The 57671-nt window shown below is 42.4% G+C and carries 51 protein-coding genes, 2 pseudogenes and 1 CRISPR repeat array (1 of these 54 running past the window's edge); of the genes and pseudogenes, 22 read left to right on the top strand and 31 right to left on the bottom strand.

The annotated features are described in order from the left end of the window. From AC5590_RS04750 to AC5590_RS04710, 9 genes are all read right to left on the bottom strand, one after another. Positions 1–293, bottom strand: the beginning of a protein-coding gene (locus AC5590_RS04750) for a SulP family inorganic anion transporter (RefSeq protein WP_169263249.1). The gene continues 1231 nt to the left of window position 1, outside the view; 293 of the gene's 1524 nt are visible here — the first part of the coding sequence; the start codon lies at positions 291–293; the stop codon falls past the left edge of the window. 256 nt (positions 294–549) lie between these two features. Beyond that, positions 550–1536 (bottom strand): RNA polymerase sigma factor, RpoD/SigA family, encoded by a 987-nt coding sequence (locus AC5590_RS04745; protein ID WP_169263248.1) that lies wholly within the window; start codon positions 1534–1536, stop codon positions 550–552. A gap of 40 nt (positions 1537–1576) precedes the next feature. Beyond that, entirely contained in the window at positions 1577–2392 is an 816-nt protein-coding gene (locus AC5590_RS04740) for a CemA family protein (RefSeq protein ID WP_169263247.1), read from the bottom strand. Positions 2393–2655: 263 nt separating this feature from the next. Next, positions 2656–3582 (bottom strand): cation diffusion facilitator family transporter, encoded by a 927-nt coding sequence (locus AC5590_RS04735; RefSeq protein WP_169263246.1) that lies wholly within the window; start codon positions 3580–3582, stop codon positions 2656–2658. Positions 3583–3584: 2 nt separating this feature from the next. After that, a complete protein-coding gene (locus AC5590_RS04730; protein WP_169263245.1) occupies positions 3585–3929 on the bottom strand; it encodes a DUF190 domain-containing protein in 345 nt (114 codons plus the stop codon). Positions 3930–4045: 116 nt separating this feature from the next. Then, complete coding sequence (locus AC5590_RS04725) at positions 4046–7165, bottom strand: efflux RND transporter permease subunit (protein WP_169263244.1); 3120 nt, start codon at positions 7163–7165, stop codon at positions 4046–4048. 141 nt (positions 7166–7306) lie between these two features. Continuing rightward, positions 7307–9016, bottom strand: a complete 1710-nt coding sequence (locus AC5590_RS04720; RefSeq protein WP_169263243.1) for an efflux RND transporter periplasmic adaptor subunit — start codon at positions 9014–9016, stop codon at positions 7307–7309. Between the two features lie 243 nt (positions 9017–9259). Next, positions 9260–9748: a DUF2808 domain-containing protein gene (locus AC5590_RS04715; RefSeq protein WP_169263242.1), complete on the bottom strand. Its 489-nt coding sequence runs from the start codon at positions 9746–9748 to the stop codon at positions 9260–9262. Positions 9749–9786: 38 nt separating this feature from the next. Continuing rightward, on the bottom strand, positions 9787–10260 hold the full coding sequence (locus AC5590_RS04710; protein ID WP_169263241.1) for a DUF2808 domain-containing protein: 474 nt from the start codon (positions 10258–10260) through the stop codon (positions 9787–9789). 1210 nt (positions 10261–11470) lie between these two features. On the opposite strand from AC5590_RS04710, the gene AC5590_RS04705 reads away from it, so the two are divergent. The 5 genes from AC5590_RS04705 (at position 11471) to AC5590_RS04685 (ending at position 15660) form a co-directional block, all read left to right on the top strand. After that, positions 11471–12913, top strand: coding sequence for an ATPase domain-containing protein (locus tag AC5590_RS04705; RefSeq protein WP_169263240.1), 1443 nt, complete (start codon positions 11471–11473; stop codon positions 12911–12913). Positions 12914–12995: 82 nt separating this feature from the next. Further along, positions 12996–13607 (top strand): IS607 family transposase, encoded by a 612-nt coding sequence (locus AC5590_RS04700; RefSeq protein ID WP_169263239.1) that lies wholly within the window; start codon positions 12996–12998, stop codon positions 13605–13607. Positions 13608–13639: 32 nt separating this feature from the next. After that, positions 13640–14092: a hypothetical protein gene (locus tag AC5590_RS04695; protein ID WP_248277128.1), complete on the top strand. Its 453-nt coding sequence runs from the start codon at positions 13640–13642 to the stop codon at positions 14090–14092. 136 nt (positions 14093–14228) lie between these two features. Continuing rightward, positions 14229–14375 (top strand): hypothetical protein, encoded by a 147-nt coding sequence (locus tag AC5590_RS04690; RefSeq protein ID WP_248277127.1) that lies wholly within the window; start codon positions 14229–14231, stop codon positions 14373–14375. Between the two features lie 187 nt (positions 14376–14562). After that, positions 14563–15660, top strand: coding sequence for a hybrid sensor histidine kinase/response regulator (locus AC5590_RS04685; RefSeq protein WP_169263238.1), 1098 nt, complete (start codon positions 14563–14565; stop codon positions 15658–15660). Between the two features lie 212 nt (positions 15661–15872). Here AC5590_RS04685 and AC5590_RS04680 read toward each other — a convergent pair whose 3' ends face one another. Together AC5590_RS04680 and AC5590_RS04675 are read right to left on the bottom strand one after the other, a co-directional pair. Further along, on the bottom strand, positions 15873–17198 hold the full coding sequence (locus tag AC5590_RS04680) for a hypothetical protein (RefSeq protein ID WP_169263237.1): 1326 nt from the start codon (positions 17196–17198) through the stop codon (positions 15873–15875). Positions 17199–17227: 29 nt separating this feature from the next. Beyond that, on the bottom strand, positions 17228–18322 hold the full coding sequence (locus AC5590_RS04675; protein WP_169263291.1) for a cysteine synthase family protein: 1095 nt from the start codon (positions 18320–18322) through the stop codon (positions 17228–17230). A 1078-nt stretch (positions 18323–19400) separates the two neighbouring features. Here AC5590_RS04675 and nifJ point away from each other — a divergent pair. Then, a complete protein-coding gene (nifJ, locus tag AC5590_RS04670) occupies positions 19401–23309 on the top strand; it encodes a pyruvate:ferredoxin (flavodoxin) oxidoreductase (RefSeq protein WP_248277126.1) in 3909 nt (1302 codons plus the stop codon). A 195-nt stretch (positions 23310–23504) separates the two neighbouring features. Here the strand turns inward: nifJ and AC5590_RS04665 are convergent, their stop codons facing one another. Further along, entirely contained in the window at positions 23505–24320 is an 816-nt protein-coding gene (locus AC5590_RS04665) for a class I SAM-dependent methyltransferase (protein ID WP_169263236.1), read from the bottom strand. A 298-nt stretch (positions 24321–24618) separates the two neighbouring features. Between AC5590_RS04665 and AC5590_RS04660 the strand changes: the two genes are divergently transcribed. Next, entirely contained in the window at positions 24619–25494 is an 876-nt protein-coding gene (locus AC5590_RS04660; RefSeq protein ID WP_169263235.1) for a serine hydrolase domain-containing protein, read from the top strand. Here AC5590_RS04660 and AC5590_RS04655 read toward each other — a convergent pair. From AC5590_RS04655 to AC5590_RS04645, 3 genes are all read right to left on the bottom strand, one after another. Beyond that, positions 25412–26035 carry a class I SAM-dependent methyltransferase gene (locus AC5590_RS04655; RefSeq protein WP_246162808.1) on the bottom strand — a complete coding sequence of 208 codons (624 nt, stop codon included), beginning with the start codon at positions 26033–26035 and terminating at the stop codon, positions 25412–25414. The genes AC5590_RS04660 and AC5590_RS04655 overlap by 83 nt on opposite strands. 246 nt (positions 26036–26281) lie before the next feature. Then, positions 26282–26440 carry a YqaE/Pmp3 family membrane protein gene (locus AC5590_RS04650; RefSeq protein WP_169263234.1) on the bottom strand — a complete coding sequence of 53 codons (159 nt, stop codon included), beginning with the start codon at positions 26438–26440 and terminating at the stop codon, positions 26282–26284. A 105-nt stretch (positions 26441–26545) separates the two neighbouring features. Next, complete coding sequence (locus tag AC5590_RS04645; RefSeq protein WP_169263233.1) at positions 26546–26917, bottom strand: translation initiation factor; 372 nt, start codon at positions 26915–26917, stop codon at positions 26546–26548. Between the two features lie 92 nt (positions 26918–27009). On the opposite strand from AC5590_RS04645, the gene AC5590_RS04640 reads away from it, so the two are divergent. The 3 genes from AC5590_RS04640 to AC5590_RS04630 all read left to right on the top strand — a co-directional run bounded on the left by AC5590_RS04640 (position 27010) and on the right by AC5590_RS04630 (position 28712). Beyond that, positions 27010–27153, top strand: a complete 144-nt coding sequence (locus AC5590_RS04640; protein ID WP_169263232.1) for a hypothetical protein — start codon at positions 27010–27012, stop codon at positions 27151–27153. 238 nt (positions 27154–27391) lie between these two features. Beyond that, on the top strand, positions 27392–27940 hold the full coding sequence (locus AC5590_RS04635; RefSeq protein WP_169263231.1) for a CAP domain-containing protein: 549 nt from the start codon (positions 27392–27394) through the stop codon (positions 27938–27940). Positions 27941–28088: 148 nt separating this feature from the next. Next, positions 28089–28712, top strand: coding sequence for a ribonuclease H-like domain-containing protein (locus tag AC5590_RS04630; protein WP_169263230.1), 624 nt, complete (start codon positions 28089–28091; stop codon positions 28710–28712). A gap of 121 nt (positions 28713–28833) precedes the next feature. Here the strand turns inward: AC5590_RS04630 and AC5590_RS04625 are convergent, their stop codons facing one another. Beyond that, positions 28834–29277, bottom strand: a complete 444-nt coding sequence (locus tag AC5590_RS04625; protein ID WP_246163423.1) for a rhodanese-like domain-containing protein — start codon at positions 29275–29277, stop codon at positions 28834–28836. Positions 29278–29993: 716 nt separating this feature from the next. Here AC5590_RS04625 and AC5590_RS04620 point away from each other — a divergent pair. Continuing rightward, positions 29994–30287: a HEAT repeat domain-containing protein gene (locus tag AC5590_RS04620; protein ID WP_211178265.1), complete on the top strand. Its 294-nt coding sequence runs from the start codon at positions 29994–29996 to the stop codon at positions 30285–30287. A gap of 374 nt (positions 30288–30661) precedes the next feature. Here the strand turns inward: AC5590_RS04620 and AC5590_RS04615 are convergent, their stop codons facing one another. From AC5590_RS04615 to hpnA, 3 genes are all read right to left on the bottom strand, one after another. Continuing rightward, entirely contained in the window at positions 30662–31186 is a 525-nt protein-coding gene (locus AC5590_RS04615; RefSeq protein ID WP_169263228.1) for a hypothetical protein, read from the bottom strand. A gap of 321 nt (positions 31187–31507) precedes the next feature. Beyond that, entirely contained in the window at positions 31508–32530 is a 1023-nt protein-coding gene (gene hpnH / locus AC5590_RS04610) for an adenosyl-hopene transferase HpnH (RefSeq protein ID WP_169263227.1), read from the bottom strand. A gap of 122 nt (positions 32531–32652) precedes the next feature. After that, a complete protein-coding gene (gene hpnA, locus AC5590_RS04605) occupies positions 32653–33642 on the bottom strand; it encodes a hopanoid-associated sugar epimerase (RefSeq protein ID WP_169263290.1) in 990 nt (329 codons plus the stop codon). 184 nt (positions 33643–33826) lie between these two features. On the opposite strand from hpnA, the gene AC5590_RS04600 reads away from it, so the two are divergent. Beyond that, a complete protein-coding gene (locus tag AC5590_RS04600; RefSeq protein ID WP_169263226.1) occupies positions 33827–34084 on the top strand; it encodes a hypothetical protein in 258 nt (85 codons plus the stop codon). Positions 34085–34091: 7 nt separating this feature from the next. Here AC5590_RS04600 and AC5590_RS04595 read toward each other — a convergent pair whose 3' ends face one another. The 3 genes from AC5590_RS04595 to AC5590_RS04585 all read right to left on the bottom strand — a co-directional run bounded on the left by AC5590_RS04595 (position 34092) and on the right by AC5590_RS04585 (position 37286). Beyond that, complete coding sequence (locus AC5590_RS04595; RefSeq protein ID WP_211178270.1) at positions 34092–34241, bottom strand: hypothetical protein; 150 nt, start codon at positions 34239–34241, stop codon at positions 34092–34094. A gap of 197 nt (positions 34242–34438) precedes the next feature. Further along, a complete protein-coding gene (locus AC5590_RS04590; protein ID WP_169263225.1) occupies positions 34439–35113 on the bottom strand; it encodes a thioredoxin family protein in 675 nt (224 codons plus the stop codon). Positions 35114–35165: 52 nt separating this feature from the next. Further along, positions 35166–37286, bottom strand: a complete 2121-nt coding sequence (locus tag AC5590_RS04585) for a protein-disulfide reductase DsbD family protein (protein ID WP_169263224.1) — start codon at positions 37284–37286, stop codon at positions 35166–35168. A gap of 459 nt (positions 37287–37745) precedes the next feature. Between AC5590_RS04585 and AC5590_RS04580 the strand changes: the two genes are divergently transcribed. The 3 genes and pseudogenes from AC5590_RS04580 to AC5590_RS04570 all read left to right on the top strand — a co-directional run bounded on the left by AC5590_RS04580 (position 37746) and on the right by AC5590_RS04570 (position 41228). Continuing rightward, positions 37746–38774: a CHAT domain-containing protein gene (locus tag AC5590_RS04580; RefSeq protein WP_169263223.1), complete on the top strand. Its 1029-nt coding sequence runs from the start codon at positions 37746–37748 to the stop codon at positions 38772–38774. Beyond that, a pseudogene (locus tag AC5590_RS04575) lies at positions 38767–39159 on the top strand (RNA-guided endonuclease IscB); the annotation flags it as partial. The gene AC5590_RS04580 and the pseudogene AC5590_RS04575, both read left to right, overlap by 8 nt. Positions 39160–39347: 188 nt before the next feature. Continuing rightward, positions 39348–41228, top strand: a complete 1881-nt coding sequence (locus AC5590_RS04570) for an nSTAND1 domain-containing NTPase (protein ID WP_169263222.1) — start codon at positions 39348–39350, stop codon at positions 41226–41228. Here the strand turns inward: AC5590_RS04570 and AC5590_RS04565 are convergent. The 3 genes from AC5590_RS04565 to hpnI form a co-directional block, all read right to left on the bottom strand. Next, a complete protein-coding gene (locus AC5590_RS04565) occupies positions 41143–41646 on the bottom strand; it encodes an IS607 family transposase (protein ID WP_211178263.1) in 504 nt (167 codons plus the stop codon). The two genes, AC5590_RS04570 and AC5590_RS04565, sit on opposite strands and share 86 nt — an antisense overlap. A 108-nt stretch (positions 41647–41754) precedes the next feature. Continuing rightward, positions 41755–43389, bottom strand: coding sequence for a B12-binding domain-containing radical SAM protein (locus tag AC5590_RS04560; RefSeq protein ID WP_169263221.1), 1635 nt, complete (start codon positions 43387–43389; stop codon positions 41755–41757). Between the two features lie 28 nt (positions 43390–43417). Further along, positions 43418–44608: a bacteriohopanetetrol glucosamine biosynthesis glycosyltransferase HpnI gene (hpnI, locus tag AC5590_RS04555; protein WP_169263220.1), complete on the bottom strand. Its 1191-nt coding sequence runs from the start codon at positions 44606–44608 to the stop codon at positions 43418–43420. A 143-nt stretch (positions 44609–44751) separates the two neighbouring features. On the opposite strand from hpnI, the gene AC5590_RS04550 reads away from it, so the two are divergent. Both AC5590_RS04550 and AC5590_RS04545 read left to right on the top strand, forming a co-directional pair. Further along, positions 44752–46374, top strand: a complete 1623-nt coding sequence (locus AC5590_RS04550) for a cyclic peptide export ABC transporter (protein ID WP_169263219.1) — start codon at positions 44752–44754, stop codon at positions 46372–46374. 52 nt (positions 46375–46426) lie between these two features. Further along, the gene (locus tag AC5590_RS04545) at positions 46427–47542 is read left to right on the top strand and encodes a radical SAM protein (RefSeq protein ID WP_169263218.1); all 1116 of its coding nucleotides are present in this window, start codon (positions 46427–46429) and stop codon (positions 47540–47542) included. Between the two features lie 91 nt (positions 47543–47633). Here AC5590_RS04545 and AC5590_RS04540 read toward each other — a convergent pair whose 3' ends face one another. After that, a complete protein-coding gene (locus AC5590_RS04540) occupies positions 47634–48314 on the bottom strand; it encodes a class I SAM-dependent methyltransferase (RefSeq protein WP_169263217.1) in 681 nt (226 codons plus the stop codon). A gap of 93 nt (positions 48315–48407) precedes the next feature. Here AC5590_RS04540 and hemH point away from each other — a divergent pair, with 93 nt between their 5' ends. The 5 genes from hemH (at position 48408) to AC5590_RS04515 (ending at position 54062) form a co-directional block, all read left to right on the top strand. Continuing rightward, a complete protein-coding gene (gene hemH / locus AC5590_RS04535) occupies positions 48408–49571 on the top strand; it encodes a ferrochelatase (protein WP_169263216.1) in 1164 nt (387 codons plus the stop codon). 44 nt (positions 49572–49615) lie between these two features. Further along, a complete protein-coding gene (locus AC5590_RS04530; protein WP_248277125.1) occupies positions 49616–50113 on the top strand; it encodes a hypothetical protein in 498 nt (165 codons plus the stop codon). A 254-nt stretch (positions 50114–50367) separates the two neighbouring features. Further along, positions 50368–51279: a CRISPR direct-repeat array (repeat unit 37 nt; unit sequence GTTGAAATTATTTATTCCCCGTTAAGGGGATTGAAAC). 148 nt (positions 51280–51427) lie between these two features. Continuing rightward, positions 51428–52951 (top strand): FAD-dependent oxidoreductase, encoded by a 1524-nt coding sequence (locus AC5590_RS04525; protein WP_169263287.1) that lies wholly within the window; start codon positions 51428–51430, stop codon positions 52949–52951. Positions 52952–53361: 410 nt separating this feature from the next. Then, complete coding sequence (locus AC5590_RS04520) at positions 53362–53529, top strand: PASTA domain-containing protein (RefSeq protein WP_169263215.1); 168 nt, start codon at positions 53362–53364, stop codon at positions 53527–53529. A 131-nt stretch (positions 53530–53660) separates the two neighbouring features. Next, positions 53661–54062: a hypothetical protein gene (locus tag AC5590_RS04515; protein ID WP_169263214.1), complete on the top strand. Its 402-nt coding sequence runs from the start codon at positions 53661–53663 to the stop codon at positions 54060–54062. Positions 54063–54164: 102 nt separating this feature from the next. Here AC5590_RS04515 and AC5590_RS04510 read toward each other — a convergent pair. The 5 genes and pseudogenes from AC5590_RS04510 to purB form a co-directional block, all read right to left on the bottom strand. Then, a pseudogene (locus AC5590_RS04510) lies at positions 54165–54317 on the bottom strand (adenylosuccinate lyase); the annotation flags it as partial. A 151-nt stretch (positions 54318–54468) separates the two neighbouring features. Beyond that, positions 54469–55104, bottom strand: coding sequence for a sugar-transfer associated ATP-grasp domain-containing protein (locus AC5590_RS04505; RefSeq protein WP_348982677.1), 636 nt, complete (start codon positions 55102–55104; stop codon positions 54469–54471). A gap of 130 nt (positions 55105–55234) precedes the next feature. Continuing rightward, entirely contained in the window at positions 55235–55489 is a 255-nt protein-coding gene (locus tag AC5590_RS04500; RefSeq protein ID WP_169263213.1) for a hypothetical protein, read from the bottom strand. A 142-nt stretch (positions 55490–55631) separates the two neighbouring features. Continuing rightward, positions 55632–55829: a putative ATP-dependent zinc protease gene (locus tag AC5590_RS04495; RefSeq protein WP_246162802.1), complete on the bottom strand. Its 198-nt coding sequence runs from the start codon at positions 55827–55829 to the stop codon at positions 55632–55634. Positions 55830–56057: 228 nt separating this feature from the next. Then, positions 56058–57353 (bottom strand): adenylosuccinate lyase, encoded by a 1296-nt coding sequence (gene purB / locus AC5590_RS04490; RefSeq protein ID WP_169263211.1) that lies wholly within the window; start codon positions 57351–57353, stop codon positions 56058–56060. Between the last annotated feature and the right edge of the window lie 318 nt (positions 57354–57671).

The following is a 57671-nucleotide window of genomic DNA, read 5'->3' as shown; positions in this document are numbered from 1 at the left end:
AAACCTGCCAGGAGTATAACGGAACCGAGCATTTCGATACCATTATTCTGAACTAGTTCCGCAACAATAACCGCTAGCCCAGCTGCAGGTCCACTGACTTGCAATGCTGAACCAGAAATAGCCCCGACAACTATTCCACCAATTATTCCTGTTACCAAACCACGAGCCGGAGGAACTCCTGAGGCGATCGCAATCCCCATCGACAGTGGAAGAGCAACGAGAAACACAACGAAAGACGCGACTATATCTTTGCTCAAAGAGCGTTTGTATTTAATACCTTCAAACTTTCTCATAACTAAATCTGAGGAAAACTATTTTGTTTACATTCAGTTGTTGCATAAGAGCAAGGGTTGCTATATACGGTTTTTTCAATAACCTAAATAAGCAAGTTAATTACCCATCTCAAAGCCTAGACTTTCGATGTAGTGTGGGTAATTAAGTATCTTTTTTTGACAAATTATCAAAAATTTTTCAAGTGGCGAGTTAACTATTTTTTTGGATTAAATTTTTAGAGAGAATAACCGTTAAGCAAATTATTTACTGATACAGCTAACTGACAATATACTCCCGTAGATTTGCTTGGCGATAACGGAGGTAACTAAGTGCTTGTTGCTCTACATAACGAACTCTTCGCCAGCTAAGATTGAGCTGTTTAGCCACCTGCACCTGTGTGAGTTCATAACCGTCCTCCAAGCCATAGCGTAGAGTTAGGATTTGTTGCTGCTGGGGAGTTAGTTCTGTCAGTGAGGTATGGATATCTTGACACAGGAAATCTTGAATTATGTAGGTTTCAGATGACGCTCCTTGAGCTTCTGTTAAAAAGTTTTGCAATTCGGTGTCCTCGTTATCGCCCACTTGTTTGTCTAGCGAGACAGGTTGACGACTCATCATCAGAAGTTCGTGGATTTGGGCAGGGTTTAATTCCATCTGTTGTGCAATTTCACCCGCACTGGGACTGCGCCCCAATTTCTGAGATAGTTCTGTTTGCACTTTCTTAAGTTTGTTCAACTTTTCGCCAATATGAATTGGAAGTCGAATAGTTCGTCCTTGCTGAGAAATTGCCCGTGTAATTGCCTGACGAATCCACCAGTAGGCATAAGTCGAGAACTTGTAGCCGCGTGTGGGGTCAAACTTCTCTACACCGCGCTGCAAACCTAGCGTTCCCTCCTGAATCAGATCCATAAACTCTAAATTTCGCTCCTGATATCGTTTGGCAATGGAAACCACTAAGCGTAGATTCGCTTCTATCATTTTTTGCTTTGCCCATGTGCCACGCTGAAAAATTCCCTTCAATTGGGCTTCAGTGAGTTGAACGTACTCAGCTAGCTCTTTTTGGGTTGGTTCATAGTTCAGTTGTTTCTTCAGGGCTTCTCTTTTCTTTTGCAACGCCATCATCTGTTGCACCTGCTTGCCATAAAAAATCTCTTCCTTATAGGTTAACAATGGTACACGACCAATTTCTTGCAGATAACTCTGAACTATATCTGTTGTGAATTGAGCATTTGAAGTCTTTGTTTGGGTGTTGGATGTTGACATAGTTGTAGTATTTGTTGTGTCAAAATTTCGGACATAAAAATTATTCATTCATGTTGCGGTAGGTAGCAACGGCTGAAGGAAAACTGCGGTTAAGATAACGAAAAATCCAATACTTAAAAATAGTATCCATTATTACTGGGACAGTAGCAATAAACAGAGAAATAAAACTTTTGTTTTCTGGAAATCCGTAATGCTTTAAAGTACTTTCTAAAATGATTTCCCAACCATAAGGAGAGTGATAACCAACAAATATATCAGTAGATAGAATAATTAAAAAAGCTTTGGCAGAGTCACTTAAACTATAAGTTGTATCGCCAGCAAAAGACTTGAGAATAGATAGTTGTTTTTGTCCTTTGAAAATTAAAACAATAAATGTAATGGCTGTCAGTATATCGGCAAAGATATTTGTCACTGCATTAATACTTTCAGCTTTATATTCTTCTGCTATAGTATTGGCTTTTTCCTTGAGCTTGTTCTGTACAACCTCGGCAGAGAGTTTTGGGATTTTACCAATTCGAGCTTCAAAGTTAAGGACTTGCTCAAATCTTTTCAGTTCAGCCAAGGCTTTTTCTTGTTGAGAAGCGTTTAAAAAAATCTCCACCTTTTCTTGATTCCAAAAATTTTTAACTAGCGGACTGATTACAAAATTTCTAGAAAGCTGATTGACTAAAAGGGGAACTACAATCAGAATTAACAAAAAACGGATGGAGGAAATAGTTTGATAACGAGAAGCGCGAAACTCTTCAATAACTTTAGACTCGGCATTTGGATCTAACGTCTGCTTAAATTTATCTATGGTGCGCAAGATAGATCGGGGAATTATGCTGTTTTTTTTACTTGGTAATCTTGATTTCATCTTAATTTGTCATAGATATTCAAAAGCACAATTCTAGAAATTAGTGACACAACTAGAAAGTGCTAGAGAGCTATAAAAGTCAAGAATTAAGTCTCTAACCTTTATTCTATGGAATCAGAATGAAATTAAGATGAAAAATCAACCGACAAAACAACATTCACTGAGAAGACGGTTGTAATTATTTTGTCGTTTTTATTAAAAACTTAATCAACTAGTTAATTTTCAGAAATTGATCAATAAAAATTGAGAGTATTTTCTCACCTTTAAACAACATTTTCATTTTCTTGAGCAAGAGAACATGGATAATTTGGGTCTCCAGTTTCTATTTGGATTGTGGCGTGTTCAATGCCAAAATTGTCGTGAAGTTCTCGATTTACCCGTGTGAAAAAAGCATCACCGGGATGTCCTGCAGGTATAACCAAGTGAGCCGTGAGTGCTGTTTCGGTGGTACTCATTGCCCAAATATGCAAGTCATGAACACTACTCACACCAGGAAGTTCAGCTAAGTACGTGCGAACTGCAAGCGGTTCAATACCTGCTGGTACAGCATCTGTCACCAAGTTGAGAGATTCTTGGAACAGTTGCCAGGTGCCAGCTACAATTACTACAGTGACAATTAAACTCACAGCAGGATCGAACCACAGCCAGCCAGTGGCAATAATTGCAATGCCAGCCAGAACAACCCCTACTGATACTGCAGCATCTGCAACTAGATGTAGGAATGCGCCTCTAATGTTCAAGTCACTCTTACGCCCTGATAGGAACATCAAAGCACTTATCGTGTTAATAGCGATTCCTATAGCTGCTACTGTAATTACCGTTCCCCCTGCTACTGGAGCGGGTTCACGAAATCGTAGGATTGCTTCCCAGCCAATACCGCCGGAAATAACTAGGAGAAAGGCGGCGTTTAAAAGCGCAGCTAAAATTGAAGAGCGACGCAATCCGTAGGTGCGGCGTGCTGTCGGTTTGCGACGAGCGAGAATGCTTGCTCCCCAAGCGAGTAGCAAACCCAAAACATCACTGAGATTGTGACCTGCATCAGCAAGCAGTGCCAAGGAGTTGGCAATAATACCATAAAATGCCTCAATGATGACAAACCCCGTGTTGAGCGCGACACTGATAATGAAAGCACGGTTGTAATTACTGCCACCGTGGTCGTGTCCGTTACTATGACTGTGATTATGAGCCATGATTACTGCCCTTGAAGCGTTACCAATGGTGAGAAAACTTCTATGCTCTGACAGGTGACAAACTTATCTTTAAGCATATCTTTGACTAAGGAAAAAAATTCAGCAATCGCAATTTCACTATCAATAACTGTCATAACAAGTGGTAGCACACAAGACTCAGTAGATGGATCGAGCTCGTTCATAGTGCGAAAAATACCATGCTTGCCATATCCGGAAATTGCCGGCATCACCGTCATTCCTATTATTCTCTGTTTGCGAGCTATTCCTAATAGAGCTTGGTGAAGGGGTTGATGTTGCCAACTATCAGACTCGCTAACATAGATAGTCAGTTGTTTCCATGCTGTCATAGTTATTTCACTTAATAAATCTGTTATGCAAAGAAATTCCTCACTTACACTGAGAAATAAGGAGGCGGTAAAGGATATGAGATCATCAGCTCTGTAAGATATGATTTTAAAAAACCTCATACAGTGGAACCTTGGGTAACTTCAATATTTTGTGTTGGTGCAGTCTTTTTCGGAACCAGAAACTTACGAAACAGCATGTAGCAAGCCGGAAGCACAAGCAAAGTTAAAGCAGTTGAGGTAAACAAACCACCTAACACCACAATAGCTAGTGGCTGAAGGATTTCTTTTCCAGCTCCACTACCAATGACCAATGGCACCATACCAAGAGCAGATGCTAGCGCTGTCATCAAAATTGCAACTAAGCGTTCCATCGACCCTTCCATTAAAACTTCTCGTAAAGGTTGTCCCTCTGCCAACCTAGCATTGTAGTTCTCAACCAACAATAGTCCGTTACGTGCTGCAACGCCAAAGAGAGTAATAAATCCTACCATCGAAGCAACGGAGATAATACCGCCAGTCAAGGCAACAGAAATTACACCACCGATTAATGCTAAGGGTAGATTCACCAAAATCATGATGGTTGCAGGAATTGACTTGACGGCAAAGTAAAGCAAAACTGCAATAGCAACAAACGCTAATCCCCCAGCCCAAATTAAAGTTTTCGTGGCTCCCTCTTGCGCTTCAAATTGACCACCGTATTCAATAAAATATCCAGGGGGAAGTTGCACCTCTTGCTTAACCTTGTCCCGAATATCCTTAATTACAGAACCCAAATCTCGCCCAGCCACATTACTAGATACAACAATATACCGAGAGACATTTTCGCGGTTGATGGTATTGGGACCAGTACCGTAGTCAATTTTTGCGACTTGAGCTAAGGGAATTTTCTGAGCGTTGGGTATATCAACTAATAAATCACGGATGATTTCTATATTGTTACGGTAGCTTTCTTGCAACCAAACAATCATGTTGAAGGTTTGTTGCTGGTCTAAGACTTGAGAAACGGCTTTTCCATTGAGAGCCGTTTCAATCGTTTCTGATAGTTCCCCGATGGTCAGACCATATCGAGCAGCAGCATCCCGGTCAAACTGAATTTGCACCTGTTTCATTGGTACTTGTGGTTCTAATTGCAAGTCTGCTAGACCTTGAACTTTACCCATAGCTGATTGCACTTGTTTGCCAAGGGTACGGAGTTGTTCCAAGTCGAGACCAAAGATTTTCACAGCTATAGCACTTCTTACCCCGGACAGTACTTCATCCATGCGGTGAGAAATAAAACCACCAATATTAGGTACTACGCCGGGAATTTTCTCAAATTCCGAGCGAATCATTTCAATAGTCTTGTCCCTATCTTTTGCCCCCTCTTCACTCAATTGCACATCCAGTTCTCCAGAGTTGACACCAGCCACTTCAGTATCGCCTTGAGCGCGTCCAGAGCGGAATTGAACAGCCTCAATCCGAGGATCTTTTTTGAGAGTTTCTTCTATCGCTAACCCCACTTGATTGGTTGCATCTAGAGATTGACCAGGCATAAGAATAGTAGCAATCACCAGGGCGCGGTCTTGAAACTCTGGTAAAAAAACTTGTCCTAAACCAAGTAGAATTACTATTGAAGCGACAATCCCAGCCATCGCTGTTGCCAAAACAATCTTGGGGCGACGCATAGAAAATTTCAAAGCTGGACGGTAAAGCCGATGAGCTTGTCTTTCTACCCAAGTTTCTGTACTGGGTAACCTTGTATTCACCAACAGTAGGGCGCACATTGCTGGGGTTAACGTCAGCGCTACCAAGGTGGAAGCAGCAATTGACAGCAGATACGCTAAACCCATTGGTGTAAAAATTCGACCTTCCACACCAGAGAGGGCGAAAATCGGTGCGAAGACGACGGCAATAATAATTGTGGCAAAGAGAACGCTAACACGCACTTCCACTGAACCATTGAAAACAACTTGCAACGGTGGGACAGGATTTCCAGCGAGTTGGTTTTCCCGTAAGCGGCGGTAGACGTTTTCCATATCAACAATTGCATCATCCACCACCGAACCAATGGCTACCACTAGTCCGCCCAAAGTCATGGTGTTAATGCCTTGTCCTGTCCAGTTGAGAATCATCATCCCTAGCAACAAGGACACGGGTAGGGCGCTTAAACTAATAACTACCGTGCGCCAATTCATCAAAAACAGAATCAAGATGACGGAAACGATGATAGTGCCATCGCGCAAGGCTTCTTCAACATTCTTAATAGACGCTTCAATAAAATCTTCTTGGCGAAAGGTAGTTGTAATTTTGACATCTTTTGGCAGACCAGCTTTAATTTCCTCCATTGCTGCCTCAGCAGCTTTTGTGACTGATGGTGTATCCGCAGTTGGTTGTTTGTTGATGGTCAAAATCACTGCTTTTTTACCCGCCGCACTGCCATCACCGCGTTTGAGTGCTGCACCAATTTGTACATCAGCCACTTGCTCTAGAAGCACTGGCGTGCCATTTTTGGCTTTAATAACTGATTTTTTTAGCTGCTCAATAGATTGAATCCGCCCTACTCCTCGAACCAAAGTCTCTTGGTCAGGAGTTATTAAAAATCCTCCTGGCGCATTGGCGTTGGCGGCAGCTGCGGCTTTGGTAACATCATCAAGAGTAACATTAAACGCTCTTAGCTTCGCTGGATTAACCAGCACTTGATACTGACGCTCATCCCCACCAAATATGACAATATTACTGACACCACGGACAGCCAGCAGGCGGTTTTTTACCTGCCAGTTGACAATGCGCCATACATCCATTAACGGAGTGGTTTCGGAGGTGAAGGCGTATTTGACAGTCCATCCTAAAGCAGAACTAACGGGAAGAATTTCTGAATCTTCTACCCCTTGCGGTAGCAGGCTGCGTGCTTGTTGCAACCGTTCCGTCACCAATTGACGGGCGCGATAAATGTCCGTATCCCAACTGAAGGTGGCTCTCACAGCAGAAAGACCTACAGCTGAAGAGGAGCGTAACGCTTCAAGTCCGGGAGTTCCGTTTATTGCACTTTCTATGGGACGAGTCACCAACGACTCCACTTCTTCTGGTGCAAGTCCTGGGGCTTCAGTCATAATTTCGACTTGCGGCGGAGAAAAGCTGGGAAACACATCCAAAGGCATTTGAGTTAGGACGCGAAAGCCCCACAAGCTAATTAAAATTGAGGCGAGAACCACCAGCCAACGTTGGGTAATAGACCATTTAACTATGGAATTAAGCATATATTGATTTTTAAATAGGTAGAGTCACAAGGGATTTAGAGGATAAAATAAAATCAATAATCTTCAAAACTTACTTCTCCTCCTTTTGCCTTCCTCAACAACTATCCACTTGGTAACAGCACTCGTCATAGTCATTGCCCATTAGTGAGGCTGGTGAGGGTTTTCACGCTCCTCATCCTGTTTAGCGGAAGTAGATAAGGTTGGCTGCTTGTGGTTATCGATATGAATCTCTGTTTCATAAGGAGTTGCGTCGTACTCAATGTTACCCATCTCTACCATCCGGGAACGAGTACGACGACTAGACCAGGAACTACCTATTATGAAAGCACCAGTCGCAATTGCCGTTCCTCCCAATGCTCCAATTAACCACAAAGGTAGCCCGAAGTTGTGAGCTTCAGCCTTAGTCTCTTGTGAATGCGAATTACCTTCTTCCTTATGCGAATGCTCTTCTTCCTCTTCTTTAGATTTACTTCCACCCCGCAAAGACTGTGCATAAAGTTGCGGCGCACGTTGGGTGACAATTGAATTTCCCTGAGATAAACCTTGAGTGACTTCTACCAAATCCCCAGAGGTTTGACCTAGCGTCACTTCAGTTGACTTAAAAGCATTACCATTTTGTACGTAAACTATTGTTTTATTATTTGCCTCTACCACAGCAGATTTGGGAATTGCTAAGGTAGCTGCTGATGTTTGGTCTGTTAAAACTTCGAGTTCGGCAAACATCCCCGGCTTGAGAACTCCACTGGGGTTATCTACTTCGGCTTTCACAGGAACAACCCGCGTTTCGCCTTCTACCACTGACCCAACCACGGCAACTCGTCCAGTAAATGTGCGATTAGGCACAGAAGCTACCTTCAAACTTACCCTTTGACCCCTCCTTACCTTGCCCAAATCTTTTTCATAAATATTTGCTGTGGCATAAACCCGACTGTCATTGACAATTGTTATCAGCTTGCCACCTACATCATTGAATGATTGACCAATAGTAACTTCTCTGTCAGCAACCCGACCGGAAATGGGAGCCGTCACCGTCACCAGTCCCTTAGCATTGGCGCTGTTTCCCAGTTGTTGCAACCGAGTCTCATAATTAGTATTACTAAGTTGAATACGTTTTTTTGCTAACTGAACTGTTGATTTTGCAAGTTCGAGTTTATTTTCAGCATCAATTACGTCTCGGCGGCTCAAAGCTGTGGTCAGTACCGCTTTGGCTTCTGCCAGCTGGGTTTGGGATTCGAGGGCATTGCGACGGGGGAGAGCGCCTGCATCAGCTACTACCTTATCTTTATCATACTTTTCTTGAGCAAAGGTCACCTTACTCTGTGCAGAGGCTATTTCATCTGCGGCTATTTGCTGATATTTTTCGTAGTTTTGTTGAGCGAGCCGTAAGTCAGCTTGTGCTTGCTGCAAGTCAGCTTGACCTTCGGCAAGTTTTTCCTGGGAGTTCACCCGCAGTTCCACCAAGTCAGGACTAGTTACAACAGCAACGGGTTGACCTTTTTTCACGACTGCACCAGGTTCTACCAACAACTCAACGACTTTCGCTTTAGAAATTGGGGTAGTTACTTCCGCTTTTTGACTGGGTAAAGTTTCAATCTGTCCAGTGGTTTTAATACCAACAGATAGCCGCTGACGTTTTACTGGCTCGACTTTGATTCCTAGCTGTTTAGCCGTTAAGGCATCTACTTCAACAGATCCACCACTTTGACTGGTTTCACTTCCTCCTTGAAATTCGTCTCCGTCTCCACCGTGGGCTAAAACAACTGTGGGAGCAATTAATAGGAGCAGACTCAAAAGTCCTCCAGAAATACAACGGAGTGTCGTAGATTTTTGGGAAGGTTCAAGGCTGTGCATTATTAGAAATGTCCTTGAGTACTGAGGAACTAGAGTAACGGCTTGAAGCTGGCATTTGGGTTCTGTTAAAGTCGCTTGCTATTCGGTAAACACAGCAAATGTTCCACGCTAACAGAACCACCTTGCACTAGTCTGTCATATGAGGATGAAATTACTGTGAAATTTTGGGCTTGATCTCAACAAATATGCAATCAAACTCTAGCTTGACTATAAAAATTTTTTATGATTGGCTAGTATATAGAGTTAATAACCAATGCGAAAACTGGCTCCTCCTATAGGAACTTCTGTACTAGCGCCAGCAAATTTAGCGAAGAGGCGGTAAAAATAACTATTTCCTCCTGTTCGTCGTTTGACATTCTTGAGGTCAATTTCTAGCTGAGTGTCAGGAGTAACTGGTTCGGTAAAAGCTAATAGTATAGTTTTGTCATTCACAGAAACATTAGTGTTAATTTTTCGACCATTTTTATCTTCTACAATAATGTCATCAACACTAGTACTCAAAGTTATATTAGTTGGTGCCTGAATACTTATCTGAGAAATCTCCTTACTATTTTTGGGAATATGTACTCGGAAAGTATGTCTAACAACATGCCAGCGCGTAGGAGGAAATTGCACGTTTCCATCAATGTGAGGATCTTGACTATCATCCGCGCTAGCATTTGCATAGTTAACAGGAATTAAGGCTACAGTAGCCAGAGCCGATGCAACAGCATACATGATTATTTTCTTCATTCAACACCTGTTGTGATAATTTCGTGATAATTTATAAATTAAAATGTGGAAAACTGAGCTGTGCCTACGGGAATCTCTGTGTCGTTACCGACGGCTTTAGCCCAAAAGCTGTAAACAGAAGCAGGACCAACAGTTGGTTGTCTGACTTTATTAAATTCAATTAAGAGCTTGGTGTTAGAAATCACTTTTTCCGGAAAATCTATTAAGATTCTTCTACCATTGACAGAAATATTAATGTTAATTTTTTGACCACTATTATCCAACACATCAATATCATTACTAACAGCCACAGAGGATGGAGTATCAATAATTAGCTGGGAAAGAGCATTGTTATTCTCAGGAATGTGTACTCGAAAGGTATGTTTAACAATCCGCCAGCTATTAGGAGGAAAATTGACATCATTAACATTGGAAACCCTGTTGTTATCTGTTTTAGCAGTTGCATAGCCAGCAAAAATTAAAGCTGCGCTAGTCAGAGCAAATGCCGCAGCAGAAATCAGTGTTTTTTTCATCTTGTCTGTCCAATGAATCAATTATTCAATTAGATTGCAGATTCATCCTTTGCACGAACCTTTATTTAACTAGAATGACAGGTCACTATGAAATCAAGATGAAATTTTGCCTTTTTAACAAAAATTCTTCATTCATATTGTGATAAAGAGTCAGGATCACCCCTGCTGGCAACAGTACCTATGCTCATATCTTGCACCAGCTTTTGGGTCCGCCAAGAAATAAATTTCTTGGCTTAAAACTCAAGTAAGCTAAAGCTTACTGAATATACATTCCAGTCGGTTAAAACTGAGATCTTGCACCAGGCGACTGCGTAAGCGCAAGCGCACGAATCGAGCGTTCGCGTAAGCGTGTCCCTTTGGGACTTACAAAGTAGCGTACGCGTGCAGGAGATACCCGAAGGGCTTCGGTGCAGGGTACTTTAGTTCAAGGCGTACTCAGGGGAAGGTGCAAGATCTGAGTATGAAGTGATCGGGCGATGCTCCCAAAAGGAGCCGCTGAGTCCTTACGGACATCTTCTGTCCAGACGCTCTTGCAACGCCCAAGCCGCGTCCGGTAGGCATACGCGATTGTGCGGAGCGCAGACGCCCTTGGCGTATCGCACAAGAGACTAAAAACGCATCGATAAGCCAACAAAGGGCTGAAAATTATCAGGTTCTTGGGTGTAGGGTGAAACAGGTTGTACTGGCTTTTGTCAAACAGAGGAATCTCCAGGGCGAACGTATCTTATTTACTAATAAAAACTAAAGAATATCGCAACATCACATAGATAATTGTAAAAATGGACGGGATGAAAAAAATCAAATATTTGCTACAAATGTGAATTAGCTTATCTTCAACTGCCTGACTATTTATTAATAGCAAAAACAAAGTACGGAATACATAATAGTATATTTTCCCATAAAAAATAATAATAAATAAACCTTTCATATCAAAGATGAAACTCAATTTTTGATGTGTTTTTTATTTTGGTATAAATGTACTATAGTGGATACGTTCGCGCTGTCTATGCACGTGATTATGCAAGTGGAGCAGATCAAGCTTTTATTTCCCAAAGTGTTTATTCTGCATCAAAAACGGTATACTTTACATCAAAATAATATAAGCCTGAACTTTTTGACTCCGGATTGGTAGTAAAAACCTATGCAGTTGAAAGAGCACGCTATGCTAAGATTGCGCCCTTATTAACAAGGAAAGGAAGACTGTTCGCAAATGTCCGAGAATCGTTTGTCTTCGGGAATTTCGGGTTTAGACGAAGTTCTCCACGGTGGTTATGTTCCAGGTCGCGCCTACTTAATCCGGGGTGGACCTGGGGCTGGCAAAACAACGCTGGGAATGCATTTCTTAGTAACCGGGGCAGCAAGAGGCGAACAGGTTTTGTTCATTAGCTTGGGAGAATCTGTCACACAACTGAGGCGAACTGCTGTTGGGCTGGGATTTGACTTAGAAAACATTACTTTTCTTGACCTCAGCCCCACAGCGGAATTTTTCGCCGAAGTTCAGACTTACGATATTTTCTCACCGGCTGAGGTAGAACGTGAACCGACAACCCGTCGAATTGTACAGCAGGTAGAAGCCCTCAAGCCGCAGCGCATTTTTATTGATTCGATGACCCAGTTTCGCTACCTTGCGACCGATACGTTTCAGTTTCGTAAGCAAGTGCTGTCGTTTCTGCGATTTTTGGTCGAGCAAGACATCACTGTTCTATTCACCTCAGAAAGCAGTGAAGAAGCACCCGACGATGATTTACAGTTTATGAGTGATGCGGTAATTAATCTAAGCTTCAGCGACAGTGAGCGCACGCTGTGTATTTCTAAATTTCGGGGGAGTGACTTTCAAAACGGCAATCATGCAATTCGCCTAACCAGTACAGGAATGCAGCTGTTCCCGCGATTAATACCACAAACCTACGGACAAGCTTTTACTACTGAAGTGATCCCCTCTGGGATTCCAGAAATGGACGAGTTGCTGCACGGTGGAATTGAGCGCAGCACCATTACCATTATCAGCGGTCCGAGTGGCGTGGGTAAAACTACGTTGGGACTCCAGTTTATGAAAGAGGCTGCCGGACGGGGGGAACATTCGATCATTTACACTTTCGAGGAAAGAAAGGAAACGCTGCTGCGCCGCGCAGAAGGGATTAACATTGCAGTTAATGCGATGCAGCAGCGCGGGACACTCTCAGTTGTTCAAGTGGAGCCGCTGTATTATACACCCGATGAATTTGCTAACTTGGTGCGTCAGGAAGTAGAGCAAAAACAAACGCGGATTGTCATGATTGATAGTGTGTCCGGCTATCGGCTTTCGGTGCGCGGGGAAGAGTTGACTAGCCATATTCATTCGCTATGCAAGTATTTGCAAAATATGGGTGTTGCTGTGCTGCTGATCAACGAGGTTGAAACGATTACCGGGGAATTCCGAGTTACAGAAATTGGCATTAGCTATCTGGCAGACACGATTATATTTTTGCGTTACTTAGAAATGCAAGGTGAACTGCGGCGGGCGATCGGCGTTTTGAAAAAGCGCATGACCGACTTTGAGAAAACCCTGCGCGAATTTAAAATTAGTCGCTACGGAATCAAAGTCGGCGAGCCACTCACACACCTTCGAGGTGTGTTGACTGGGGTGCCCGAATTGCTTAAGGACAAACCGTGATTCGTAGCTTGTGTCGTTTAGCCGATTGACCTCATCTAAAAATAACGGAGTATATTGTAGTCAACCGTATTCAATCAGAACAATGAAATACCTGACTCCACAGCAAGTGTACGAGCAATTTGGCTATCACCCAAAAACAACCGCAGAGTGGGCAGACTTGGGGAAAATAGAATGTATTAGATCACCCGGAGGTCATCGACGATATCCTGAATCTGCTTTTACCTCGCCAATCTCATCGGACAAACAAAGAGTTCTCTATGCTCGCGTTAGCACCAGAACTCAGTTAGAGGAATTGACTAGCCAAATAGATTACCTTGGTAAAACCTATCCTGGATGCCGCGTTGTTAAAGATGTTGCCAGTGGAATGAACTGGAAACGGAAAAACTTTACCAAGCTGATGACCGAAGTCTCAAACAACGAAATCTCTGAGATAGTCGTAGGGCACAAGGACAGGCTCTGTCGTTTTGGTTTTGAGTTTGTCGAGTGGTTCTGCAATCTTCACGACTGCAAGATCACCGTAATCAATAACGCTAAACTTTCTTCCCACGAGGAATTAATGCAAGACTTTATGTCAATCATGCATTGCTTCAGTTCCAAACTTTACTTCCTTCGCGCTTACAAAAAGAAGATCGAAGAGGAGCAGAATATTTCTGATATTCCGGAGAAAAATCGTAGTCAATGTGAGTCAATATGAGTAGAATCGAAAGATCGTAGTGAGTCGAGACTATGAAACGCAAAGTGAAAAATCAGATAACCGTAACAAGAATAGCCATTGTTGGCACTGCAAAATTAAATAAATGGAAGTCTGAAGAACTTGATACTATTGCGCTTCGACTTGGTAAACTGCGTTGTGATCTATGGAACGAGTTTGGCTCATTGAAAGCTTGGGGAGTTTCCAAGTTTGATATTGACAAACAGCTAAGGGCAAGTAAAGACAAGTACCAGATGCCTACAAAACTTTGGGAAGCAACACTATACGACGTTATCGATGACATCCATCTGGTACAAGCAGCTTGTATAGAGAAAGTCATGAAAGCTTTAGGGCAACGTTATCAGTCATTTCAGTCTAAAAAAGGAGTGCTGCAACTCACTCTAGAGAGTCGAGAATGGATGGTACACCCTGCCCTTTGCACTTTGATCACAAAGTTTTGGTATCGCGGACATACCAAAACTTTGTGATCAGATCATTCTCAAGGCTTTTGATACTCAAATAGATTCTGGCAACGTTGTTTGGCTTAGGTTTGGTGGTTTAAAGAACGGAAAAACTTTAAAAATTCCTACTACTCTCCCCTATACCGTAAAATGCCAACTGCGCTTGATTAAGCGCAACGGTAGGTGGGAAATTCACTACACGACTGATATTGAGAAAGCCAGCAAGAAGACAGAAGGTAAGACTATTGGCTGTGACCGTGGTTACACTGAAGTTTATGCAACATCTCAGAAAGAACTCAGAAGTTTCTAGACGCTCTTGCTCCCACTTGGGACAAAGTGTTTGAAGCGATAACGGGCACGGATAAGCCCAAGACTCTAGAACCTAAAAGAAAACGTACGAGTAAGGTCAATAAGAGAGCGAATTACGAGCAATTAACGCTATTTAACTACGCTTGACTACGTTATTTGCGTATCCCAGTTAGCAAGGTATAACAGCGATGAGTGTAATTTTAATTTTTGTAGAGCAATCTGAGAATCGTCGTCTGCTGGCAGAGTGGCTGGGAATATCTTACAAAGTAGTGGTTCCAGACTCACTGGTGCAGGCAGGAAAAGCCATGCCACTTTTAGATGAGCCATTTGACTTATGCATTCTTGATGGTCCAGCACTGGATCACCTCTGGGAGTGGGTGCAAGCCAGAAAACACAAAGAGCAACCCGTTTTTCTGCCGTTTTTGCTGATTACAATCCGCTCTGATGTCAAACTATTGACACGGCATTTGTGGCAAAGTATTGATGAGCTGATTGCAAAACCAATCGAAAAGCTAGAGTTGCAGGCACGAATTGAAATGCTGCTGCGATCGCGGCGGCTTTCACTACAGCTTGAGACTGCACTCAAGCAAGAACGCGAACTTAGAGAACAAAAATCGCGCTTTATCTCAATGGTTTCTCATGAATTTCGCAATCCGCTAAATACAATTGCTGGTTTCACTCGTTTGCTAGAACAAGACAAACTATCTCAAGAAAAAAGAGCGGACTTTTTTCAACGTATCCAAGCTGCAGTTCGCCGCATGATTGCCCTGCTGGATGATGTTTTGACCTTGAGCAAATCTGAAGCCAATCGCCTAACGTCTCATCCTGTTGGGCTAGCTATTTCGCCTTTGTGCCAGAAGCTAATCGAAGAAATCAAATTCAGCACATCCACTGGTCACACGATTAATTTCAATTGCGAGGATGAATGTGTCACAGTTTATATGAATGAAGCTTTAGTGCGGCACGTTTTGACCAATCTACTGTCTAATGCTATCAAATACTCAGCACCCGACAGCAGCGTTGAACTGAGAGTGCAATGTCAATCGCAAGCTGTGATATTTCAAGTGCAGGATGAGGGGATCGGTATCACTCCAAAAGATCAACAACGACTGTTTGAATCCTTTTATCGTGCTAGTAACGTCGGCAATATTTCTGGAACTGGATTGGGACTGGCGATTGTTAAACAGTTAGTTGAGCGACATGGCGGAACAGTTACGGTAAAAAGCGAAATTAATGTTGGGACAACATTCACCGTAACCCTGCCCATCAGCAGCGAAATGTCTTAATTGGGAATGGAGCGATGGTTGAAGCAGATTTTTCTAAAAAGTAGGTAAATTTGTAGCAATTGCGACTTCTAAAAGTTTTTTAACTAATTCGCGGAAGTCCCCATCTTCAATCGAAAGTAGGATGGGGATTGACAGCGGTACTTCACATAAAATTCATTTGCAGTCAGGAACTTGCAAAAAATAAAATATTACATTTCAAAGAATAATAATCACTATCTATGTTGAAGTGCGAAAAGAAGCACCAAAATTTCACCTATAATTCCCGCAATCATTCCATACGCTGCTGAAGTAGCTCCGCTATGTCCAGCGAAAATGAGACTTCCACATACTATCAAGGTGAAAGATGCGGCAATGATTGTTGCAAGATTAATGAACCAGTTCTTTGCCCAGTGAATAAGAAGTCCTTGGAAAGTATTTTGGAGCGCCAGGAGAAAGGGGAAGCACGAGAGAATTTGTACAACCGGACGTGCTGCTTCCACAAGAGTTGGATTATCTCCGAAAAACTGACGAAGAAGTGAGAATCCTTTGTCCGTAAATCCCAGAAAAAACGGTATTGAGGTAAAACCCAAACCGACAATAATTACAAAGGTAATAAGTGTCCGCTTTGAAGTCTCTTCATACGAAGAAATCACCACTTGTTGAACCATTCGTGTGCCATTCGCAATAGAAAGAACCAATCCCCAAGCAGCGGGCCACACAGCGAGTGCAAGACTTCCATCGAATGATCGAGCAACAAGACTCAAGAGTATCGCCCTCGAACCCCAGAGAAGAAGCATTGTTGAGGCAAGGGGAAGATAGTAAGATGTGACACCTCGAAAGGTTTTAGGAAACTTTGTAGTCTCATGGTGTATGTGCTGGTCAAGAATAGAGGTAATGCCGAGACGCGAACAAAACCATGTGACTAGTACCGCTTCAATGAGTATTGCTCCCATCAAAGTGACACCTGCAAGGAGTGCCCCATCACATTTGAGACTCACTCCCACTGACAGCGCTACAATGACCCAAATAAATCGTGCAACACTTGCCCATCCTACGGGAGCGCTTTTTCGAGCACGGATAAGCAGTCCTTGAAAAAACCGTCGCCAAGCAATCACGAACGGCCAAAGAAACATCAAAAGAAAAGGAGTTCTGCCTCGTGTGGCGATGAAAGTGCTGACTCCAAATACGTCAAGAAGAAGCCAGTTATATAAAGGCTCCCATGTGAGTATAAGAAAGATACCACTTAGACAGAGTCCCGCAAATACCGTAAACTGCCAAAGCGCACGCCGAGACATGGCATAGCTCCCAAGCGCCGTTGAGGCATGAAGAATCATAATAATTGGGCTTTCCAGAAATACAGCAACCGCTTTGACAATTCCTACTCCTGCTAACGTCTCCTGCGGGAATGCAAGGCGACTGAGTGCAGCTGTCTGAAGCGGATCGCCGAGGGTCATAGCCACATCGGACAGGGAAAGTGGAATAAACTGGGTGAGTAGCATCAGAAGCGATCGCTCCTGAAGTGCGTTCTTACCTTCTTCAATGTGGGGTGGGGTGTTCATAATATTTCTCAGCGCTATCCGTGATGGTACTAGAAATACAAGGGACTTAGTGAAGCGATTGCATGATCAAGATGCTCCCCCTCGATAAGCGCAAATCCGTGATGGGAGAGCCAATTGGAATCGTACACTGTCTCCAAATATCGATCCCCTCGGTCTGGATTGATCATAAGAATACGGGCACCAGGACCAAGTTCACGTGCAAGATGCAAGCCACCAGCAACAATTGCCCCAGTTGACGCACCCAGAAGCAATCCCTCGCGACGTGCAAGTGCATGACAGACTGAGTAGGCGATCGCCTCAGGTATCACATACGCACGAGTTAACAGCGAAAGGTCGAGATTCGGTGGAAAGAACGATAAGCCAATACCCGTCATCTTGTATGGTTTTGATGGTGTTCCCATAATGACCGACCCCTCCACATCAACGCCAACAACTTGCAGATGCGGAAAGCGGGGCAGAAGATAGCGAGCAATTCCCATTATTTGTCCAGCAGTACTAATACCGACCACTACGGCATCGAGATCTGAAGAAAAGTAGGCTTCAATCTCACGCGCAGTATAGTGTGAATGTGCCTCCGGATTCAAAGGATTCAAATGCTGACATGGATACCAAGCATGAGGAATAGTTGCTGCAAGCTTCTTTGCTCGTTTCATTCGGGCTTTTTGCATCGAGCCTGATTCGTCTGCCTCGTGAAGAGGTACATCTACAAGTTCAGCACCGTATGCTTGAATCATTCGTCGAAACGGTGAAGCAGTTTTTGCATCGACTACAATAATGACTCGATACCCTCGTGCTGCTCCTACCATAGCAAGACCAACGCCGAAATTGCCCGAACTTGATTCGATAATTGTACCACCAGGCACAAGTAGCCCTTCCTCTTCCGCACGCGTGACGAGGTAAATCGCATTTTTCTCCTTAATTGACCCTCCAGGATTGCAGCTTTCTAGCTTCAAGAAACATTCTGATGTAACACCGACACGGCAGATGTTTCTGAGTTGTACAATAGGCACATTTCCTATTGCCTGGGTAACATCAGCAGCCGCAAATTTTTTCCATGTACTATGATTTTTTTGTTGAGAGTTAACAACATTCTCGAAAGCTGAAGATTTGGCAAGGTGATTCATATTAATTGTGTACAAAAATAATAAACTTGTGAAACTGATCGTGACTGCTGCATCATTAACATTAGAAACCCTGTTTTTATCTGTTTTAGTAGTTGCATAGCCAGCATAAATTAAAGCTGCGCTAGCCAGAGCAAATGCCGCAGCAGAAATCAGTGTTTTTTTCATCTTGTCTGTTCAATGAATCAATTATTCAATTAGATTGCAGATTCATCGTTTGCACGAACCTTTATTTAACTAGAATGACAGACCACTATGAAATCAAGATGAAATTTTGGATCTTTAACAAAACTTATTCATTCATATTGTGATAAATTGTCATGAGCGCCTCTCCTGGCAACAGCACCTGTGAAGTGATCGGGCGACGCTCCCAGAGGAAGGCTTACCTGGCGCGATTGCACAAGAGACTAAAAACGCATCGATAAGCCAACAAAGGACTGAAAATTATCAGATTCTTAGGTGTAGAGTGAAACAAGTTGTACTGGTTTTTGTCAGAGAGAAGAATTTCTGCTTGTAATGATAATTGTGAATTCAATGAAATATTTATTTTATACCCTAATTGTATTATTAATTATACTCCAATTTGCCCTATAAAAGTTCTGATGAAATTCTCGAACCTATACCCCCATAAAAAGACTTAATTTTCTAAAATCCTTAGAGATTCGAGCCTTTTTTGTTTGAGTACATCAGTAATTAACAGAAAAAAACAAAAATGATGTGATGCAATACTAAAAAAGCAAGATTAGTGTTCCTTCAAAAAAAGAGCGAAATGTAGTCAGTCAACGAGATAACTTAGCATGAAAAAATATTGATCTAAAAAATGACTTCACGGGTAGCAACTACACAGTTTATTTTATCTCCAGCAAGTCATAAGTTTTAGGCTCATTACATTTCGATGAAGTGAGCTAAACAGTGTAACAGCTAATTATGTATTTGATACCTGATATCTTGCACCCTCCGGCTTCGGCTGCTCATAATCTGTACTACTAATCGCTCAAGAAGAAAACGAAACTTGCATCACTAAGTAGGAATAGATGACCGCAATTTCAGCAGGCGGCAATCTCAGAGGAGAGGAGAAATCATGAAAAAAACCTTTGCAACAATAGATGGAAATGAGGCTGTTGCCCGTGTTGCTTACCGCCTAAATGAAGTGATTGCCATTTATCCTATCACCCCCTCATCATCAATGGGTGAATGGGCAGATACCTGGTCGAGTGAAGAACGTCCCAATGTATGGGGTACTGTTCCAAGAGTGGTGGCAATGCAGAGTGAAGGTGGGGCAGCGGCTGCGGTGCATGGGGCATTGCAAACAGGTAGTCTCACGACAACCTTCACATCATCCCAGGGATTACTGTTGATGATTCCCAACCTGTACAAAATAGCAGGTGAACTCACCAGTGCCGTTATTCACGTTGCAGCACGGTCTTTGGCAACCCATGCCCTGTCAATTTTTGGCGATCATAGTGACGTGATGGCTGCGCGTGCGACTGGCTTTGCCTTGTTGTGTTCCGCTTCAGTACAGGAAAGTCAGGACTTTGCTCTGATCGCTCAAGCCGTCACCCTTCAAGCACGAGTGTCATTTATGCACTTCTTTGACGGCTTCCGCACCTCTCATGAAATTCAAAAAGTTCAACTCCTGGAAGACGGCGATCTTCAGGCGCTGATTGATGAGGAACTGGTCTTTGCCCATCGCGATCGCGCTTTAACCCCAGATCATCCAGTCTTGCGGGGAACCGCCCAAAACCCCGATGTTTACTTTCAATCCCGCGAAAGCATTAATCCCTATTACAACGTTTGTCCCGACATTGTCCAACAAGCAATGGATAAATTCGGGGAACTCACAGGACGATATTACCGCATCTTTGAATACCACGGTGCCCCTGATGCAGAAGAAGTTATCGTGATCATGGGTTCCGGCTGTGAAACAGTGCATGAAACCGTAGATAACTTCATTGCCCGTGGAAAAAAAGTTGGTGTTGTCAAAGTTAGGCTATTCCGTCCTTTTGACGTCAAACGCTTTGTAGAAGTTTTACCTGCTAGTGTCAAAGCAATAGCAGTCCTAGATCGCACCAAAGAACCTGGTAGTGCAGGTGAACCCCTTTATTTAGATGTTGTCACTGCTATTCACGAGGAGTGGTTAGATAGAGAAAGGGGGAGTGGAAGAATTTCTACTCCGAGAATTATCGGTGGTCGTTACGGTCTTTCTTCCAAAGAATTTACCCCAGCGATGGTGCAGGCAGTTTTTGAAAGCTTGACTCAGGCAAAACCAAAAAATCACTTTACCATCGGTATTAACGACGACGTTAGTCACACGTCTTTACCATTTGACGCCGACTTTTCTATTGAACCAGATAACGTCGTGCGAGCAATGTTCTACGGATTGGGTTCCGATGGTACAGTCGGCGCAAACAAAAACTCAATCAAGATTATTGGTGAACAAACTGATAACTACGCTCAAGGTTACTTTGTTTACGATTCCAAAAAATCTGGTTCAATGACCGTGTCGCACCTGCGTTTTGGTCCACAACCAATTCGCTCAACTTACCTGATTGACAAAGCCAACTTTATTGGTTGTCATCAGTGGACTTTTTTAGAACGCATTGATGTCCTAAAAGCCGCTGTTGTTGGAGGAACATTCCTGCTGAACAGTCCTTATGATGCTGATACTGTTTGGGAACATCTTCCAGTGGAAGTACAACAGCAAATTACTCGCAAGCAACTGAAGTTCTATATCATTGATGCGAATCAGGTTGCTCGCGAAAGTGGCATGGGAGGACGGATTAACACAATCATGCAGGTATGCTTCTTTGCATTAGCAGGCGTCTTACCACAAGAAGAAGCGATCGCCAAAATCAAGCAAGCCATTGAAAAAACTTACGGAAAGAAAGGCGCGGAAGTCGTCCGCATGAACTTAGAAGCTGTAGACAGAACTTTGGAAAATTTGCATAAAGTCGAAGTAGAGATCAAACAGATGACTTCCTCATCATCCCCATCTCCGTCATCACCCCCACCCCCCCCACCTCCCCCATCACCCCCATCTCCTCCATCTCCCTATCCCTCACTCCCCGTTAGTCCACCAGAATTTATGCGAGAAGTTCTCGGCAAAATCATGGCATGGCAGGGAGATGAATTGCCCGTGAGTGCGTTCCCTGTAGATGGAACTTTTCCCACAGGGACCGCAAAATGGGAAAAACGCAATGTGGCAGAAGAAATTCCTGTTTGGGATCCTGATGTCTGCGTACAGTGCAGCAAGTGTGTCATCGTTTGTCCTCATGGTGTGATTCGGGGTAAGGCTTATGAAGCGGGTGAATTAGCTAACGCCCCAATAACTTTTAAATCAATCAACGCTAAAGATAAAGACTTTGCAAAACAGAAGTTTACAATTCAAGTTGCCCCAGAAGATTGTACAGGATGTGGTATCTGTGTAGATGTTTGCCCTGCCAAAAATAAATCTTTGCCAGAACGCAAGGCGATTTATATGGAACCGCAGTTACCTTTGCGGGAACAAGAGCGTGAAAACTGGAATTTCTTCTTAAGTTTGCCAAATCCTGACCGTCGGCAACTGAAATTACATCAGGTTCGCCAACAACAACTGCAAGAACCATTGTTTGAATTTTCTGGTGCTTGTGCTGGTTGTGGCGAGACGCCTTACTTAAAATTACTGACACAATTGTTTGGCGATCGCGCAGTTATTGCCAACGCCACAGGTTGTTCTTCAATCTACGGTGGAAACCTACCGACAACTCCTTGGACAACGAACGCCGAAGGAAAAGGTCCTGCATGGTCTAATAGTTTGTTTGAAGACAACGCTGAATTTGGCTTTGGTTTCCGCCTCTCCCTAGATAAGCACGCCGAATTTGCCGCTGAACTTCTGCAAAAACTCAGCGATAAAATAGGGGATGATAACCTCGTGCAATCTATCCTTAAGCAAGAGCAAAAAACCGAAGCAGATATCTACGAACAACGCGAACACGTTAAGTTGCTAAAACAAAAGTTAGATCAGCTGCTGGAGAGTGAACAAGACGCAAAGACGCGGGAACACCAGAACGCAGAGAATTTTGCGATCGAAAGTTTAAAATCTCAAATTATAACCGCAGACGCACGCGGATACACACAGACAGAACAGACAAATGTCAACCTCCAAAAGCGTCCATCGGCGGTTCAAAATCTTAGACCTCAAATTATAACCGCAGATATAAACGGACACACGCAGATGAAACAGACAAATGTCCGCGTTCATCAGCACGGCAGGTGCTTCAAGTCGGGAAACGCGCCCAACGCACTGCCTCGTCCATCAGCGGTTCAAAATCTTAAGTCAATAGCTGATTACTTAGTTAGGAAAAGTGTTTGGATTGTCGGCGGTGACGGTTGGGCATATGACATCGACTTTGGTGGAATCGACCATGTAATTGCAAGTGGTCGCAATGTCAACATCTTGGTCATGGATACCGAAGTTTATTCTAACACGGGTGGTCAGTCTTCCAAAGCAACTCCACGAGCAGCAGTTGCTAAGTTTGCCTCGAGTGGCAAGCCAGCAGGTAAGAAGGACTTGGGACTAATTGCCATGACATACGGTCATGTTTACGTAGCAAGTGTAGCGCTTGGTGCACGAGATGAACATACTCTCAAGGCATTTCTGGAAGCAGAAGCTTATGACGGACCATCACTGATTATTGCCTATAGCCACTGCATTGCTCATGGTATCAACATGACTACAGCAATGAATCATCAGAAAGCTTTGGTAGAAGCAGGTCGTTGGTTGCTGTATCGATATAATCCTGACTTACGCAAAGAGGGTAAGAATCCTTTGCAATTGGATATGCGTCAGCCCAAGCAATCAGTAGAACAGTCGATGTACCAAGAGAATCGCTTCAAAATGCTCACTAAGAGTAAACCTGCCCTTGCCAAGCGCCTGTTGGAAGAAGCGCAAGCTGAGGTGGATGCACGCTGGCAGATGTACGAGTATTTGGCAAATCGCAAACTACCTTAACAGCTTTGGATTCATTACTGTAATTCCTGCCCTTACCTCACCCATATCCTCTGTGCAACATCCAAGAGGGTAGGGGTAAGGTTCGTGAAATTCTTCATTTTTTGTAAGCGATTCGGAATTATTTTTCCTTGTGCTTCCTCTGCGCCTCTGCGCTTCTACAGTTTTTTAATCATTCAGATGCTACCGGATTTGATATCATCTGTCTTTTCGGGCAATCTGAACCGCACAGAGATATGAGAGTTGAATATTCTCTCCAAAGTCCTCCAATTTTTCCCTCAACCTTTTAAATAGCAAATCCTTTGTCTGCGGATCAAGCGATCGCAGAGTACTTAGAAGATTAAGAAAATTATCGATACTATATGTAACTTCACACGCTATCTGCTCAGACACCAAATCTCTAAAATAACCTGAGTTCAGAATGTTTTGTCCAAAACTTCTCAAAATATCCGCTTGAGTTTCTGCACCTTCATAATGCGCAAGTGAAGGAGCATACGCTTGATAAACCTCCTCAATCGCTTGGTACACTTCGTATCGAGGTTCGGGTGTCATGTTCCATAACAAGATCAGACTACCGTTGTCTTGTAATGCCTCAGCCGCTTTGGAATATCCAATCTCTGGCGGTATCCAGTGAAAAGCATTGGCTGACAAAACAGCGTTGAACTTCTTAGCTTCCAATTCCCACTCTTCAAATGAAGTATTGCAAATCTCAACTTTTGAATATGGCGCACAATTGCGTTGTGCTAAATAATAGAAATCTTGGTTTGGCTTAAGACAAATCATAGAAAAACCCAATTGAGCAAAACAGACTGTTGCGTTCCCCGGGCCACAGCCGACTTCAAGAATCGTTGCATCTGAAGAAAGTTGAGCTAGAGTCACAGCACGATTAATCAGTTTTTGAGAATAAGGTGCTCTTGCTTTATAGTAGACATCAGCGACAGGAGAATACCAAGTTTTTCTCTGTTCCAAGTTCATGGAATAACGAGGGTTTCTTTGTTGTTTAGGGTCTTGCATGAGTTATTCCTACTTACCGATAACTGAAGCAGCACAACAACTTCAGACTGACTTCGTTTATTTTACATACGTAATCTATCCTTGACTGGTTAAGGTCAGAAACAAAGTTATATTTTGAGAATTTTTTGTCCTGTACTGATGAGAATGTCATGAAAATTTTATTGTACAAATGTATCCACTATGACACTTGTAGTCAGTGAAACTAAGAGTGTGTATTCCCTTTAAACTTATCTGCTTGACAATTCTGTCTATCCTAGTTTTTCTTTTTTCTGGACTTCCCTGCTTTGCCCAGGAAAGCTTGACCAAACTAAACAACCCTGCACCTGTATCTATTTCGCAGCAAGGTCCAACTGAACCTAAAGAGTTAGAAGCCTTTACTGATAAATTCTTCCTCCAATTGAAAGATGGGAATATTCCTGGTGCAGTGTTTGTTCTAGTCAAAGATGGCAAAATCTTCTTCTCTAAAGGCTATGGCTATGCCAATCTAGAGCAGAAAACACCTGTGATTCCAGACAAAACTCTATTCCGTCTTGGATCTGTTTCCAAAGTGTTCACAGCCACAGCCGTAATGCAACTAGCTGAACAAGGCAAACTCAACTTAAACGAGGATATTGACCACTATCTCAAGCAATTTCACACTCAGAACAATCAGTTTAAACCTATTACCTCTGCCCATCTGTTGACTCACACAGATGGGTTTAATGTAGGATGGTCGATTGGGGCTGCGACTCGCTGTCAGTCTCAACTGCCATCCTTAGAGGAATTTTTGAGTAAAAACCTGCCCAAGCGAGTTCGACAACCGGGCGAACTGTATGTCTACGGCGATGTAGGGATAGCATTAGCAGGCTACTTGGTAGAAGTGCTGTCTAAAGTTTCATTCACCGAATACATCAACCAAAATATCCTCAAGCCATTAGATATGCGCCACAGCAGTTTTCAGCAGCCCTTACCAACTGCACTTGCACCTGATTTAGCCGTGGGCTATAGCTACAGAAAGAATGCATATATACCCCTTCACGTGTGCCAAGAGTGTTCCCAGCGCTGGTATGAGTGCCACAGCCACAGACGTTGCTCACTTTATGATTGCTCAATTACAGGGGGGGCGTTATGGCAATGGATGAAGCTACGTAATCACTTATTCCATCTTCCCAAGTCAGATGCTTTCCTTCGCTGAAGTAAGAAAACTTGTGACTCCAATCCACATCAAACATCATAGCTACAGGATGGAAATCCACCAAAACAAAGCGTCCACCTGATTTGAGAACGTCTGCAATTCCTTTTGCCCAAAGGTTCAGATTAGATATCCAACAAACTGCACCATAAGACGAGAAGACAATATCAAATTGCTCGCCTCGCCTTGCTGTTTCTTGCAACCAATCAAATACATCTGCGCGATGAAAGGTAGCTGGAATTCCAGATTCTTCTGAGAGTTTTTGAGCAAAGGTAATTGCTTCGTCACTTATATCTACACCAGTCACAAAAGCACCAAGTCGCGCCAAACTCAAGGTATCTTGTCCTGCGTTGCACTGAAGATGAACCAAGGATAAGCCGGTAATATCTCCTAAAAGTTCTTTCTCTTCTCGAAAAAGGGTGCTTCCCCCCTCCCGAAAAAACTTAGCTTGATCGCCTTTATGGCTATTATGTGCCTTGGTAGCTTCATTCCAAGATAAACGGTTCTCTTCGTGAAGGTCTTTTCTTGGAGAGCTTGCTGTCATTGTTTTGCACCCACTTTATAGGTTAAATTTATCGAAACTGGGCGAATACCTTTTATGAAAAGACCCTTTGATGAATTTTCGCAGCGTTTACTAAAAAGACTTTTTCCTAACAACAAAACAAAAACAATATGGGTGAGCAATGCCCACCCTAAACAATCAAACCTAAATGTTCACTTCCAAAATTTTTTGGCTTATTTATCTAGTTTTCTTTGTTCTTTTTTTTTTCTCACTTTGTTAAGTTTATTTTTATTTTCTAGCAATTACCCACACAGCGTGAATAATTCCAGGAATATAACCAAAAAGTGTCAAAAGTATATTAATCCAGAAGTCTGTACCCAAACCCACTTGCAAAAATACTCCTAAAGGCGGAACAAAAATAGCACACAGTAACCTAACTAAATCCATTGTTTCCTCCTATTAATATCAAAACGAGCAGGATTTTTATATTTTTCCAACATAACATTTCTGTACTAAAACAACATATTTCTGAAGTTCGATAAACACAACAGATTAACCACCGCTAATTTTAGCTTTATAACCTAGCTTGGTTACAATCTCTAGTATTTTCTGCTTATGGTCGCCTTGAATTTCTATTTCGTTGTCTTTAACTGTACCACCTGTACCGCATTGAGCTTTCAATTGCTTCAGTAAGGCTTGTAAGGTTTCTGGTTTGGATTGAAAGCCAGTAATGACAGTGACAGTCTTGCCTTTGCGTCCGGCGCGAGTAGCTTGCACGCGCAGATTTTGCTGTTGAGGGGGTAGTTCCTCGATTGGTCTTTCTAGGGCAGCAGACATTGGTCTTTGTAGGGCGGCGGAGTTATCGTTGCCAAATTCCCGGTAGACAAGACGGTTTTCAGAGGATTTGCGATTTGATGATGACATAAGACTAAATTGAATGAACCGCACACAACCAAGAGACAAAGAGGAAAAAGAGTTTATATAATGATGGTCGTTCTGTTATTTTAGCTTGTCCTGTGACTACGATTCCCCTACCCTGTGGCTTGAAATCAACAACTCAACTTCCTGATATACAAGGACGTTTTAACGCTCAGTATGTCTTTAAAACCCTCACGAGTGCTGTTGCTGGATTAGAAACAGCGATTAGGGCGATACCGTAGAATGTGGTTTGATGTATGCTGTCACAGTCTCGATGGCTATGCAAAGAAATACGGTAACTTCTGTATCATTTTTATAAAAACTTAGCTCTCTTATGATTGTTATGAAAGACTCTTGACGCTTCTAGTTATGATATGCCATCATTTCCTAACTTCCTGAATACAAACAAGTATACGGGTATATGAAGAAACAAAAAAATAAGTTCTGCGTCTTACAACTTTACATACTACATAATTCTCCATGTTACGACAAACTGCTTTTGGCATTGCTTTAAGTACGCTTGTCCTTGCTAGTGGAATGTCTTCCGCTTACATACGAGGTCAAACCTTACCAAAGAAATCAGACCAGAAGCAGGTATTGTCAATGTCCTCACCTCGATTGACGCCACCTGTAACTGCTAAATCGACTGATTTAGAAAGGTCAGTTTTTGACCAAATTAATCGATATCGAGCTTCTAAGGGTTTGCCAAAGCTGGTGCTAAATGCCAAAATATCGCGGCAAGCAAGACTTCACAGTTTAAGCATGGCTAACGTTAAAGTTCCGTTTAGTCATCAGGGATTTAGAAGGAGGGTTGGTGCTATTCCTATTCGCTGTAGAAGTGCAGGAGAAAACCTTGCCTTTAACTTAGGATACAGCGATCCCGCTGAGGAAGCTGTAACTGGTTGGCTTCACAGTTCCGGACATCTTGCTAACATCAAAGGTAATTACAATATGACTGGAATTGGTGTGGCGACTAATAGCCAAGGTAAAGTTTATCTTACGCAAATTTTCCTTCGTAGTACTAGATAATGAGAAAAGTCTGTTCATAGTGAGTGTTTAAGCGCTCACTATTCAAAATGGTCAAAGTTCTATAACCTGGAATAGGAGGAGGTTAGAAGCTCCTCAAGAAGCCATGAATATAGATAATATAGGTATTTAACCAAACGAAATCTCATTCATGGAAGATTTTCAGGTTTGCGATCGCGACCTTAGTGATGATGCACTCTCCCACTATCTACAGGCTGATGTTATTGCTGTAGATACCGAAACAATGGGATTGTTACCACAACGCGATCGCCTGTGTCTGGTTCAGCTGTGCAACAGTGAAGGTAAAGTGAGTGCAATTCGTATTGCAAAAGGTCAAACTGATGCTCCCAACTTAAAAAAACTCTTAGAAGCCGCGAATATCCTTAAGGTCTTTCACTTTGCGCGCTTTGACATTGACACGCTGCGTTACAATTTGGGCATTCACGTTAATCCTGTTTTCTGTACTAAGATTGCCAGTAAGTTAGCTCGTACCTACACACAACGTCATGGACTCAAGGATGTAGTGCAAGAGTTGGAACGGGTGGAGTTGGATAAAAGCGCTCAAAGTTCTGACTGGGGAAACGCTGCTAATTTATCTGATGCACAACTGAGTTACGCCGCCAACGATGTACGTTACCTAGTCAGTGTACAGCAGAAACTCGTTGATATGCTCAAACGAGAAGAACGCTTAGAACTTGCTGAAGAATGCTTTCGATGTTTACCGACAATAGTTTCTTTGGATTTGTTGCAATTCAAGGATTTGTTTGAACATTAATCACATTTGTGCCTTGTCTGCGCCAGTACTGCTTTAAAGGTAACGCTGGCGCAAACAAGTGACTTTACCGTTAGGTCAAAAGTCAATAACGAAGGACAAACATACTAATGAGTAAACATCTTTATTGCTGTTTTTCTGCGTGATCTTTCAAACGATCAACAACATTGTAGTCATCTGCACCAGCCGGAGTTTGTGATTCTACAATACCCTCTGTAGGACCGCCAATTTCCTTCCAAGCCGCCAGACCACCTTTGAGTTGGGAGACGTGTTCAAAGCCTGCACTTTTCAATGATTGTGCAGCTTGAGAAGCTTGTTCATCGCTATCACCGTAAACATAGATATCACGGGCTTTATCCAAAGATGATTTGGCTCGATCTACCAATGTATCAACTGGAAAAGGCATTGCGCCCATGATGTGACCTTGGTTGTAGGTATTGCGATCGCGCACGTCTAGAATTGTCAAAGCAGGTTCACCCCATTCCAGACGAGACTTAAGGACATGAGCATCAGACACTGGCTCAATTGGTGGCTGTTCTGGAATGATATCGCCCAGTAGATTATCCACAGCATTTTTCGCTGATTCAACAGTGTTCTTCGCTGCTGATTCAACATTATCCTTAGCTGATTGTGCGGTTTGCTTGACTGATTCTGTAGTGTCCTTGGCTGCTGATTGCGCAGTTTCTTTCGCTGATTGTGCAGTATTTTTTACAGATTCTGCAGTATCCTTGGCTGCTGATTGCGCAGTTTCTTTCGCTGATTGTGCAGTTTCCTTTGCTGATTCGGCAGTGTTCTTTGCTGATTCTTCAGTGTTTTTTGACGAGTCCATACTATTCCTCTCCTGCGTGACTTAGATAAAACGCCTTGCAAAAATTTCAAGGCAACATAGATCAATATACGCCCTTGCCTAGCGCGTTTTTACATTAGATTCGCGCCATACTTTTGCAAAAATTTATTCTATTGACAAAAATGTACCGAATAACACTACTTGAATTGCTCTTTCTTGAGAGTGAAGTTCTACATTTCCGTCTAACGGTAGACTGGCTTAAAAAACTTGCTTACTAAAAATAAGTTTTATTAATTTTTATGTTATTGCTCTAGCCAACTCTATTAGGACGTAGGGAACGCTTAACAGTGAAGAAATACTTAACTCGTCAAGAAGTTTGAAAGTCTCGTAATCTCCATATTTTTTCATGAGTTCATGTGCTAATCTACCTGGCAACGGCTATATTATCTTTTGCTTCCAGAATATCCTAAATAAAAATACGTAAAAAAACGATATAAATGTCTGAAACAATCATAACAATCCTTGGTGCTGATGGGAAAGAAATTTATATCCAATACGACGAGCAAGACAGTGATGAACTTCAAGCAGTGGAAACTTTAATTGCTGCCCTCAATGACTCACACTCGGACGTGAGAAAGAAGGCGGCAGAAGCTTTGGGTGAGATTAGCAATCCAGAAATTTTGCCAAAGCTGATCCAATTCCCTGAAATAAACATTTATGATCCTGACATATTTGTCTTCGCAAGGAGATTGGCGGTTCGATTCAGCAAGCAACCACTACTTAGGAAGTAGATTTCTCCAAAAATGATTTTTAGTGCAAGCGTGGGGTATTGGTTTAATAGCCATTTTTGGAGAGGTCTAGTGGGGAAAGCCTTTGATTCCCGTCTATCCTGTGGGAGTAATCGCTGCAAAAGTAGCCATACACAGACAAGCACTTACAAATAAGAATTTTGGCTATAAAAACTGTCTAGCGTCTCATTTCCATGAGACAAGCTTTGGCGATGCATTTGTTAGTCCATTTTAATGGACTTAGGCTGTTAGCCTGGGACTTACAGTCCTAAGCGGACGAGAACACTAAGATTGACGTGTTTAACTAAAATTAAATTAAAAGGTGGTTGTTGGAACCACCATGAAAAGTCAAAATATTCTCATCAAATCACTATCAACTAAGCAGCAGTTAGAACAAAGTCAACTTCGCTTGTTCCACCAGTTTCTGACTTCCCAGATGTCAGTTTCTGATTATTTACTTCCACTGCAAAAGGTGTGCCTTGAAGGTTGATATTGTAATCAGTTTTTTGATTTGTATATCCAACACTGGCAATCATTTTACGACCTTGATCTGTATACATGAAAGCCAACATTTGATTTTTTTTCTGCTGATTGTCGTATGCCCAAATCACCATATATTGTTTGCCTTGATAATCAAATACCTTAGGCGGACGGTTGGGGACATAACGACCAGGATTACCAAAGCTTCTATCAAGGAACTCTTGAACAGAGTTTTGTTCTACAGTTGCATAAGCAACTTCTTTTGAAGATGTTGGTTCAGCATCTGGTTGGTTTTCATCAACGACTTCTTCTTGTCCCCGGTTACGAAAATAATCTACTGCTGCTTTAGTTCCAATTGCACCAACAGCAGCAACACCTGCACCAACCAAAACATTGCGAAGGAGGTTATTTTTATTACTCATTTTTTCTCCTAGTGGATAGAAAACACCGTGGTCAATAGTATCATCACCAGTTGTTTGCGTTAAATATATAAAATGTATTGATTTTTTAACTTTTATGATGTTGACTTTAACCGAAATCCACAAATGACCACTACGCCAGAAAACAGCGTGTCCAAAAGAAGGAACGCAAATTCCAACAGAGTAATCATTTGTGGTGGCTGATGGGAAATGTATTCTCAGACTAGTACTTCACCAAAGCAACTTTAACGGGTTGATGAGGTGAAAAAATTCTTAGTCTCCCCCCTGCTTGCCTTAACCTGGCAATTTTGGGTTGATCCAGCACTAGTTCCCCATACCCAAAAGCGCCTTAACCGATCGCCCGATATTTGTTGGCTGCATCGCATCCATTGCAGCGGTGGGTTCATAACCGCAATGTACCATGCAATCTGCACACTTGGGATTTTTACTAGCCTGACCGTATTGACTCCAGTCGGTTTTATCTAATAGTTCTTGGAAAGTTTTGTAGTGACCTTCATTTAGAAGATAACAAGGCTTTTGCCAACCAAGAACACTATAGCTGGGACTACCCCAAGGAGTACAATCGTAGTCTTTCTCACCAATGAGAAAATCTAAAAACAATGGGCTATTAATAAAATCCCAGTTTTTCTTGCCTGCTTTGTAGGGAGCAAAAATTTGCCGGAAAAGTGCCCGTGTTTGTTCGCGTTTGAGAAAATGATCTTGATCCGGTGCCCATTCGTAACTATAGCCAGGGGAGATCGTCATCCCATCAACACCCAAGGTGGTGAGCAAATCAAACAAGTCCTGCAATTCTTTGGGATCACTACCGTCAAAAACCGTAGTGTTTGTCCCGACACGAAATCCTTTTGCTTTTGCCGCACGAATCGCGCTAATTGCAGTATCAAAGACACCTTTGCGATCGACACAATGATCGTGCCACTCCTTCGTCCCGTCTAAATGCACACTGAAGGTCAGATATGGGGAAGGTTTAAACTTGTGCAGACTTTTTTCTAGCAACAAGCCATTTGTACATAAGACAATAAACTTTTTGCGTGCAATCAAACCTTCGACAATCTCAGCAATTTGAGGATGCAGCAGGGGTTCGCCTCCAGGAATGGAGACAACTGGTGCGCCACACTCATCCACTGCAGCAAAGCATTGTTCGGGAGTTAAGTGTTGCTTGAGTATTTCTTTAGGATGCTGGATTTTGCCACAACCTGGGCAAGCCAAATTACACCGGAATAAAGGTTCCAACATCAGAACCAGAGGGAACCGTTTGCGACCCAACACACGTTGAGTCACTATGTACTTACCTATTTCAATAGCTTGTTGTAAATGAATTCCCATAATTGTCCTCTACACCACTATCAAATAAACTCTAGCCAGCAGCAGTCTGCATTGAACCCATGAGCAAAATGCCCGATGACAATTTTGCATCGTTATGATAATAATCCCAAAAGTCTCTAATTTTATGCTACCTCAACGTATTTCTCTGCTACAAACCAATTTACGGCGTCTTGTAAAGCTATTTTGATTGACGTTTGAGGTAAACCTAGTTCTCGGACTGCTTTGGAAGCATCGTAATACATCGGTTGATGCGCCATGCGAACACCATCTAAAGGAATCGAAGGCGGTTTGCCTAAAGGCGCGAGAATTCGTTCATCAATCCAAGCTAAACTCAAGGGTAGCCACGCTGGTACAGATTTTTGAGGAGCGCTCAAATTTGTGATTTGGGCAAGTTGGTCTAGTAGTTCTTTTAGGGTAAGGTTTTGGTTCCCTAAGATATAACGCTCTCCCGTTTTTCCTTTTTCCAAAGCTAATAGGTGTCCCCTCGCCACATCGCCCACATCGATAAAATTCAAACCCGTATTCAAATAGAAAGGCATTTGCCTTCGCAGAAATCGGAGAATGATATCCCCAGTGGGAGTTGGTTTTATATCCCAAGGACCAATTGGAGTGCTTGGATTGACTATCACGATATCTTGACCCTGTTTTACGGCTTGTTTTGCTTCCTGCTCAGCTAGATACTTAGACTTCTTATACTGACCAATTAGTTCCTCAAGAGGACTTTGATGAGTTTCATCCACTACCTTCCCTAGTTCATGAACCCCAATAGCAGCAACCGAACTGGTGTAAACGGTGCGTTCAACACCTGCTTGACGAGCAGCCGCCAACACATTGCGTGTTCCCAAAACATTATTCTGGTATAGTACATCTTGGTCAGCTTGCCAAAGGGAATAGTGAGCCGCAACGTGAAAAAGTACCTGAGCACCCTGTATTTTCCGGTACAAATCAGGATCGTTCAAGTCACCTTTGACAACCTCTACATCTAAATTCTGTAAATTGTTCAAGGAGCTGTTAGGACGAACTAAAGCCCGGACTGCATAGCCTTCTTGAAGCAGCAAGCGTGCCAAGTTAGCACCAACAAAACCAGTAGTACCAGTCACAAACGCGCGAATTGTCATTGGTCGTTTACCTTGCTATCAGGTTGTTAAATAAAATACCCAGGATAGAAAAAATATAAATCATTATAGAAAAACATTGCTGAAGAATGAAAGATTTTCTTCGTTTTTTTTGGGGATAGCTTTGTGAAAGTTTTTAGAATAGAAATAGAAATTTATAATAACAATTAGGAATAGTCTAATGCCCAAATGCCTTTTTAATAAAATAATTGTACCTGGCTTACTTTTTTCCTTGCTGATCATGACAACCGCTTGCGCCAAGGATGAAAGTTATAGTGACTCCAACTCTTCAGAAGTTAATCAAACAACAGAAATTCGGAATGGTGAAGTTAGAATGAATTGTTCCTCCAGTTCACCAGATAATGAGGTGACTACAACAGCGACTGTTAATGGCAGAGAGTACAAGTGTGAAAATGGACGGGCGGTTAGGGTGAGATAACTTATGGCTACTTTATTTGTGTGATAATTTGCCTGACAACAGCAAGAAAACGTTCCATGTCAGCATGGGCGATCGCTCCCATTGTCGAGACTCTAAAGATTGATTTGGCTAAAGTTCCTTGCCCAGCATAAATCATAAAGCCCTGTCGTGGTTTCATGATGAACGACGGCGAGGTGAGTGATGTCGTTGTTTTTATCTAGAAGTGTTAAGTAGCTCAACATAAAAAAACGTAACATCTAGAAACCCTTCGGCTACGCTCAGGGTTTCTGACACCACGCATTTTATGTTTAATTTGGTGGTTCTACTTACCAAATCTTTGATATTGATTTCGTCACCCCAAGGATAATGCAGGTATTAACTACCATATTTTACAGAGCAACCGTAAGGCTGAGTGGTGGAATCAGCTACGTTCTGTCCTTTGAGTACACTGTCTACAGCAGGAATGACATAGTTTTTCGCCGATTTGATATCAGCAGCATTCGTGCTAGGCTTGTCGTCAATAGCACCTGCATACTTTAAGACACCGCTACTATCAATAACAAATATATGAGGTGTAGTGCGGGCTTGATAGAGACGACCAATTTCACCACTAGCATCTAAAAGTACAGCGGTAGGGCTAGCATTGCGGCTCTTTGTCAATTGATTTGCTTGTTGGGCGGTAACATATCCTTGTTGTCCTTGAGCTGACGAGATAACCGATAACCAGACTACACCTTTACCAGTAGTTTCTTTTTGCAATTTTTGCATATTGTTGCTGTTGTAATGCTTTAGGACAAAAGGACATTGATGATTTGTCCATTCCAACACCACAACTTTACCCTTAAAGTCGCTAAGTCTGTGACTTTTGCCATTGCTATCAGTAGCAGTAAAATCTGGTGCAGGTGAACCAACGCGCACGGGAGTAGCAGCTTCAGCCGCATTGCTTGCAACATTAGGAGTATTCTGGCTCACTGTAGAGGGATTTTGGCAAGCAGTCAGCGCTAGGCTAAAAGCAGAGTAAAGTGCAATTGCAATAAGTTGATTTTTCATGGTTTTTCTGAGTTCAATTGTGAATTGTTAATAGCTAATAGCTAATTACTATTTACAAACTTTTTACCTTTTGTTGCACCTCTTGGGGAGAAAGAATCTGAGGTAAAATCTGCGGTGTAGCAGAATTAGCTGGGTATAATAGGTACAAGGGTACGCCACTGCGCCCGAAAGCTGCTAGTGCTTGGGTTATTGCAGTGTCGCGGTTTGTCCAGTCAGCTTTAAGGAGAGCTACGTCTTTTGCTTGGAAAGCACTTACAGTCTCAGGTTGGTTAAGAGCGACGCGTTCGTTTACTAGACAAGTAATACACCAAGCAGCAGAAAAGTTGACAAATACAGGTTTACCAGACTGGCGTACTTGAGTTAATCTTTCAGGAGTATAAGGTTGCCAATTTAGAGAAGTTGAAGTTGCTTGTTGAGTGTTAGAGTTGGCAACGTTGGGAGCTATGCTACCTGGTAACTGTGCCAAAGCCAGGGCAAATCCCAGTACTACCAATGCAGCAATACTACCAAAGCGCCGTCTCCAACCGGAAATGATTTGAGTTTTTTGATGCAACCAAACGGCAAAACCTATAAGTACCAACCCAAATAAGACTGCGGCTACACCATCGCTTCCTGCTTGCTGCGACAATACCCACACTAACCAAGCGGTTGCAGCATACATTGGGAAGGCAAGAAGTTGGGCAAAAGTTTCCATCCATGCACCCGGTCGAGGTAAGATTTTTTGTAAACCGGGAAGAAAACTGATGAGTAGATAAGGTAAAGCTAGACCAAAACCTAAGACTAGAAAAATAGCTAAGGCTACTATCGGTGTTTGTGTGAGTGCAACTCCAATAGCGGTTGCCATAAATGGTGCGGTACAAGGTGTAGCGACGACTGTGGCAAAAACCCCTGTGAAAAATTCACCCACATAACCGTTACGTGCTGCTAAACTTTGTCCCATTCCCATTAAGGAAGCACCAAAGACAAACACCCCTGACAAACTCAAGCCAACAGCAAACAGTAAATACGCCATTAAACTGACAAATACGGGTGACTGTAACTGAAACCCCCAACCAATTTGCTGTCCAAAACTACGTAATAGTAGGAGTATCACCGCTAGGAATAGGAAACTTATTAATACTCCTGCGGTAAAGACAATTCCTCTGTGACGGACTTCCTGTTTGCTGAAATTTGATTTTTGGAGAACGTTTAATGCCTTGAGGGATAACACGGGGAAAACGCAAGGCATAAGGTTGAGGACAATTCCACCCAGTAATGCTAATCCTAAAACCTGCCATAATGGTAAAGAAGCTGTAGTAGCAGCTTGTGTCGTTGTTGCTGCTCCTAATTGAGTTGCGATCGCGAATGCTTGAGTTGGAGTTTGCCTATCTAGGACTTCTTGCAGTACGAGTATACCACTGACTTTGTTGATATCACCGCGATTTCCTCTTTCTAGTAGAAGAGTTAACCCATCTTTGTCAAAGCTGGCTTTCTGGGGTGCAGGGTTATTGATAATACCATCTTGATCAGGGAAAAACGCAACTTCTTTAATCTGACTTGCTTGTAATTGCGGTGCATTAACCTTTAATATCAGGGTTTCTCCCTGAATATGAGCGGTAGTTTGCCACGGAGAATCTTGAGGTAGAGTAGCCCGTGTTTTCTCAAATTCCTTTGCCCACCGCGTGTTAACTGTAGGCGTACCTGTTGCGATAGGTAAGCTGAGACTAAAAGTACCATTTTCTGGAATACACTCTTTCTCACATACCAGCCAATCAGCCTTAGCAGTAAGTTGAATAGGCTGCTTAATATTCACAGTCCCTGGAGTCGTAATTTGACTCAACAGCATGACCTCATCTTTGTAGCCAAAATTCATCAACCCACTAGCAGGTAGTCTCTCAGGGTAAGGATACACCAATTCTCCCGCCGAAAATCCCTGCGGTAACGTCCAAGCAATACTGGGAGCAGTACCAGAGTCACCAGGGTTTTTCCAATAAGTATGCCATCCTTGTTTTATTTGAAAATGTAACCCCACCCAAAACGGTTTCCCTGGTTGAATACTATTGACTTCACTCACCAAGTGTGTTTGCACGTGTTCAGTCTTGACTGGGTTTGCCCAAGCAGTAAGAGGGAGAAGAATGAGAAAACTGAGGATGAATGTAATTATTTTGATGGCTATTTGTGTCAATTTATGCATATGTTTAGCTCATATTTGTACTAACACATTTTGCAGATGTTAGAGGTTGTTTTAAAAGTCCCAGAACGAGTTAGTTCACCCTATGGCTAACGCCACGCCTTACGGCTATCGGGTTCGCCAGATGCCTACCGAGGGAAACCCTCCTGCAGCACCGGTCTCACCAAGTCAAACCGGATTCCTATAGATGTGTCATATCAATATATAAAGTTCTAACCTATTTTTTTGAGGTAGCACTAAGCTAAATTTCTGAGCATAATCTTGGCACGTCAAACAAAAATTTTAATTGCGATACCTGCGGTGAGCTACGCTAACGCACAAGCACAATATAACCAATGCCACAGGGAGTAAAATTTCTCTGGAATTTAATTATCTGCATATGTAGTTTTGTATAGCTACTATTTATATGCAGTCACCATTCTCTGTGACACTACAAACGCTTGTTCTTTTGGGGTTAGAAGTATGAAGAAAATTCTGATTTTATCCGCTAATCCTATTAATACAACTCAGCTTCGTCTAAATACGGAGGTTCGGGAAATCCAATCAGCTTTGGAGCGTTCTAGAAATAGGGAAGAATTTGAACTTATTCCTAGATTGGCTGTGAGGATTGACGATTTACGTCACGCGCTGTTGGATTACTCTCCACAAATTGTACATTTTTCTGGTCATGGGGATGGAACTAATGGTATCGCGTTGGAGGATAATAATGGATACACGCAATTGGTGAGTACGGAGTCGTTAAGTAATTTTTTCAAGTTATCCCAACAAACAGTTGAGTGTGTGTTGCTCAATGCTTGTTATTCAAAAACTCAAGCAGAAGCGATTTACCAGCATATCAACTGTGTTGTTGGAATGGAACGTGCTATCACAGATGAAGCTGCTATTCATTTTTCTAAAGCATTTTATGATGCTCTAGGCGCTGGGAGAAATTATAACGAAGCTTTTGAATTTGGTTGTAACAATATTGACCTCAATAGTAGATCAGAGTTTTTTATACCTAAAATTCAAATCAGAAATGAGTCTAAAACTTTATTTCCACTTAAATCAAGGGAGAAAAGAGCAAATATGACAGGTGGTAACAACGATAACAGACGCATTCAAGGCGGTTATATACAAGGGAATTTTTCTGGTACTTATAATAATTCTGGTAATTATATTGAGGGGAATTACAATGCTTCAGGAGAAGAAAAAAATCTCGCTGAATCTGCTGCTGAAATTCAGAAATTACTAGAACAATTATCCAAGAGTTATTCTACAGATACGTTTGCTGGAAAGGTGCAAATTGCCAACGAAACTATAATCGCGGTTGAAAATAATCCGACTTTAGCAGCAAGGATACTTAGCGCTTTAAAAACGGGTGGTGTTTCAGCTTTTGAGCAATTTCTGAATCATCCCGCAGCTAGCTTTGTTATGGGTGCGCTGGATGATTGGCAGAAAACTAAAGGTCAACAACCCAGGTCTAAAGACACTGGGCTTCTAGCCAAAGTTTAACCGTAGTCGGCAACATCTTCAAAAATCCCATTGGTTAGATGCTGCATGTGTGGGACGCTCAACACCGATTCTTAATATCAAAGGTGTCAAACCGCTAATGATTACAGCCAATGGACACGGTACACGGCAACAATGCGGTACTAATAAATACGGTTTCCCTGTTCGCCATTGTTCAAGAACTAAGTTTCACTTTGGCTTTCAGACTGGGGACATTATAAAAGCAATTGTGACCACAGGAAAAAAGGTCGGTGTGTACGTTGGCAGGATTGCGACTCGCGCAACGGGTAGTTTTAACGTCTCAACGAAAGAAGGATTAGTTCAAGGCATTGGTCACAAGCACTGTAAGCACATTCATAAAAAAGACGGTTATGGTTATTCGTTCTGAAAATGCCACGGGGATTAAAATCCCAGTTCCTAAAAGGAACCGCTGCGCTACGTGCCGTTTCCCTCTCAGGTCTAAAGACTCTGAGCTTCCCACATCCCGCGAGGTTTCTGTGATTAAGCCATAATACACTTTTGTTGAATGCGGTCATTGACTTTTTTCCTGTTAAATAACTTTATTTAAATAAGACTATGGCAGAAAATGAAAAGCCTGAAAATCAAGAATCAGTAGGAAACACCAATGATAACAAGCGCATTCAAGGTGGATACATAGGTGGGAATTTTTCAGGAAGTTATAACAACTCTGGTGATTATGTAGAGGGCACATTATACAGTGTGCATGGTGAGGGGAATGTACTCACTTTTAATCAAACCGAGATTTTGCAAATTTCTGAGAAGGCGATTACCGCTCGCGAATTAATTATAACTTCTCCTTATAAAGGTTTAAAACCATTTGAGTCAAGAGATAAAGAGTTATTTTTTGGTCGTGATAATTTTATTACAACTTTGGTGGATGAATTAGAACATACCAATTTAATTTTACTTTTGGGTGCAAGCGGTAGCGGAAAATCTTCTGTGGTGCGGGCGGGTTTGATTCCCTGGTTAGAAAGAAAGTATGGAACTGCATTTATTAATTTAACATTTACCCCAGATGCTGATCCGTTTGAGTCTTTTTATGCTAGTTTGCTTGGTAATAAGTATTCGCAAAAAGAAGCGATAATGGCTCGCGAGGTGAAGTCAGAAACTTTAATTCAGGTAGTGGACAAACTCAAGAAACCTGATGATTTTTGGTGGATTTTTATCGACCAATTTGAAGAATTGTTTGCTATCAGCGATGAAAGCAAGCGTGACGAATTTGTCAATGGTTTGATAAGATTGAGTCAAGCTAAGTTGCCGAAGGTGAAAATTATAGCAACAATGCGCGCTGATTTTTTTGAAAGATTAAGGGAATTTCCTCAACTTGTGGAAGTAACACAAAAGCATCGCCCGATGATTGTAGAAATGCAGCCAAACGAGTTGCGTTTAGCAATCGAACAACCAGCAGCGCATCACGGAGTCGTTTTTGAAGCAGGATTAGTAGATACAATTATTGCTTCGATTCAGGGACAAGCGGGTTATTTACCTTTGTTGGAGTATACTTTAAATTTATTATGGTCAGAAGAAGTCAAAACTGGTAGTATCAATGACCGGACTTTGAATATTAGTACATATCAAAATATCGGCGGTGTTACGGGTGCGCTGCAAAAGCACGTAGATAATCTTTATAAAGAGTTGTCGTCATCGGAAAAGCTGGCGGTACAGAGAATATTTCTCAAGTTGGTAGGGATTGGTGACAATGCTGAATTTGGTATAGAGTGGAAACCTGTTCGCAGAAGGGCGCTTTTATCTGAGTTTGGGGATGATGAGCGTGCTGTGTTGTTAAAATTGGTGAATGAGAATTTGTTGGTGAGTAATGCTGAGTTGTTGGAGAATTCTTCAAAAAAGGGTTTATTTAGTTCCTCAAAGTTGGAAAAATCTGATTCTACAATTGAAATTACCCACGAAATTTTACTGACTTGTTGGGATGAGTTACGTGGCTGGATTCAGAAAAATCGTCTAGGTATTGCTTTGCGTAACCGTCTTTACGAAGATGTTAAGCGATGGAAAATTAAGAAACCAGAAGATGAACTGTGGAGTGGTTCAAAGTTAGAGCAGATTTTAGAACTGAAGAAGGATGACAATTTTCATCAAGTTTTGGGCGGGTTTAATGATGATGCGAATCAGTTTATTGATGCTAGTGTGGGGGTGCGCGATCGCCAATTAACAAGAACTAGAATCTTCGCTGGTGTTGGTTTGACTCTAGCGGCGTTGACAACTGTAATTAGCGTGGTTGCTATTGTTCAACAACAAGAAGCCAAAAAGCAAAGCATTATTAGTATGACTCAAACCGTGGAGTCTGGTCTTCTGGTCAACAATCAATTTGATGCGATGGTGCAAGCAATCAAAGCTAAGAAAGAATTAAAAAATCTTTGGCTTGGAAAAGATAGTGTTTCTCAACCATTTCTCGCTCTGGGGAAAGGTTGTCTTGGTTGAGAACCACGAGTCTTGTGTTGTCTTGCTGTAGGAGCCATTGGATGAGGTCAAACCCAAAACGAGCGAGTCTGTCTTTGTGGGCAACCACAACAAGTCCGACATTGCCTTCACGCACTCGTCCCAAAAGGGTTTTAAGTCCCGGTCTTTTGAAGTTGAGTCCGGAAGCAATGTCTGTGATAAGTTCTGAGTCTGGGTAGAGGTTTTTAAGGACTGCAACTTGTCTATCAAGATCAGCTTTTTGTCCACGGCTTGAAACACGGGCATAAGTGATAGTTGCCCCATTTCCTCTGTTTGCTGATATACCCGTGTAGCTCGTGATGTCATATCGCCTTTGACCTGATGGCGTTCTAATTGCCTTAATGATACCTGTTTTTTCCCAACGCCTCAGTGTGTGTAAGCAAACTCCAAAATGAGTCAAACCAATTAAAAATTAAATCCTTGACATCTCCCTGCACCTTTAGGTGCAGGGAGATGTCAACTCCGAGAGGTATAGCAGTCGCCAGGTAGATTAGGACACGAACTTCGGTCAGGTGTGAACAGTCTTGCGTATCTTTTGGGAATAGAAAGAAGCTGATTCTTCCTTCTTGGCGCATTCGGTCGTAAACTTAATCAGATGGTGTCCGACCAATCCAACGTGAATCAGTTGCTCGATTTTACCAGCTTTCAATGCTGGTAGTGCCATGTTCCAAAAAGTTTTGCGATAGTTACCCAATAGACCTACTCGCAGCAGGAGATTGCTCATAATTGTTAAACCTTTCTTAATATTTGCCCAAGAAGCACGAGCAGGACTATTGGGAACCTCTATGCGGTTAGGGTAGGTATGCTCCATATTGTAGGCATACCGCTGATAAAGAAATTCCGGCTCATATGCAGTTGTCACACAGCGACGCCACATCTCAACGACTTGTTCATAAGGCATGAGAAACTCGATATTCGACTCGCGATTTTCATCAGACACAAGTCGTCCTGCTTGTTCTAACCTACTCCACAATGCTGTTTTTGGTAATGCATGAAGTAGGTTTATTGTCAACATAGGAATTTGAGACAGATTAATAAATTCCAGAATTTTGTCTGCGGTTTCTGGTGTATCTGTGTCAAAGCCGATGATGATTCCAGAGACAACTTCCATGCCGTAGTTATTTAAAACCTTGATTGCTTCGAGAATTGGCATACTGAGGTTGTGAGTTTTGGAAATAGCTTGGAGGGCTTCCGTTTCTGGCGTTTCAATACCGCAGAAAACTGTACAAAAATACGCTTCGCGCATCATTTCCAAAAGTTTGGGACTCTGCGCTAAATTCAATGTGGCTTCGCAGGCAAATTGAATCGGATAGCCATTGCGCTTTTGCCAATCAATCAGGTGCGGAAGCAACTGCATGAGAGCACGGCGATTACCCACAAAGTTATCATCGACAAAATACACTGCCCCTGGGTTTCCGTATTTCAGCATCGCATCTAGTTCAGCGAGAACTTGCTCTGGAGTTTTGAGACGGGGATTGTTTCCATATAATGCAGGGATGTCACAAAACTCACAGTGATAAGGGCAACCACTGGAGAATTGAATATTGCCAAGGAAATATTGATCGAAATTCAGCAGGTGATAAGCCGGAATCGGAAATTCATTTAGGGGTAAGCGTTCTTTGGTTTCAAAGCGAATTTGCTTTTGGGGGCGATTGCTATGTAGATCCAAATACTCAATCATTTGGTCAGTTGCATCTCCCAATTCACCCAGCTGTAAAATATCAAACTCTGGGTAATATTCTGGACAACCAGACACCGAAGGACCACCTACAACAGTGATTTTACCTTCTCGGTGGGCAAGTTCATTAATTTGATTCATCTGTGGTCGCTGGATATGCATCCCACTCACAATCACCACATCAGCCCAGACAAAGTCAGCCCTGATTGCCGATCGCACATTTTCATCAATAAAGCGGACTTCCCACTCTTTAGGTAAATAAGATGCGACAACCAAAATCCCTTGTGGTGGCATAAAAGCCCGAACATTTCCTCTCAAGGGGTATGCATGATGAAAGGTTCCAAACGAGCGGCTGTATTTGGGAAAGATGCATAAGATGCGTTTATGATGGCGCGGAATGTAGCGGGTATTCCGAGTCGTCTTTTGAGAAAGGGGTTTTTCTCGTGACATTACCTCACCATCCATAGTGCATGCACTCCACAAATCTCAACCGCTAACTTGATAAGACTTTTGCAAAATCGTCTGTTATTTCCACTAGCTTACCGCCTTTTGTCTGCTTTAATCGTCGCCCGCGCCATTCAATTGTGCTGCCGAATAAGCCACAACACCAGATGACAAAAGCTATAACGTCGCGTAGAGGAACAATCCAGAAAAAGTTTCGCACACAAGAGTCTTGAAGGTAGCTAACGCCAACAACCCAGCCCATGACTAATCGCATCACCCAAGTGGTAGCTAACACAGCACAACCGATTCTTGATCCACCTGTAGCCATTAGCAGTAGTAAGCTTGTGACAGTACCATAAGTAAAGATCAGTCCCAGATAACCCCAAGGGCGAGAAACTCGTATACAACGTGCCCAGCGAATTTGACGCTGGATGGAATCTGCTATAGTGCTAGATGCCAATACATGGTCAACTATGTAGTCGGAAAGGACAACCTTGTAGTCTGCTTGAGTGGGTAAGTAGCCGAGTTGAAAGTCGTCTGCCAGATAATCGGCGATCGCCCCAAATCCCCCAATTTCATCCAACACTTCTTTACGAATCACAATCGTTGAACCAAAGGCGAACTTGATACCTTCTAGGGAATTGCTGACTAAGACACCAGCATGGAAATCAGTACCAGTTCCAATACCTTCCAAAATGGTTACCCATCCTTTGGCTACAGAACGGTATAAACAAGTAACAACACCAACACTCTTGTCTTGTAGTGGCTGGATGACTCTTTGGAGATAGTCTATTCCAACTCGGATATCGCTATCAGCAATCACCAAAATTTCATGTTTGGCTTTGGTGATGGCGTTAGCCAAATTGCTCACCTTGGGGTTAGTTCCAATGATGTCTTCGCAGACGACTAACTCAATATCTAATTCTGGAAACTCGTGAATGATTTGCTTGACAACTGGTATGCCACAGTCTAATGGATCGCGAACACAAAAGACAATTTGATAGTTTGGGTACTTCTGTTGGCAGAAAGAAACCAAGTTATTGTATGTTTCGTCATCTTTACCACAAATGGGCTTGAGGATAGTAACGGGTGGGTGGAAATTTAGCTTTCCGAGATGGGGATGATGGAAGAAGGCGAACGCTGCATAGATTCCATAACAGTAAAACAAGACAGCCGATATACAAAGGATGAATAATAGGAAATGAATGATAGTCAGACTCAAAGAAGTTGTCAAAAGCATAGAAAAATAGATTGGTTGTCTCAGACGCCAGCAATGTGCGCGTATTATGAATGATCTGCACATTAGTGTATGACCTAAGATATAACTTTGGAGTCAAAGTTCCCTGTTAAGCGTTCCCTTTTCCCTTTTCCCTTTTCCCTCTCATGAATCTGATTTACTTTCTCCTGCGTTCTTCTTGGGGAATGGTGGCGATCGCAATTGTCACCGGATTTCTCAGTGGCGGTAGCAGCGCCAGCCTCATCGCCCTGATCAGCACTGCAGCAAGTGGCAGCAATGGTGAACGCCTCACGACTCTGGCTTGGGCTTTTCTCGGGCTGGCACTCGTAGCACTGATTACGAGTGTGATTTCTCAGGTGATGCTGATTCGCTTATCTCAAAATGCTGTCTTCCAATTGCGAATGCGCTTGAGTCGCCAGATTCTCTCTTCCGGGTTGAGTCATTTGGAACAGATAGGAAATCCCCGAATTTTGGCAACCCTCACTGAAGATGTGCAGACAGTTGCTAATGCTGTACACCAACTGCCTTACCTTTGTATTGATATTGCTATCGTAGCAAGTTGCCTACTGTATATTACTTGGCTATCGTGGTTTGTACTTGTGATGGTTATAGGACTTGCAGTGGTAGCAATTGGTAGTTCCCAGTGGTTGTTAGTCAGAGGAGAGAAATTCCTTGCTCTTGCACGAGATGATCAAGATATATTATTTAAGCATTTCCGTACCATAACTGAAGGAGTAAAAGAACTCAAATTACACCACAAACGGCGTCAGGTCTTCCTTTCTCAGAATCTGCAATCAACCGCAGCCCAATTCAGCCGTCACAGCATTGAAGGTTTAACTTTCTTTACATCAACAACGAGTTGGGGAAGACTTTTGTTTTTTTTCGCGATTGGTTTTGTGCTGTTTGCACTTCCGCATCTGTTCACCATCAGTCGTCAAACTCTTTCTGGCTACATCTTGACTTTTACATACTTGATGATGCCAATGAACAACCTTGTGGAGAACCTCCCCGTAATCAGTAAAGCTAGCATAGCCTTGCAAAAGATAGAGTCACTGGGTTTATCTTTGGCAAACCAAGCTGAACAATCAACCGTTCCACCAGAAAGCAAGTCTTCTTGGCACGAGTTACAATTTGTGGATGTGACTCATACTTATCGTACAGATTTAGAAGACAGCAGCTTTCTTATCGGTCCTATTAACCTAACATTTTATCCTCAACAACTGGTGTTCATTGTTGGAGGAAATGGCAGCGGTAAATCGACTCTCGCTAAACTTATTACAGGACTCTACATTCCGGAAGGTGGAAAAATTTTGTTTGATGGAGAGTTGATTACCGAAGAAAATCGAGAGTGGTATCGTCAACATTTTTCTGTCGTTTTCTCGGACTTCTATTTATTTGAAGAACTTTTAGGATTAGATAATATTAACTTAGATACTCAAGCTCAAGAGTACTTGAAGCTACTCCAGATTGACCATAAAGTCAAAGTAAAAAATGGCAAGTTTTCGACTACAAATCTTTCACAAGGGCAGCGCAAACGACTTGGCTTGCTAACAGCATATTTAGAAGATAGACAAATTTATCTGTTTGATGAATGGGCGGCTGACCAAGATCCAGTATTTAAAGAAATCTTCTACACTCAACTTTTACCAAAACTGAGAGATAAAGGCAAAACTGTACTGGCAATTACCCACGATGACCGCTATTTTCATGTAGCAGATAGGATTATAAAACTGGATTACGGTAAGGTGGAGTTTGATAAAAAAAACTAGTCACTAAAATCCAGTATAATTCCTGTGAATATTATTAACAAAAAAGTATAAGATGCCTCATAGTAACTCGGTTTTGCAGTCAAAAAGACGGTCATTGTGGCAAATGGCGCTACAGGGATTTTTAGATGGTGGACCTTCCACGTGTCAATTCGCCATTACCAGTGCATGTAATGCTCGTTGCGGGTTCTGCAACTTTGCAGTAGATAAGTTGCCGATAGATTTGAGGCATTCTGTAACCCTAGATGATGCAAAGCTTGCGGCGGAGATTCTCTATCGCAATGGGGTATATTTCCTCATCTACGTGGGTGGTGAGCCAATGCTCCATCCCCACTTGACAGAAATGATAGCTCATGCGTCTAGTATCGGTATGGCACCGATGCTTGTGACTAACGGTTCGCTCTTGACGCCAAAACGCATCGACGAGATGGCTGATGCAGGGCTTTTAGGAGTTTTTATTTCTATTGATGCTGCTGCGGCTTTGGAACACGAACAGAACCGAGGACTTATGGGAGTGTGCGATCGCATCCGCGATGCCAATGTCCATTTGAGCCGCCGAGGCATCGGTACAACCGCCTCAGTCACCATGAGCCGACTGATAGAAGATTACCAAAAGCTCCCACCATTCTTAAAGTCACTTGGGTTTGACAGCGTCACCTTCTCGTATCCACTCACTACGTTGGCATCATCCTACCTTGGTTATGCAGAGTCGCACTTGGTGGACTACACTGTTGAGGAATTGCATGAGCGCTTCGAGAACGTCAAAGCGCTCAAACGTGATTTTCGCGTCGTAAATCCTACCAGTTCTATAGAAGATATGCAGCGTCACTTAAGTGGTGAACCAGAGCAATTCGCCTGTCTTGGTGGCTGGAAGCTATTTTACCTAGACTGGCACCTTAACCTCTACCGTTGTCACAACTGGGATCAGCCCTTGTGCCACATCACAGAGTTTGACGGCTCACAGCGAGTTCGTGATGGGTGTACAGCGTGTATGATGGACTGCTACCGTGACTCAAGTGTCATGCAACATATCGGCGTTGCTGTTAGTGACGGAGTGCAAGCAGCAGCACAGGGAAAGTTCAAGCAAGCTTTGAAACATTGGTTTAACCGGAAAAACCTGCTTTCTTTGAAAGCTGTCTTGGAAGAAGCTTCCTGGTTGCGCCAACTGTGAATGGTTGCTCAATCACCAGGGCGAACTGTAAATTTGGACATTTGGGATCCTCCCGATCCTAATTCAGACGACTCTGCGTCGTCTTTTTACCTCATTTCTTCGCCTGTATCACCTGCAAACTCCCACCTGCATACAACTTCGGTTCACCAACTTCAAACCCAATCTCTGTTAATAACGCAGGCAAATCAGTTTTCAACAATTGCCAAGCCGTGTGTGTTTCAAACAACAACAAAAATACCCAAATTCCAGGCACAAATAAGGGATTGGTAGGATTATGAAAATCCACGAGTGTAAACACGCCTCCTGGCTTCAAGACTCTGTTTACTTCTTGGAGAATCTGCCGCAGTTGCTGTTGCTCCATTTCATGCAGTGCGACGCTTGTATGCACTACATCAAACTCATGATCTGCAAATGGCATATCTTCCGCGAAAGCTTCCACATATTTAGCTTGGGGAACATTTTGCTGTGCCCGTTTTAGGGATAATGGGGAAGCATCTAAACCTGTTACATTTTGTGACAATTTCACTAAAAACTGTGTGACTTGACCACTACCACAACATAAATCTAGAACTTTGGTATCTTTTGAAATTGTTAATCCTTGCAAAGCTAATTGCCTCAAACGCCCCTCACCCTTACGGGTTCGCCAGTCGCTACAACGGGGGGAACCCCCGCAACGCGCTGGCTCACCGCCTACACTCAGAGCCGCTAAACCAGAGATGCTATCGTAGAACCATTGATAGCGGTAACTCCAATTCCTCAAAATTGTAGCCACAACCTTTCCTCTTATCGTTAACTTAGATATTTATTCAGGATATATTGTTAACATTAGTAAAAAAGCTGAAAAGATTGGGGGATTTTAATAGCTATGGGTCGCGTAGGCGTGTTATTACTCAATCTCGGTGGTCCTGACAAATTAGAAGATGTTAGGCCATTTCTCTATAACCTATTTTCTGATCCCGAAATCATTCGCCTACCGTTTACCTGGTTGCAGAAACCCCTAGCTTGGTGGATTTCCTCAAGGCGTGTTCAAAAATCTCAAGAAAATTATAAGCAAATTGGCGGCGGTTCACCGTTACGACGGATAACCGAAGCTCAAGGAGAAGCCTTAAGAGAACAGTTGGATGACTTGGGACAAGACGCTAAAATTTACGTGGGTATGCGTTACTGGCATCCTTACACCGAAGAGGCGATCGCCAAAATTACCCAAGATAACATCGACCGTCTTGTCATCTTACCCTTGTATCCACAATTTTCTATCAGTACTAGTGGTTCCAGCTTCCGGCTTTTAGACAAAATTTGGCAAGAAAACCCAAAACTTCAGCTGATTGATTACACTGTTATTCCCTCTTGGTACAAATCTACAGGCTACCTGCAAGCAATGGCGCAGCTGATTGATCAACAAATAGAACAGTGTCCCAATCCTGATGAAGCTCAAATTTTCTTCAGCGCCCACGGCGTTCCCAAAAGTTACGTTGAAGAAGCAGGCGATCCTTACCAGCAAGAAATTGAGGAATGCACTCATCTGATTATGCAAACCCTCAATCGACCAAACTCCCATGTCTTAGCTTACCAAAGCCGCGTTGGTCCGGTGGAATGGCTGCAACCTTATACAGAAGAAGCTATCCCGGAATTAGGGGAAAAAGGCGTCAAAGACTTGGTTGTCGTACCCATCAGTTTTGTCTCAGAACACATCGAGACATTACAAGAGATTGATATTGAGTATCGCGAACTTGCAGAAGAAGCTGGAATTCACAACTTCCGTCGCGTACCTGCACTCAACACACATCCGGTGTTTATCAAAGCCCTAGCTGATTTGGTTCTCGATGCATTAAAAGCCCCCAGTCTGAAGTTCGCCCAAGCCACCCAATGGAAGAAGAAGGTGAGAATTTACCCGCCAGAGGGTTGGGAGTGGGGTATGACAAGTAGTGCAGAAGTTTGGAATGGTCGTATTGCCATGTTAGGCTTCATAGCATTAATTATCGAACTCGTTACAGGTCACGGTCTACTGCACCTGGTTGGGTTATTGTAGTCAAGTCGCTGTGCAATTTTTCGTGATTCGTCATTAACTTAGTAATGGTGAATCACGAATTCTTTAACCTTATGTGGTGGAAACACAACTATATTACTTTTATATTGCTTCTGTTACTAACAAGCCTGACAACACTTTATTTATGGTTTCCTGTAGATGATTCTAATTGCAACATCAAAGCCGTTTTGAGACCAAGATTTGGAAAATACGATGTGTATGCAACCAAAGTCGTTGTTCAGCCGTGGCGTGGTGAACATCAAGTGTATGGAATTTTTATGGTTCCAGATAAATACAAGGATGCCCCATTTTTTGTTTTAACTGTAAAAGGTGCTGGCAGCAACTGTGAAAAACCATTTGGCACGTTACAAGAAGTTGATGGGATTTTTGCTGAACCAGGTACGCATTTGATCAGGGACTACATCAGAACTCGAACGGCTTTCAGATTAATCCTCCAGGGTATGTACAATGAATTAAAAGATCCACAAAGCTGGAAACTGACTTATCCACGTAATATTACTCCTAATAAAACCTCAGAATTTTGAAAGACTGCGCGGATGGGTAGGTGTTTGAAAAGTCAAAAGGACATTTGCGGCTCAAAGGCTTATCAGCTCTGAATTTGAGAGTTTTTCAAAAAAACGGCATCCGCGCAATCGCTAGAACCTTTGCCAGGAGTGAGTTTGAGGCTATTTTGAAATTGGCACTACTTGACACCTGATCGCTGAAATGGTACTTTTGTTATACATCCGCGCAACCGCACCTCGAAAACTGAATTGGTCATGGGTTTCATATGACAGCAGTTGAAATTATTTATTCCCCGTTAAGGGGATTGAAACTTGGATGGAATTATGTAAGAGTTACGCCTTAAAAGTTGAAATTATTTATTCCCCGTTAAGGGGATTGAAACAAGAAGAATCAGAAAAGTAGCTGTAGAATAGAAGAGGTTGAAATTATTTATTCCCCGTTAAGGGGATTGAAACATTATTTGAGATGCATTCGGCTAGTTTGTTTACCGTTGAAATTATTTATTCCCCGTTAAGGGGATTGAAACTGGTAAACGTTCGCCGCAGTTATTAATCCAAAACCAGTTGAAATTATTTATTCCCCGTTAAGGGGATTGAAACTTTGATGAATTTCAAACTGAGTTCGGCAGTGATTCTATGTTGAAATTATTTATTCCCCGTTAAGGGGATTGAAACTTTGTATATAAGGTAAATCTTGTCTACTGTCTACAGTTGAAATTATTTATTCCCCGTTAAGGGGATTGAAACGCTGCTGAAAATCTCAATGAAAGCAAATCCGAAATGTTGAAATTATTTATTCCCCGTTAAGGGGATTGAAACTACTTAGTAATGTTAAGGTACAGGCTAGATTACAGGGTTGAAATTATTTATTCCCCGTTAAGGGGATTGAAACCCAAAAGCCTAAATCCCGAAAAGTATCAACTAAGAGGTTGAAATTATTTATTCCCCGTTAAGGGGATTGAAACAGTTCGAGAGAACGGTCTTGAGTTTGCTGGAACAGTTGAAATTATTTATTCCCCGTTAAGGGGATTGAAACTTCCCCCATAGACACGAGAATAAAACTATCAATGGCGTTGAAATTATTTATTCCCCGTTAAGGGGATTGAAACGCTCAATTTGATGCGCGATCGCACACCATAGTTTTCGTTGAGTTGAAATTATTTATTCCCCGTTAAGGGGATTGAAACAATAGAACATCAGGATATTGCTTGTACAGGGATTCGCAAGTTGAAATCACCCACTTCCCCCCAAGGGAATTAAAACCAAAGTAAGAGTTAAAGCGAGATATTTTATCTAATATTGAAAATAATTGCAGATGCCAACACCAACATTGATATGCTTACCGATACTCGTGCAGCAGAGAAAACCAATCATTCTCGCCAAAATGTATTGATTGTTGGGGGAGGTCCAGCAGGACTTGCCACAGCATTAATGCTAGCCAAACGTGGTTGGACAAATATTACAGTTTTGGAAAAACGCGCCACTGCTGATTACTATGAACCCGACAAATCATTCAATTATCTCATTGATGGTCGGGGTCAAAAATTTACTGACTTCCTTGGAATAACTGACAAGCTAATAGAAATCAGCGTTCCCAGTAAAGAATTTTATCTAACAGAAATCAAAGCCAACGGAAGCAAAAAAACATTTAAACTACCTTTTGTCGATCCAAAGCAAAAAACAGCTTACTGGATTCCCCGAAGGGCATTTGTTCTTTTGCTATATCAAGAAATTGAACGTAATTGGCAAGACAAGATCACTGTACTGTTTAATACAACATGTGTTGAAATCAATAAGATAGCCCAAGAAAACGCAGAGGGTGAACAGCTTGAAGTTGTTAGCCAAACACAGAATGGTAGGGTTGCCAAATTTGAGCCTCAGCTTCTGGTTGGTTGTGATGGCATTTACTCTATTGTCCGAAACACTTTGAAAGAGTGGGACAAGTCTACATCAGATAGATTTGAGATGAAGTGTTTTCCTTCGCCTAGCTCAAAGTTGAGGTATAAAGTGTTAAGTTTACCTCCAAATTTTCCGTTAGATAATAGTGGTGAGGAACACGCTGTATGTACTATGTCATACGCAGTTCGTAGCGCTTTCCGAGACAGCAGGCGAACATTATCCCTTGGTTTATTACCGATTAAAAATCCAGATGAATTTCGTAGTGCAAATATCATTAGACTACCAAATCATGAGATATGGAAATTAAAAAATAGTGAACAGGTGTATAACTTTCTTGAGCAAGCCTTTCCACAATTGCCTATACACCAAATAGTTTCGCCTGAAGAAGCTGCTCGATTTGCTTCCAGTGAAGGCGGTTACTTTCCTCCTCCCCAATATTGTTCTGGATTGCACTTCGAGTTAAGACACAAACAAGTAAATCAAGGAATGGGCGATCGCTCTTCTACAGTTGGGGTAGTCTTGTTAGGGGACACTATCCATTGCTTTCCTCCAGACATTGGACAAGGAGTCAATTCTGCATTAGAAGATGTGTGTGTCCTCAACGAAGCACTTTCTAAAAATGATGATGACATCTCTGGTGCTCTACCTTTATACGAATCCTTACGGTTTGCTGATGTCAAAGCTTTGATACGTCTTGCCCAAATTGCTTTTCCTTGGCAGTATAACCAAGCTCCCCTTCGCACAAAGCTTTGGAATGTCAACACTTTGCTGCGATTTTTACTCAATCGATTGCTACCTCAAATCTTTAGTCCTCCAGCCTTCTTTCTGATTAGAAATTATCAACTTTCTTACCAGGAAATCTTAGTTAAGGCTCAACGTACTACCCAAATCCTGTATATACTCGGTTTGATAGTGATAAGTGGATTTTTAGCTTCAGTTTTCAGGTTAGTTCAAATCTAATAAGCCAACTTGCGGGTTATTGAATTGTGAGCGAAAAATACCTGTCTATTCAATACGGTTCGGATAAGATCCCCCCGCCTGCGGCGACCCCCTTTTTAAGGGGGTAAAAGAGGGTTATAAGCCCCCTTTTTAACTCTGTTGGGGGGATCTTCCTTGAGAAAAAAAACAAGCAACCGAACCGTATTGCCTGTGTATTCATGCAATCTGCGCTCCAGGCAGAGCGCCAAGCTATCGCCCATCACCAATTATTTTCAAGTCCTGCTCAATTCGATCCAAAAGTTGAAATTATCTACTTAAGTGCAAGGGGATTAACACTGCATGATCAGAGGAAACACAAGTGGTTGTATCTTTGATGTGTAATACTCAATGAACAAAACAAATATTACAAAACGAATTGTCCTTTCTCACTGATGAATCTAGCCGCCCAGCAGCTTACTAATCTAACAGGAAAAACTAGGTCAGAAGCAAGAACAATACTCACCAATCAAGGCTTTGAATTTCAAACCTCCACAACAGGCGGATATGAAACCTATGAGCATCCAGATGGCAGTGTAATTCATATTAGACCAAATGGATAAATTGTTCGTACCGAGCCAAAGATTAAAGGTAATAATAGAAAATATTACCCTCGCAGGTACGACAAATTTGGTAGCAAAATACAATTTATCCCTGGAGCAAATACACATAGTACCGGAAAAATTGTGATTCCATGACTATAAGCATTGCCCAAAATATAACAACCTTTTTGGAAGATTTGAAAAGCGCTGATCTCATTGGAATTTCCTTACTTCCTCAAAATTTCGGATTGCGCCTTGAGTTTACCTTTGGTCCCGAATCTGGTGATGCGAAGATTGAACTTTATCGAATCGTTCACCTTGTGATTTCTCAGCCTCTAAATACAGATGATGAAGATTTTTGCTTTTGGGTAGGGGAGGTCGAACTCAAGAAAATCGAGGAAGGCGAAAGTCAAATTTTATCAGCCTTGTCTTACCCATTTAAGGATTCAAAGGGAAGCATTGAGACAGATTCATCACTCATTTATTTTCGTTTGGAAGGAGATATCTGTGTAGAAGTCGTTTGTGGGAATTATAAAATATTTCAAGAAATTTAACAGTTATAGCCGTTGCCAGGTAGATTAGGACATGAACGAATGAGAAAATACGGACATTACGAGATTTTCAACCCTGTTCCCTGTTCCCTGTTCCCTGCTATATGTCCTAATAGAGTTGGCGATTGCTATATCAGTGCGTTCTATAGATGCGGCTAGTAAGGCTAATTGTTGGGCAAAGTCGGCGTGGCGATCGCGCGATATCACCTGTGTTAATGCTGTATCCGGTTTGAGTCCGAGTTTTTGGCAGGCGATTGCGCAGGGCGCAGACGCCCTTGGCGTATCGCACCCCATGCCGAATTAGGTGATTTGTTTACTTCTACGGCATTAACATTGGTAGTTTTACCTGCTTTGTATGCCAAGTTTGGTAAATAGTTTTCTGTTGTGGGAGCATTATGAACCCAAGAACTTACTTGTAAAGATCAGACAACACATTAATTGAACTGGCTTCTACTGCAAATGCTTCTTGTGCAAAGGCAATTTTTTCTGGAATTCCTGAAAGTTTTGGCAAGGCATGATCAATTGCTTTGAGTCGCCCAATTAGCCCTTGTTGATTAGCAATTTGAATTGCAAGTCCAGGACGGGCGTTAATTTCTAGTAAAAGTGAACCTTTTTGCTGATCAAGAACAATGTCAACGCCGAGATAGCCAAACTCTGTTTTATCGCCCAATTTAGCAGCCATGTTTAATATTGTTTGCCAGTGAGGTATCTGGCGATCGCGCAATGAATGCCCAGTTTCAGGATGTTTTTCAATGTAGTGGTTTTTCTGGATACCAGCTAGCGTTGTGCCTGTTGAGAGATCAATACCAACACCAACGCCACCTCTGTGTAAATTAGCCTTACCGTCAGAAGCCCGCGTGGGGAGACGCAACATTGCCATTGCTGGAACCCCCCGATAGACAATCACGCGGATATCGGGAACACCTTGATAAGCTATTTCATCAAAAACTGGGACGATTAAATTTACCATCGGTAAAATCTTCGTCACCAACAAAAAAAGACTATCGCCTGTCTCTGGTAAAGCTTGCGATCGTCTAGTTAACACTTTGGGAGCAGTTCCAGGTATCCGAAAGCCCCGAAGTGGCTACTGTGGTAAAGAAGTTTGTCCTTGCAAATAGAGCGTTTGACCGAAGTTGCACGAGTGAGGTAATAAAACGCTAATCTAATACGAATCACTAAAGAATATTTAAATCTAATAACGCTTGCTGTAAATCATTCACACTTAGCTCGTTCCCTCCTACCACATCCTCCACTTGTTGGAGAAGACTAACGCTGCCGCCCCATATTGCTCGCAGATCCTCGTCTGTCAGTCCCTCCCACTCGTCGTCGATTTGAAGTAGGTTGTGGTTTCGTTGGTTTTGTCGTTTGCTGTTCGTGGTGTTTTCGTTGTCACTGAGACCGGAGTTTGTCGTCAAAATGGTATTTTTCATGATGTGTTCCTATGAGGTTAAGAACAGGATGTGTTCAATACAACAACAATATTGCAAAAATCACTTGTTGTCAAAACATCGTATCAAAACCTTGTGCGATCGCGAAACCGAGAAAACTGAGAATATTGAAAAGGCGATCGCACTAGTCTTCCATCCACTTGAATTTGTCTAAAATTTCAGCATTAATTGACGTGGTCTTGGCACCAGTATCAAGCTTTACTTTGATCTCTTGAGCAACACCAGGAATCCTTGCTTTTTCTACCCAACCGACAACCTGAGTTTTGTATTCTACCCCGTCAGTTGCTTGAGTTTTTTGTGAGGTACATCCGGTTACAGACAAACACCCAATAAATATAAAAATGAAGATTCTTTTAACAGTATGCTGCGTACAGAATCTACATTCACCCCTTACATACAACGATATATGAAATATTGTTACCTACAAATCAAAGATTACCTGGTTGCAGCTGTAACTAGATCGCCCTGAAGGCAGATTTGTGAATAAAGAATGTTGATATTACTTTCAAAAATGGGTGCGTTACGCAGCAGTTACGCACCTCATTCCAAACTAAATTCCCAATCTTTGATAAACCTGTTCTAAATGTTTTAAATGCTGCTGTGCATCAAAACACTCTTCAATTTCTCCTGACGATAACTTTTGGGTAACGCGAGAGTCTTTGACAATCAATTCATGAAAATTACCGTCTAGTTTGTTCCAAGCGGTGTGAGCGTTTTCTTGCACAATTGCGTAAGCTTCTTCACGGCTCATTCCTTTATCTATCAGTGCCAACAGTACCCTCTGGCTGAATACGACGCCACCATAGCAGTACATATTCCGTTCCATGTTGTCTGGATAAACCAGCAAGTTTTTCACCAACTTGGTTATTTCTTCCAACATAAAGTGAGTCAAAATGCAAGAGTCGGGAAGAATTACTCTTTCTACGGAACTATGAGAAATATCTCTTTCATGCCAGAGTGCGATATTTTCTAACGCAGCACCAGCATGAGAGCGAACTAATCTCGCCATTCCTGTGAGTCTTTCTGAACGAATGGGGTTGCGTTTGTGGGGCATTGCTGAGGAACCTTTTTGCCCTTTGGAGAAGAATTCTTCGACTTCTAGAACGTCTGTTTTTTGTAAGTTGCGAATTTCGACGGCGAAGCGTTCTATGGATGCGGCGAGTAAGGCTAGTTGCTGCACAAAGTCGGCGTGGCGATCGCGCGATATCACCTGTGTCGATGCTGTATCCGGTTTGAGTCCGAGTTTTTGGCAGGCGATCGCCTCCACACGAGGTTCAATATTGGCATAGGTTCCCACCGCACCAGACATCTTACCCACAGCGATTGTTTCACGCAAAATTTTCAAACGTTCTTGGTGTCGCAACACTTCTGCCAACCACCCAGCCAACTTAAAACCAAAAGTGATCGGTTCAGCGTGAATACCGTGAGAACGCCCAATCATCACCGTCGTGCGATGTTCCTTAGCCTTTTGACGAATAACCTCAATCAAATCTTCTAGGCGTTGCATCAACACATCCAGACTAGCAACAAGTTGCAGCGCTAAAGCTGTATCCAGCACATCAGAACTTGTTAAACCCAAATGGATGTAACGCCCCACCTCTCCAACATATTCATTGACATTTGTCAAGAAAGCAATCACATCGTGGCGGACTTCAGCTTCAATTTCCAGCACCCGCTTTGGATCAAAATTCGCCTTTGCTTTAATTTCTTCAACTGCTGCAGTTGGAATATAACCTAACTCAGCTTGAGCTTCACAAACAGCAATTTCTACTTGCAGCCAAGTTTTTAGCTTATATGCTTCTGTCCAGAGATTGCCCATCTCGGGCAAGGTATAACGCTCAATCACAGTCCGCCACTTAGTACAACCGTCATATTGTACAAAGAACGCGGGAACTCATAAAGAGTATGTATCAGACTTTAATCAAAAGTTTCCTCTTACTTTCAGCAAACACGCTTAACAAGGAACGCTTAACAGTGAACAGGGAATAGGGGACACGACACCGATAACCCTTCGGGTTCGCCCTAGTGGGAACGGCCACGCCTTACGGTGAGTCCAGCGCTGCGGGAGGGTCTCCCGACAGCCAGGCGACTGGCGAACCCGGAGGGCTATCGGGTATCTCCTGCCCAGACGCTACTTTGTAAGTCCCAAAGGGACACGCTTACG

The organism is Brasilonema octagenarum UFV-OR1 (assembly GCF_963888615.1).
Taxonomy (GTDB): Bacteria; Cyanobacteriota; Cyanobacteriia; order Cyanobacteriales; family Nostocaceae; genus Brasilonema; species Brasilonema sennae.
Note: the sequence above shows the minus strand (reverse complement) of the source record. Positions and strands in the feature narration are given on the sequence as shown.

Excerpts from the sequence above, each read along its gene's own strand:
- hpnH (WP_169263227.1), bottom strand. The coding sequence starts at position 32,530 with ATGGGAATTCATTTACAACAAGCTATTGAAATAGGTAAGTACATAGTG.
- hpnI (WP_169263220.1), bottom strand. The coding sequence starts at position 44,608 with ATGCTTTTGACAACTTCTTTGAGTCTGACTATCATTCATTTCCTATTA.
- AC5590_RS04615 (WP_169263228.1), bottom strand. The coding sequence starts at position 31,186 with ATGAGTAATAAAAATAACCTCCTTCGCAATGTTTTGGTTGGTGCAGGT.
- AC5590_RS04580 (WP_169263223.1), top strand. The coding sequence starts at position 37,746 with ATGAAGAAAATTCTGATTTTATCCGCTAATCCTATTAATACAACTCAG.
- AC5590_RS04745 (WP_169263248.1), bottom strand. The coding sequence starts at position 1,536 with ATGTCAACATCCAACACCCAAACAAAGACTTCAAATGCTCAATTCACA.
- AC5590_RS04520 (WP_169263215.1), top strand. The coding sequence starts at position 53,362 with ATGAATCTAGCCGCCCAGCAGCTTACTAATCTAACAGGAAAAACTAGG.
- AC5590_RS04730 (WP_169263245.1), bottom strand. The coding sequence starts at position 3,929 with ATGACAGCATGGAAACAACTGACTATCTATGTTAGCGAGTCTGATAGT.
- AC5590_RS04700 (WP_169263239.1), top strand. The coding sequence starts at position 12,996 with ATGAAATACCTGACTCCACAGCAAGTGTACGAGCAATTTGGCTATCAC.
- AC5590_RS04645 (WP_169263233.1), bottom strand. The coding sequence starts at position 26,917 with ATGTCATCATCAAATCGCAAATCCTCTGAAAACCGTCTTGTCTACCGG.
- AC5590_RS04735 (WP_169263246.1), bottom strand. The coding sequence starts at position 3,582 with ATGGCTCATAATCACAGTCATAGTAACGGACACGACCACGGTGGCAGT.
- AC5590_RS04650 (WP_169263234.1), bottom strand. The coding sequence starts at position 26,440 with ATGGATTTAGTTAGGTTACTGTGTGCTATTTTTGTTCCGCCTTTAGGA.
- AC5590_RS04665 (WP_169263236.1), bottom strand. The coding sequence starts at position 24,320 with ATGCAAGACCCTAAACAACAAAGAAACCCTCGTTATTCCATGAACTTG.
- AC5590_RS04560 (WP_169263221.1), bottom strand. The coding sequence starts at position 43,389 with ATGGATGGTGAGGTAATGTCACGAGAAAAACCCCTTTCTCAAAAGACG.
- AC5590_RS04655 (WP_246162808.1), bottom strand. The coding sequence starts at position 26,035 with ATGACAGCAAGCTCTCCAAGAAAAGACCTTCACGAAGAGAACCGTTTA.
- AC5590_RS04630 (WP_169263230.1), top strand. The coding sequence starts at position 28,089 with ATGGAAGATTTTCAGGTTTGCGATCGCGACCTTAGTGATGATGCACTC.
- nifJ (WP_248277126.1), top strand. The coding sequence starts at position 19,401 with ATGAAAAAAACCTTTGCAACAATAGATGGAAATGAGGCTGTTGCCCGT.
- AC5590_RS04680 (WP_169263237.1), bottom strand. The coding sequence starts at position 17,198 with ATGAACACCCCACCCCACATTGAAGAAGGTAAGAACGCACTTCAGGAG.
- AC5590_RS04500 (WP_169263213.1), bottom strand. The coding sequence starts at position 55,489 with ATGAAAAATACCATTTTGACGACAAACTCCGGTCTCAGTGACAACGAA.
- AC5590_RS04595 (WP_211178270.1), bottom strand. The coding sequence starts at position 34,241 with ATGAAACCACGACAGGGCTTTATGATTTATGCTGGGCAAGGAACTTTA.
- AC5590_RS04550 (WP_169263219.1), top strand. The coding sequence starts at position 44,752 with ATGAATCTGATTTACTTTCTCCTGCGTTCTTCTTGGGGAATGGTGGCG.
- AC5590_RS04590 (WP_169263225.1), bottom strand. The coding sequence starts at position 35,113 with ATGAAAAATCAACTTATTGCAATTGCACTTTACTCTGCTTTTAGCCTA.
- AC5590_RS04635 (WP_169263231.1), top strand. The coding sequence starts at position 27,392 with ATGTTACGACAAACTGCTTTTGGCATTGCTTTAAGTACGCTTGTCCTT.
- AC5590_RS04545 (WP_169263218.1), top strand. The coding sequence starts at position 46,427 with ATGCCTCATAGTAACTCGGTTTTGCAGTCAAAAAGACGGTCATTGTGG.
- AC5590_RS04710 (WP_169263241.1), bottom strand. The coding sequence starts at position 10,260 with ATGAAAAAAACACTGATTTCTGCTGCGGCATTTGCTCTGACTAGCGCA.
- AC5590_RS04570 (WP_169263222.1), top strand. The coding sequence starts at position 39,348 with ATGGCAGAAAATGAAAAGCCTGAAAATCAAGAATCAGTAGGAAACACC.
- AC5590_RS04725 (WP_169263244.1), bottom strand. The coding sequence starts at position 7,165 with ATGCTTAATTCCATAGTTAAATGGTCTATTACCCAACGTTGGCTGGTG.
- AC5590_RS04675 (WP_169263291.1), bottom strand. The coding sequence starts at position 18,322 with ATGAATCACCTTGCCAAATCTTCAGCTTTCGAGAATGTTGTTAACTCT.
- AC5590_RS04685 (WP_169263238.1), top strand. The coding sequence starts at position 14,563 with ATGAGTGTAATTTTAATTTTTGTAGAGCAATCTGAGAATCGTCGTCTG.
- AC5590_RS04515 (WP_169263214.1), top strand. The coding sequence starts at position 53,661 with ATGACTATAAGCATTGCCCAAAATATAACAACCTTTTTGGAAGATTTG.
- AC5590_RS04620 (WP_211178265.1), top strand. The coding sequence starts at position 29,994 with ATGTCTGAAACAATCATAACAATCCTTGGTGCTGATGGGAAAGAAATT.
- AC5590_RS04530 (WP_248277125.1), top strand. The coding sequence starts at position 49,616 with ATGGTGAATCACGAATTCTTTAACCTTATGTGGTGGAAACACAACTAT.
- hemH (WP_169263216.1), top strand. The coding sequence starts at position 48,408 with ATGGGTCGCGTAGGCGTGTTATTACTCAATCTCGGTGGTCCTGACAAA.
- AC5590_RS04740 (WP_169263247.1), bottom strand. The coding sequence starts at position 2,392 with ATGAAATCAAGATTACCAAGTAAAAAAAACAGCATAATTCCCCGATCT.
- AC5590_RS04720 (WP_169263243.1), bottom strand. The coding sequence starts at position 9,016 with ATGCACAGCCTTGAACCTTCCCAAAAATCTACGACACTCCGTTGTATT.
- AC5590_RS04695 (WP_248277128.1), top strand. The coding sequence starts at position 13,640 with ATGAAACGCAAAGTGAAAAATCAGATAACCGTAACAAGAATAGCCATT.
- AC5590_RS04705 (WP_169263240.1), top strand. The coding sequence starts at position 11,471 with ATGTCCGAGAATCGTTTGTCTTCGGGAATTTCGGGTTTAGACGAAGTT.
- AC5590_RS04585 (WP_169263224.1), bottom strand. The coding sequence starts at position 37,286 with ATGCATAAATTGACACAAATAGCCATCAAAATAATTACATTCATCCTC.
- AC5590_RS04525 (WP_169263287.1), top strand. The coding sequence starts at position 51,428 with ATGCTTACCGATACTCGTGCAGCAGAGAAAACCAATCATTCTCGCCAA.
- AC5590_RS04715 (WP_169263242.1), bottom strand. The coding sequence starts at position 9,748 with ATGAAGAAAATAATCATGTATGCTGTTGCATCGGCTCTGGCTACTGTA.
- AC5590_RS04600 (WP_169263226.1), top strand. The coding sequence starts at position 33,827 with ATGCCCAAATGCCTTTTTAATAAAATAATTGTACCTGGCTTACTTTTT.